Consider the following 56,255-nt stretch of genomic DNA (forward strand, 5'->3'; position numbering starts at 1 on the left):
GCGTCGAAGACGCCCTGCACGCCACGCGTGCAGCCGTCGAGGAAGGCGTGGTCCCGGGCGGCGGCGTGGCCCTGATCCGTTCGCTCAAGGCGCTGGACGGCCTGAAGGGCAAGAACCAGGACCAGGACCTCGGCATCGCCATCACCCGTCGCGCGCTGGAAGCGCCGCTGCGCGCCATCGTCGCCAACGCCGGCGAAGAGCCGTCGGTGGTGCTCAACAAGGTGAAGGACGGCCAGGGTAACTTCGGCTACAACGCCGCGAACGGCGAGTTCGGCGACATGATCGCCTTCGGCATCCTGGACCCGACCAAGGTGACCCGTTCGGCCCTGCAGTTCGCGGCCTCGGTCGCCGGCTCGATCATCACGACCGAAGCGGCCGTGACCGAGCTGCCGAAGAAGGACGAAGGCCACGCCCACGGTGGTCCGGGCGGCATGGGTGGCATGGGCGGCATGGACTTCTAAGTCCCGCTCTCCATCTGTGCGTTACAAGCGAAGGAGTCCCGCGCAAGCGGGGCTCCTTCGTCGGTTTTGGGAGATTGGAATGTCCGATTTTCTCAAGCGACTAACGGAAGAACATCAAACAAGAAGGAGTGTCACAATGCTTACTTGCCGGTTTCGGCTGAACAATCTGCCCATAAGTACGCTAACGGTCGGCGCGAGCAGTTTCCCTGCCTTCTCTGGCGAAGAAGGGCGCATCAATACTGTCTTGCAACAGTGCGTCCCGAATGGCCCAATTCCACGGGGAACGTATTACATCGTTGACCGGGAATCCGGTGGGCGCCTGGGTGAGTTGAAGGACAAGTTCAAGAAGGCGAACTGGTGGTTCGCACTCTATGCCGATGACCCGAAGACCGACGACCACACATTTTGTGAGAGCGTCATGCGCGGGCAATTTCGGCTGCATCCATCCGGGTGGACCGGACAAAGTGCCGGATGTATCACGCTGCCGTTCATGCATGATTTCCTTTCACTCCGGCAAATCATTCTCTCTCAAGAGATGTTCGATATGCCGTGTGCTGACATGAAGGCGTATGGTCAAGTGATCGTCGTATGAGGCGTTTTCTGACGCCCGTTCTGTGGGTGATCTGGATACTGTTTGTGTCGATCGTTGTCATTGTCATGGAGGCGATCACGAGTCCCGCCGATATCCCACCGAGAAGTTTGATCGTGGAGCTTTTGGGTGGCTATGGCAGCGGCGCTATCTCGCAGGCGGGCGATACGTCGCTGATCATTTGGACATTGGAGCGCATTCTTCCAGCTCACCTGGCGATCTGCCTCACATGGCGAGCGTTCAAGGCAGTGTTCTTGCGATAGGTCGATAGCTCACTGTTGCCTGCCGTGGTCGCATGAAAAGCGACTACGTGCAGGCGTGCCATGTCGTGTCTCGCTATGTCATTTATGCGACACGCTGGCGCCAGCATGTGGGAATACCTTTGGGAGCACACCCTGTGCGCGCTGATCGTTTCGCGAGACGCAACAGGACGGTATTACTTCATGACAGTCGCCAGGAAAGGCCATTGATCCTCATGGCCAAAATCGCCGCGAGTCAATTCGCGAAGGTTCTTTCCTTCCCTTAAGAGAATCTGATCGACCTCGTCGGCAACGGCAAACGGGAAGCCCACAATGGTGACATCGAAGCCTGCAAGGATCGCCATGCGTCCGTTGCGGTCATAGGCGACCCACTCGGGAGAAACGCGGGCGGGATTTTGCTCGTCTGCAGCGAATGCATCCCAGTCCATCTTAACGAGTACATCTGGCGGTTCGGGCTGACCTATCGGCGCATAACCACAAACCAGACAAGTAGCTTCAGGCACAGCCACGCGGATTGCTTCCCAGAGCTGCCGAGGCATGCGGTGGACGCCGTAGCGATTCCGCTCCAGGGCAGCACCTCTCCAGTTTGGGAGCGCGAACGCATCGGGAGTTCCTTCGTCTTCAACGAAAAAATGCGAGCGGGCTTGGTGGATTGCCATCGGCGGGACAACCTCAATCATGCTGGCTGCCTCATGGAAGCGGCTCCGCTTTCGGCGGAGGTGGATTCGGATGTCACAAAACCCTTCGTTGTCCGTGACGACGTTCGAATCTTGCCGGCCAGCGGGCGAGATTCATGGCGCTGTCATTTGAGCGGGAGTATTTCCGACTTCGCGGGCATTCCTCTAGAGAACTTCATCGACAAGGACGGGGCGAGGACATGAAATACAAAGTGAAACTGCAAAACGCGGAAGAAGGGCTCGACGCGACAATAGACGTGCCCGATGACGAGCGCATTTTGGAGGCGGCCGAAGCTCAAGGAATAGGTTTACCCTACATATGCAGAGTCGGCGCCTGCAGCGCTTGCGTCGCGAAGTTAATAAGCGGCAAGGTAGATCAGAGCGATCAAAGCTATCTCGACGATGATCAAGTGCGGCAAGGGTATGTATTAACGTGCGTTGCGTTCCCTCGGTCCGATTTAACCTTGAGGACGCATTGCGAGAAGGAATTACTATTAACTTAGGGCAACTACTGCCCCGCGCCTTCGGCCGCGCCTTGCTCGATCGCACTGCGTCGCTGCGCGATGGCGCCTGCATCAGGTGCCGCATACTGTGCCAGTAGCGGGTCGAGCTTTCGCTTCAGTCGCAGCATCGCCACATTGCTCATCGAGATGTCGGCGTACTTCTGCATGGGGTCTTCCGCGGGCGTCGGGGCTTCCGGTGCGTGCGTGAGCGCGGCGAGTTTCGGTGCCACCACCTGGGTGAGGGCGAAATAGGCGTCGTCGTGCACGCCTGCCTGTTCGAGCAGCTTGCCCGGGAGCATCCAGGCGGCGACATCTTCCTTCGCTGGCGCGGGGCCATCGCCGTGCGCGTCGATGAGGATGTAAGGCACCGTCTGGTTGAACATGTTGGAACCGCCCGCGAAACCCACCTTGTCGAAGGTTTCCGTGAGCGCCGGCAGGTGGTCGCCGTAGAACAGCAGCAGGGTCGGACGCTCGCGATGCTTCAGAAGATCGGCGAGCCGGCCCAGTTCCGCATCGGCGTGGCGCATGTGGTAGACGTAGTTGCGGAACTGCAGCTTCGCCTCGTTGCTGATGCCTTCCGGTGCCGGAATGGCATCGCGTTCCTTCGTGTCGATGTTGGCGGAGTTGTCGTACGGTCCGTGCGCTTCCATGCTGATGGCAAAGACGAAGCGAGGCGGCCCCGAATCGCGTAGCTGGTTCATGATCTCGTCGGTCATGGCGCTGTCTGCCATGTAGGCACCGTCCTTCCTGTAATCCTTCGGGAAGTCCGGCTGCGACACGAAGCGGTCGAAGCCCAGCGACTTGAAGGCAGCCGTGCGGTTCCAGAACCCCGCGTCGTTGCCGTGCACCGCGATGGTTTCGTAGCCGTGCGAACGGAGCGTGCGCACCATGCTCGGAACCACGCCGCTGTGCATCTGCAGGTAAGGGAACTGCATGTCCGGGAAGTAGCGCAGCGAAAGCCCGGTCAGCACTTCGAACTCGGTGCGGATCGTGCCGCCACCGTACGTCGGCACGTGCAGCTGGCCGCTGCTGGCATGCCTGGCCAGGCGGTGCAGGTTCGGGGCGAACTGTTGGCCTTCCATGCCACGGATGACGGACGGATCGAAGAACGATTCGCTCTGTACCACCACGATGTCGGGCGTCTGCCGCTGGTTCTCGGCTGCCGCGCTCATGTGCCGGCGCAGGTCGCTGTCGCTATCGGCGATGAAACGGCCGGCTTCGGCCGCGTCGGGCTTCGCTTTTTTCTTTCCGGCATTCTGCAGCCGGAACTGCATGATCGTGGTGACCACGCCGTTGTAATGCGCGTTACCCGCCGCGGACCACGGCTGGAGGCCCAGGCGGTCCTTGTCGTACAGCGCGGACCATGCCGGCGTGCCCGCCAGCAGCGTGCCGATCAGGGTCACGAGCGCCACGCCGGCGACGAGACGGCGCCCGCGCGTGCGCCGAGCGAACAGCGGTGGCTCGAAGCGGGCGGCGAGAACGACGAGGCCGATCACGGCAAGGATGGCCAGATAAGGAAGCGGGCTGGACGGCAGGTAGCCGCCAAGGAGATGCGCGCCGCCGTTCTTCAACTGCCCGACCATGCGGAAGTCCGAAGGGAGCAGCGGGGAGCCCAGGTTCTTCATCTTGATGTCGCTCACCACGAGCACGGCGCCCTGCGCCATGAAGGCGATGCCGAACGAAAGCCAGGGGCGGCGGGTGAGTACCAGGAGCAGACTGGCCAGAAGCAGGCCCGGAAACGCGTTGGCCAGCAGGTGCAACGGGCGCGAGGACCACTCCAGGCTGGCCACGCCGGGGTTCCCGTCGAGGAAACCGGTATAGAGGATGAAGGCGACGGCGAGGCACAGCGGCAGCGCCACGCGGCCCGCGAGGTCTCGCCAATGGTTGGAATCGGCCGTCATCACATCCTCTTAGCAGTCGCGCCCGCGCCTTCAGGGCATGGGACTGTAACGTAGCTGACATGAATGCGTTGTCCGGGGAGTGGAAAGGGTTCATGCGCCGTTGCGGCGGGCCCGGCGGGCCCGGCGGGCGCCGGGCGGGGCGCGGCTTCGGCCAAGCCATGGCCTGAGGCACAATGCGGCGGATGACCAGTCCAGTCCCAGCCCGGCGTGAGAGCGACTCGCTGCGCACGCTTATCGATCAGCGCTACGCCGACCTCATGGCGGCCTGCCGCGCGGCCCGTATTCCTGTCCATGACGACGCCGGCGTCGCCGAGCGGATCCGGCGCACGCTCCTCGCTTCGGATTTCGCCTTCGACATCCTGCGACGGCAGCCGGAATTGCTTTCGCCCGCCGGCCTGGAGCGTTTTCGCGCGAACGCCGACGCGGCAACGCGCGGCGCGACGCTCGAGCTTCCGGACGACGAAGAGCGCTGCATGGCCGTGCTTCGCCGGTTTCGGCATGCGGAGGCGGTTCGCATCGTCTTCCGCGACGTAAACGGTCTGGACGAGCTGGACGACACGCTCTCTTCGACCAGTGCGCTCTATGAGACGTTGCTCGAGGTGGCCCTGCGCTGGTCGGAGGCGTCGCTGCATGCGCGTTACGGACGCCCGCGCGATGCCTCGGGCCACGCCCAGCGCATGGTGATCCTCGGTTTCGGCAAGCTCGGCGGCAACGAGCTGAATTTTTCCTCGGACATCGACCTCGTGCTCGCCTACGCCTCGGGTGGCGAAACGGACGGCTCGCGCCCGCTGGACAACGGCGAATATTTCGTACGCGAGGCGAGGCAGCTCGTGCGGCTGCTTGCCGAGCCCACGGTGGACGGCATTTGCGCGCGGGTGGATCTTCGCCTTCGTCCGTTCGGGCAGTCCGGACGCCTGGCCCTGCCGTTCTCGGCGATGGAACAGTACTACCAGCGTGAAGGAAGGGACTGGGAGCGATACGCCTGGATCAAGGCACGTCCGGTCGCCGGCGACCGCGTGGCGGGGCGCGAATTGCAGGACATGCTTCGTCCGTTCGTCTACCGCCGTTATCTCGACTACACGGCTTTCGCCGGCTTGCGCGAGATGAAGGCGCTGATCGACGCCGAGGTGGCCCGCAAGGACCTGGCGGGCAACCTCAAGCTCGGCCCCGGCGGCATCCGTGAGATCGAATTCATCGTGCAGCTCACGCAGATGATCCGCGGTGGGCGCGATCCCGCATTGCGCGTGCGCGGGCTCTTGCCTGCGCTGCGTGCGTGCGAGGCGCGCGGGTACATTCCGGCGGCGCGCGCGAAGTCGTTGCGGGCGTCGTATGTCTTCCTGCGCCGGCTGGAGAACCGCGTGCAGATGCTGCGCGATGCGCAGACACACGACATTCCGGACGACGAATTGTCGCGCGAGCGGCTCGCGCTCGGCATGGGGCACGCCTCCTGGGACGAGCTGGCGGTCGAACTGGCCAAGCATCGCGACGAGGTGTCCGCGGAATTCGCAGCGGTGCTCATGCCCGATGCTGGGGACAAGGCTTCGGTCCCGGTTGCGGACGTCGCGCTGTGGAAGGCGGCGCGCGACGAGACCTTGACCGACGCCATGATGGAGGAGGCGGGTTTCGTGCCGGGCCGCGAGGTGGCCGACGAACTGGTGAAGCTTCCCCGCGCGGCGTCCGTGCGGTCGATGTCGGCGCGGTCGGCGGAACGCCTGGAACGCCTGATGCCCCAGTTGATCGACGCGGCACACCAATCCGTGGCGCCCGCCGCCAGCCTCCTTCGTCTTCTCCGTCTCGTGCAGGCGGTGGCGCGCCGCTCGTCCTACCTTGCGCTGCTCGACGAACAGCCGAATGCGCGCCGGCGTGTCGCCACCGTCTTCGCCGACAGCGCGTTTCTCGCGGAGCGGGTGATCGCACAGCCCTTGCTGCTCGACGACGTGCTGGACCCGCGCATCGACCAGCTGCCGCTGAAGCGCGCCGACATCTCTGCCGACATCGCCCGGACCCTGGGCGCGCTCGATGAGCGCGACGCGGAACGGGAGCTCGAACGCATCAACGAATTCCGCTCCAGCATCGCCTTCCGGCTGGGGCTGGCGTTCAACGACGGCCGCGCCGACGCCACCGCCACGGCGCGCCGCCTCGCGGGTCTGGCCGAGGCTGTGATCGCGGCGATCGTCGCGCTCGCCACGCGCGAACTCACGGCGCAGCACGGCCGGCTACCCGGCGAAGGCAGCGGCTTCGCGGTGCTCGGCTACGGCAGCCTGGGTGGAGAAGAACTCGGTTTCGCGTCCGACCTCGACCTTGTTTTCGTGTACGACGGAAAACGCGCAAACGCGATGAGCGACGGTCCCCGCCCCGTGGACGGCACCCGCTGGTACCAGCGCCTCGCACAGCGCGTCATGCACTGGCTGAGCGCGCAGACGCATGCGGGACACCTCTACGAAGTGGACACCCGCCTGCGCCCCGATGGCTCGAAGGGTCTGCTCGTGGCCAGTGTCGACGCCTTCGAGGCTTACCAGCGCGATCGCGCATGGACGTGGGAGCACCAGGCGTTGTTGCGTGCGCGCCCCGTGGCGGGCGATCCCGTCATCGGCGAAGCGCTCTCGGCCATTCGCCGCGATATCCTCGCCACCCCGCGCGATCCGGAGCGCGTCCGCGCGGAGGTCGGCGCGATGCGCGCGCGCTGGCGGGGCGAGCGCGATCGGTCCGACGCCACGCGCATCGATCTCAAGCAGGGCAGGGGCGCATTGATCGACATCGAGTTCATCCTGCAGGGCATGGTGCTTGCGCATGCGTCGTCGCATCCGTCCATCCTGGATACGCCGGCCAGCAGCGTGCTGATCGACACGCTTCGCGACGCGGGGCTGCTGTCCGGAATGCAGGCCGATACGCTGCACGTCGCCCACGCGGACCTGTTGCAGGCCGGCCTCGCGTGTACGCTCGACCTCCGCTCCCGCATCGCGGCGCGTACGCCCGCGCTGGACGCCCTCTGCGCCGGCGTGGAGCAGGTCACGCGCGAACTCGGCTTCGACTTCGGCGCGCGTACCGAGCCGGCGGCGCAGGGTGCCTGATCCGTCGGCGGGCGCTATGCTGTGCGGCCTTTACGGAAAGCCATCGACGATGAACCGAGTTCCGTTGCTGATCGACACCGACCCCGGCGTGGACGACGCGCTGGCCATCCTCATGGCGCACGAACACGCGGACGTGGCCGCGCTTACCGTCGCCGCGGGCAACGTCGGCCTCGGTCATACCGTGCGTAATGCCCGCACCCTGGTCGATCTTCTCGGCGCGCGCACCCCTGTCTTCGCCGGCTGTCCCTCGCCCCTCGTGCGCGAGCCCGACGAAGACGCCGCCTTCGTGCACGGCGCGGACGGATTCGGCGACGTGGGTTTTGCCGAGCCGGCCCATGCGGCCGAGGCCGAGCACGCGGCGCTGGCCTTGCTCAGGCTCACCCGCGAGCGTCCGGGTGAACTCACCCTCGTCGCCCTCGGGCCCCTCACCAACCTGGCGCTCGCCGTGCGCCTGGACCCGACCCTGCCGGAGCGCGTGAAGCGGCTGGTGATCATGGGCGGCGCCGTGACCGGCCACGGCAACACGGGCAAGGTGCCGGCCGAGTTCAACATCGGGTTCGACCCGGAAGCCGCGCACGTGGTCTTCGAGGCGTTCCCGATGTTCGATCTCGTGGACTGGGAAGCCACGGTGCGCCACGCATTCCCGGACGACCTCTACGAACGCTGGGTTGCCTCGGGCGACCGCCGGGCCGCCTTCTTCGAGAAGATCTTCGGCACCGCGAGGCGCTTCAACGCCGAACACGAGCGCACCGGCTTCATCGCGGCCGACGCGCTGGCCATGGCCGTGGCACTGGACCCCGCCATCGTGGAGCGGGCGGAAACCCGCCACGTGGCCGTGGAACTCGACGGGCGGCTCACTCGCGGCGCCACCGTGGTGGACTGGCATCGCCGGCTGGGCGGCAAGGCCAATGCCCGGATCGTGCTGGAGGTGGACCAGGCCCGCTTCGGCGACCTGATCGCCCGGGCCCTGGGCGTTCCCTGATTCCGCAGCCTCCGGCCGGTTGCCAAGCGGCCGGGCGCTGGCTACAATGCCGCTCTTTTCACCCCGCTATTTCTCAGGTTCAAGCCATGAAAGAGAACATCCACCCGAACTACCAGCCGGTGGTCTTCCAGGACCTCTCGTCCGACTTCGCGTTCCTCACGCGTTCGACCATGTCCAGCAAGGAAACCGTCAAGTGGGAAGACGGTAACGAATATCCCGTGATCAAGCTCGATATCACCAGCCACTCGCACCCGTTCTACACGGGCAAGCAGAAGACGCTGGACGTCGGCGGCCGCGTCGACAAGTTCCGTCAGCGCTACGGCAAGAAGTAAGAAGCTTTACATCCGCGCGCCGCCTGCGGGGTGGCGTTTCGCGAGGATCGAGGACACGGGGCGAGCCGAAGCTTGCCCCGTGTCTTTTTTGCGTCCCGCGCACACGAACCTCTAACGGACGTTTGAACTACCGCTGTGCGATAATGGGGAACTTCGGCCGCACGTAGCGGCCGGTACGACACCTTCCCCAGGGTGCCGTTTCCCAAAATCCCTACGTCGTTTCGCCTGGCGGAACGGCGGGAACAGAGACGAAGAGGAGCTCGCCGTGTCCGACGCCAAAACCGTCAAATTGGTCGATGAATCCAACAAGCCCGTGAGCGAACTGCCGGTTATCGGCGGCACGCTCGGCGCCGAGTGCGTCGACATCGGCACGCTGTACAAGGACACCGGCTACTTCACCTACGATCCGGGTTACGGCAGCACCGCCAGCACCAAGAGCGCCATCACCTACATCGACGGCGACAAGGGCGTCCTGCTCTATCGCGGCTACCCGATCGAGCAGCTGGCCGAGAAGTCCACCTTCCTCGAAACCTCGTACCTGCTGCTGAACGGCGAACTGCCGAACAAGGACCAGTTCGCGAAGTTCGAGCACGACATCACGCATCACTCGATGATGCACGAGAACCTCAAGTTCTTCCTGCGCGGCTTCAACCACGACGCGCACCCGATGGCCATGCTTGCCGGCTCCATCGCCTCGCTGTCGGCGTTCTACCACGACAAGCTCGACGTCGATAACCCGGAAGACCGCAAGCTTGCCGCCATCCGCCTCATCGCGAAGATGCCGACGATCTCCGCCGCCATCTACCGTCACTCGATCGGCTGGCCCACGCGCTATCCGCGCAACAACCTCGAGTACGTCACGCGCTTCCTGCACATGATGTTCGAAGTGCCCAGCGAGCCGCTGGAACTGAATCCGGTGGTGGCCAAGGCGCTCGACCTGCTCTTCATCCTGCACGCCGACCACGAGCAGAACGCCTCCACGTCCACGGTGCGCCTCGTCGGTTCGACCGGCGCCAATCCGTATGCGTCGATCGCCGCGGGCATCACCGCGCTGTGGGGTCCCGCACACGGTGGCGCGAACGAGGCCGTGCTCAAGCAGCTCGAGGAAATCGGCTCGGCCGACAAGGTCGAGACGGCGGTCAAGCGCGCGAAGGACAAGAACGATTCCTTCCGCCTGATGGGCTTCGGCCATCGCGTGTACAAGAACTTCGACCCGCGCGCGAAGATCATCCGCGAGATGTGCCACAAGGTGCTGAACGAGCTGGGCGTGAACGACCCGCTGCTCGACGTGGCCATGAAGCTGGAAGAGGCCGCGCTGAAGGACGACTACTTCGTCGAGCGCAAGCTGTACCCGAACGTCGACTTCTACTCGGGCATCATCTACAAGGCCCTGGGCATCCCCACCGAGATGTTCACCGTCATGTTCGCCATCGCGCGTACGTCCGGCTGGATCTCGCACTGGATCGAGCAGCACGAAACCCCGGGATCGCGCATCGGCCGCCCGCGCCAGATCTACACCGGCGCCGACGTTCGCGACTACGTTCCGAGCGACAAGCGCTAAAAAAAGAGCCCCGCGAAAGCGGGGCTTCTTTTATGTGGGAGCCGCTTCAGCGGCGATGGGGGCTTGCGGCAAGCTTGCCCGCTGCCGCGGGATCGCCGCTGAAGCGGCTCCCACAGAACTAGTTTCGGCCCCCAAACTCACGTCGACGCGTTGAACGCCTCGATGTCTTCTTCCGCCAGCAACTCCTGCACCATGGCCGCCGTGGCGCGGCGCATGGGGCGCTCGTCCACCCGGTCCATCGGTGCCTGACGCAGCGCGTCCATCGGCAGCACGGTGAGATCGAAGGGAATGCCGTCCGCCCCGAACAGCAGCACGGTGTGCTCGCTCTGTTCCGTGGGCGACCAGCGCAGACGGCGTGTCTGCGTTTGCAGCGGTATGCCCTGCTCGCGCAAGAACATACCGGGGGCCTCAGGGTCGTCGCTGTAGACGTGGAGGCAGACAGCCGAATGTTCGTCGGCGGTGCCTTCGAGCACCGCGCCTACCAACCGCGTGTCGAAGCCGCGGAGGAAGCGCATGGCCTCCACAGCCGCCTCGCGGCGGGCGCGCAGGGCCTGCGGTTGCGTGTCGCCGTGGAAGAGGCGCTGGTGTTCGCGCAGCGCGTCCTCGATCTCGTTGTTGCGGGGAAGGGCCTGCGTATCGACGATGCCGAGCCGTTCGGCCGCCTTCAGCTTCGCGTGGTGGAAGTCACGGATGCCATGCTCGCTCATCAGGCGTGCCGCCTCCTGGGCGACGAGGACGCGATTGCGCTGCGTCCGGTCCTGGGCATGGATCCTGTGGTGTTCGCCTCGTGCCATGACTCACCCCCGTGTGGTGTGTGCGTGTGTCAGGCGCGCGCCGGTGCGTGGCGCGCGTCAGAAGATGTCGTAGGCGTGTTCCTGCTGTTCCTCCTGTTGCTTCTGCGTCGCCTGCTCGCGAAGACGGTCGACGTCTTCAACCTTCATGATCTCGTTCATGCCGCCCGGCGAGGGCAGCCCCGTACCCGGGTCGATCTGCACCGTGGCGATGCCCGGCGGCATGGCGAGGGAGTGGGAAGGCTTGTCCTTGAGGACCGCGCCCATGTAATCCATCCAGATCGGCAGCGCGGCCTTGGCGCCGAACTCGCCGCGCCCCAGCGAACTGAAGTCGTCGAATCCGACCCACACCGCGGTGGACACGTCGCCGTTGAAGCCGACGAACCAGGCGTCGCGATGGTCGTTCGTGGAACCGGTCTTGCCCGCGATGTCGTCACGGCCCAGCGCCTTGGCCGCGGCGCCCGTGCCACGCTTCACCACGTCCTGCATGAGCGAGGTCACGAGGTAGTCGTTGCGCACGTCGATCACGTGCGGCGCCAGCTTCGGTGCTTCCGACGCATCGGCATGCGCGTCCGCCGGCAGCACGGCGTCGCCGGTGCCGCTGCCCGCGGCGGTGCCGGCGGTCGCGGGCTTGGCGGGAATGAGCGCCGTGGACGCCTGTGTCGGCGGACCGGGCGGTGTGGGATTGAGCAGACGTTCCTGGCAGTCGGCGCAGGCGCGTTCGGGATTGGCCACGTACACCGGATTGCCGTCGCGGTCGTCGATGCGCGAGATGAAATAAGGCGTGACCAGATAACCGCCGTTGGCGAACACGGCATAGCCGCGTGCCATGCTCATCGGCGATACCGAGGCCGTGCCCAGCGCCAGCGAGAGGTTCTGCGGCAGCGCGTCCGGCGTGAAGCCGAAGCGTGTCATGTAGTCGCGCGCATAACGCAGGCCGATCGCGTCGAGCAGGCGCACCGAGACGAGGTTCTTCGACTTCACCAGGGCCTCGCGCAGGCGCATGGGCCCGTCGAACTTGCCGTCATCGTTCGAAGGGGTCCACATGCCGTCCGGGCGGGAAGGATCGGGGAAGGCCACCGGCGCGTCGTTCACGATTGACGCGGGCGTGAATCCGCGATCGAAAGCGGCCGAATAAAGGTAGGGCTTGAAGCTGGAGCCCGGCTGGCGGGCCGCCATGACGGCGCGATTGAATTTCGAGCGCACGAAGCTGAAGCCGCCGACGAGCGCGCGTACCGCGCCATCTTCCGGGTCCAGCGACACCAGTGCCGCCTGCACGGCGGGAATCTGGGTAAGGCGCCATTCTAGCTTCGGCTCGGGCTTGGGCGCGTTGGCATCGGTGGCGACGTCTTCGTTGACCTCGTCCTTGGCGGCATGGAACAGCCGCACCACGTCGCCGCGCTTGAGCACCGCGTCCACGCGGGTCGGCGCCGCGCCTGCGCGGCCCTCGTTCACGTAGGGCCGGGCCCAGGCCATGGACTCCAGGCTGAGCGTGACGGTTTCCTTGGGCGAGAGGTACACCTTCGCCTCCTTCGCGCCTGTCTCCGTGACGATGCCGGGAATCATGCCCGCCACGCTTGTGTAGCCGGCGAGAACGCGGTCGTAATCGTCAGGACCGGCCTGGGCCGGCAGTTCCTCGTGACCCTCGGGGCCGCGGTAGCCGTGCCGGCGGTCGTAGGCGGAGAGCCTGCCGCGCAGCGCCTCGTTGGCGGCAGCCTGGCTGTCGCTGGGCACCGTGGTGTGCACGACGTAACCCTCGGTGAGGGCGTCGTTGCCAAGCTTCTCCAGCACCTGCTGGCGAACCATCTCGGCAAGGTAGGGTGCGTCCACCTCGATCTGCTGTTCGTGCGGGAACGCGTCGTTCGGTTCCTGGACGGCCTGGTCGTATTCGGCCTGGGTGATGAAGCGGTTGCTCAGCATCTGCCCAAGCACCCAGTTGCGCCGCGCGAGCAGCCGCTTGGGATTGTTGATGGGGTTGACCACCGACGGCAGCTGGAAGGTGGAGGCCAGCGCCGCGCACTCGGCCACGGTCAGCTGGTCGAGCGTCTTGCCGTAGTAATAGGCGGCCGCGGCCGCCAGGCCGTACGAACGGTGCCCGAGGAACATCTTGTTGATGTAGAGCTCGAGAATCTGGTCCTTGCTGAGCTCGTTCTCCATGCGCAGGGCGATGAACATCTCCGTGAGCTTGCGCGAATAGAGCTTCTCGGGGCTCAGGAAGAAGTTGCGTGCCACCTGCTGAGTGATGGTGGAGCCGCCAGGGCCCTTGTCGCCGCCGGACACGATCACATGGATGCCGGCACGCGCGATGCCGTGCCAGTCCACGCCCGGGTGGCTGTAGAAGTCGGCGTCTTCCGCCGACAGCACGGCGTTCTTCAGCCGCGCGGGTACGTCGGCGATATGCACCGGAATGCGCCGGGTTTCACCGAATGAGGCAATGAGGCGTCCATCGGAGCTCAGCACGCGCAGGGGCACCTGCATGTGGTAGTCGCGAAGCACAGCCACGGACGGCAGACGCGGGGCCAGCAGCCAGTAGGCGACGCCCACGGCGCCAACCACGAAAAGGATGCCGGCCAGGGCCAGGTACAGCGCATAGCGCAGCAGACGCTTGAGAATTCGCATGGAGGGGAAGGGGTCACCGCCTTGTGGGTCGGGGCCGAGTATAGAGCCAAGCCGCTGATCGGGCGGGGCCCCGGAATTCGACCGGGTGTTAAGGGCGTCCGCTAACCCGGTGACTGGATTTGTGAATTAGTGCCGGTAAGGCCCCCCTTGGGCCCGTTGCCAATCCGTTAAGGTTTAGGTTTAATGCCTTCGCGCCGAAGACCAATTCCGACAAGGCGCGGGGAAGGGGGACATCGTGGGGCTCTTTACACCGAAGGCGGCGCCGTTGATCGGCGTCGATATCAGTTCGACTGCGGTAAAGCTGCTTCAACTCAGCCAGGCCGGCGGGCGCTATCGCGTGGAGCATTACGCGGTGGAACCCCTGCCGCCGAACGCGGTGGTGGAAAAGAACATCGTCGAGGTCGAGGCGGTGGGCGAGGCCATTCGCCGTGCCCTGGCCCGGTCCGGCTCCAAGAGCAGGCACGCCGCGGCCGCGGTGGCCGGGTCCGCCGTGATCACCCGCGTCATCCCCATGTCGGCCGACCTTTCCGAGGACGACCTCGAAGGGCAGATCCAGGTCGAGGCCAACCAGTACATTCCCTACCCGATCGAGGAAGTGAGCCTCGATTTCGAGGTGCTGGGGCCCGTTCGCGACAATCCCGAGATGAACAACGTGCTCCTGGCCGCTTCGCGCACGGAGAACGTGGACATGCGCATCGCCGCGCTTGACCTGGGCGGCCTGACCGCCCGGGTCATCGACGTCGAGGCGTTCGCCATGGAGAACGCCTTCGGCATGGTGGCGGACCAGCTGGCGGTGTCCCGGGACGCCTTGGTGGCCGTCGTGGACATCGGCGCCACCATGACCACCCTGGCGGTGCTGAAGAACCAGCGCACCATCTATTCCCGCGAGCAGGTCTTCGGCGGCAAGCAGCTCACCGACGAGATCATGCGCCGCTACGGCCTTTCCTACGAGGAAGCCGGGCGCGCCAAGCGCAAGGGCGGCCTGCCGGAGTCCTACGAAGCCGAGGCCCTCGAACCGTTCAAGGAGTCGCTGGTGCAGCAGGTGAGCCGCCTGCTCCAGTTCTTCTTCGCCGGCAGCGAGTACAGCCGCGTCGACCAGGTGGTGCTGGCCGGCGGCTGCGCCGCCATCGACGGCATCACCGAACTTCTCGAACAGCAACTGGGTGTGCCTTGCGTGGTGGCCAATCCGCTGGCCCGCATGTCGCTGTCGAGCAAGGTACAGGCCCAGACCCTCGCCCAGGACGCTCCCGCCCTGATGATCGCCGTCGGCCTGGCCATGAGGAGCTTCGACTGATGGCACGCATAAACCTGCTCCCCTGGCGCGCCGAGCGCCGCAAGCAACGCGAGAGGGAGTTCTACATCCAGCTTGGCCTCGCCTTCGGTGCCGCGCTCGTGGTGCTGATCGCCTGGTCGTTCTGGATGGACGCCCGCATCGACAACCAGGGCGACCGGAACACTTACCTGCAAGGCGAAATCAAACAGCTCGACGACCGCATCGCGAAGATCAAGGATCTCGAGAAGGTTCGCGCCGACCTGCTCCAGCGCAAGCAGATCATCGAGCAGTTGCAGGCCAACCGCTCGCAGATGGTTCACCTGTTCGACGAACTGGTGAAGACGATTCCCGCCAGCGCGCGCCTCTCGGGCATGAAGCAGTCGGCCCAGTCGATGTCGCTGGACGGTGTGGCGCAGTCGAACTCCAGCGTGGCCGAGTACATGCGCAACATCGAAGGCTCGCCGTGGATGGGGCACGTCGATCTGCGCAAGACGGAAAACACCCACGACGGCTCGCGCATGCCGTATCGCTTCGGTCTCGACGTGCGCCTGAACAGCCCGTCGGACACCGCTGCGGATGCGGCGCCCGCCGCTGCCGGAGCGGCCGCTACCACGCCGGACGGCGGGGCCGCCGTGCCGGCACCGCTGGTCCAGGCCGCCCAATCCGCGACCGGCACGCCGGCACCCGCCGCCGCGAACCAGGCGCCTGCCGCGCCCGCACCGGCCAGCCCGCCTGCCGCGCCCGCGCCCGCAGGAGCCAAGCCATGAAATTCCTTGACGATCTGCGCAACCTCGATCGCCACAACGTCGGTGGCTGGCCGAAGTCGATCAAGCTCTTCTTCACCGGCCTCGTGTTCGTGGTGGTCCTGCTCGCCGGCTGGTATTTCCAGATCAGCTCCCAGCAGGACGACCTGGCGAACGCCGAGAGCCAGGAAGAACGGCTGAAGACGGAGTTCTCGGCCAAGCAGGCGAAGTCGGCCAACCTGGAAGCGCTGGAACAGCAGCTGGCCGACATGCAGGACATGCTGCGCACCCTGCTGCGCCAGTTGCCCAGCAAGACCGAGATGCCGGAGCTGCTCATCGACATCTCGCAGACGGCCCTGGCCGCCGGCATCGAGAACGAACTGTTCCAGCCCGGCCCGGAAACGCCGAAGGACTTCTACGCCGAGAAGCCGATCACCCTGCGCATGGTGGGCACCTACCACCAGTTCGGCACGTTCATCAGCGGCGTGGCCTCGCTGCCGCGCGTCGTCATCCTGACACTGCACGACGTGTCGCTTAGCCCGAAAGACGCGGGCAAGGACGGCAAGGGCGGCTCCGGCCTCCTGGTCCTGCAGGGGACGGTGAAGACCTACCGCTACCTCGACGACGACGAACAGCCGAAGAAGCCGGCGACGACGGCGAAGGGGAAGAAAAAGTGATGACCCGCCCTTCCGCCATCCTGCGTTCCCTCGGCCTCGGCGCGTTCGCGCTGCTGGCCCTCGCCGGCTGCACGCGCGGCACGTCCGACCTGCGCGAGTGGGTCGATGCGGAAAAGCACAAGAAAGGCGTGCCGATTCCGCCGCTGCCGGTCATCCGCACGTTCGAGACCTTCGCCTACCAGGACCAGGGCGCCCGCGATCCGTTCAGCCCCAGCTCGGCCGAAATGGACACCGCCGCTTCCAACGGACCACGGCCCGACGAGAACCGTCCGAAGGAGCCCCTGGAAATGTTTTCCCTGGACAGCCTGAAGATGGTTGGCACGGTTGGTGCTGGTGCCAAGCTCGAGGCACTCGTGAAAGACCCTGGCGGCGTGATCCACCGGGTCCACCGTAATGAATACATGGGGCAAGCCTACGGCCGGGTTACGGCCGTCGGGGAGGACCGTATCGATCTGGTCGAGCTGGTGCCAAACGGCGCCGGCGGTTGGATGGAGCGTCCGGCAAGCATCGCGGTCGGTGAGAAATAAGAACTCGGGGATGACGCACATGACGACCAAACTCAATCATCTGCCGGGTAGCGCGCGCCACCGGCCGCGGCGCTGGATCCTCGGCGCCGCCATGGCTCTCGCGGGAGCCTTCGCCGGCAATGCCGCGGCGGCGAACGCGCTGCAGAAGGTCAGCTACGACGCGCAGCCCGGCGGCCGCGTGGAGCTGACCCTGGCGTTCTCCGAACGGGCACCGGAGCCGAAGGTCTTTACGACCAGCAATCCGCCCCGCATCGCCATCGACCTGCCCGACACCGCGAACGCGTTCAGCACGCGTCATATCGACATCGGCAAGGGCGCGACCTCGGGCGTTTCGGTGATATCCGCCGGCGGCCGCACCCGCGTCACCGTGGAGCTGTTCCGGGATTCCGCCTACAAGACCCGCGTCGACGGCAAGAACCTCGTGGTCACGGTCAACAACGGTCCGACCGGCGCCACCACCACCACGGCCATCGTCTCGGATCCGACCAAGGCGCTGCCGTCCAGCGCCGGCACGCCGCTGTCGAACATCGACTTCCGCCGTGGCCAGAACGGCGAAGGCCGTGTGCTGGTGACCCTCGGCTCGGCCACGTCCACGCCGGAGATGCACCGCGAAGGCGACCATGTCGTGGTGAGCCTGCCGGGCACCTCGCTGCCACCGAAGCTCAACCAGCGCCTCGACGTGCTCGATTTCGCCACGCCGGTGCAGTCGATCGAACCCAGCTCCCGTCCGGGCGGCGCCCGCCTCGACATCCGTACCCGGGGCGAGGTCGAAGTGTCGGCCTACCAGAACGGCACCGAGTACGCCGTGGAAATCGCACCGAAGAAGGTCGCCGCGCCGACGGGCAAGGCCGCGAAGGGTCAGGAACCGACGTATTCGGGTTCCCGCCTGACCTTCAATTTTCAGGACATCCCCGTCCGCTCGGCCCTCCAGCTCATCGCCGACGAAGCCAAGCTCAACCTCGTGGCATCCGACAGCGTGGGCGGCAGCGTCACCCTGCGTCTCGTGAACACCCCGTGGGACCAGGCGCTGGACGTGATCCTGCGCGCCAAGGGGCTGGACAAGCGTCGTAGCGGCAACGTCGTGTGGATCGCTCCGCAGGCCGAACTGGCCAGCTACGAGCAGAGCCTCGCCGATGCCCGCCAGAAGGCTGAAGACTCCGCCGAGCTGGTGTCCGACTACATTCCGATCAGCTACGGCAAGGCGGAAGACATCGCCAAGCTGCTCACCCAGGGCAGCCTGCAGGGCGGCGGCGGTTCCACCGGTGGCAGCACCCGCGGCTTCCTCTCGCCGCGCGGCAGCGTCTCTTTCGACGACCGCACGAACACCCTGCTCATCAACGACACGCCGGACAAGATCCGCGACCTGCGCGAACTCATCGGCACGCTCGATCGCCCGGTGCAGCAGGTGCTGATCGAATCGCGCATCGTCGTGGCCACGGACCAGTTCACGCGCCAGCTGGGCGTGCGCTGGGGCGCCCAGGCGTTCAACCACAACAATGCCAACCAGATCATCGGTACCACCCCCGACCTGAGCAGCGGCGGCACCGGCACGACCGGCGGCGGCACCGGCGGACTCGTCACCAGCGTTCGCAACAGCGACGTGAACTACGCCAACGCGGTCAACCAGTACATCGCCAACGGTTCGACCGGTACGTTGCCCACCCGCCAGCCGTACACGCTGCCGGGCGGCTACAACGTCAACCTTCCGGTCTCCAATCCGTCGGGCAGCATCGGTCTCGCCATCCTCGGTGCTAACTACCTCGTCGACCTGGAATTGTCGGCGGCGCAGACCGAAGGCCGCAGCGAGGTGATCTCCAGCCCGCGCGTCATCACGGCGAACCAGCAGGAAGCCGTCATCAAGCAGGGTACGCAGATCGGCTACGTGACCTACCAGGCCTCCAGCTCGGGCGGCGGCGCGCAGAACGCCACCGTGCAGTTCAAGGACGCCGTGCTCGAACTGCGCGTGACGCCCACCATCACCGCCGACAGCCGCGTGTACCTGAAGATCAACGTGAAGAAGGACGCCCTCGCCGGCAACACGCCGTCGCCGGGCGGTGGCTTCGTCCCCTCGATCGATACGCGTGAGATCAACACCTCGGTGCTGGTCGACAATGGCCAGACCGTGGTTCTCGGTGGCATCTACGAGATCACCAAGACCAACACCACGGACAAGGTGCCCGGCCTGGGCGATATCCCCGGTATCGGCGTGCTGTTCCGCCGTACGAACCGCGGCAACAACAAGGCCGAGCTGCTGATCTTCGTCACGCCGCGCATCCTGAGCGATACGTTGCAGTAAGCCGCACCACGCTCCGAATCGAACGCCCGCCTCGCGCGGGCGTTTTTTTTGACCGAAAGGCGCAAGAATCAGGCAGTCGCAAGGGCCGCGTGGCTGTGCGGGGGTGGGGCCGATGACCTCCGGCCCTAAACTTATTGGCGGTGCTGTGGTCTGATCGGGCCTTCGCCTTGTCCGGGATGCCCACGATGTCAGCTACGCCCATTGCCGCCACGCCGCTCCAGGACGCCTTCGTCCGCCTGCGCGAGGACCTGGCCACCGGCATCATCGGTCAGCCGCACCTGGTCGAATGCCTGCTCATCGCCCTGCTGGCCGACGGCCACCTGCTGGTGGAGGGCGCCCCGGGGCTCGCCAAGACCACGGCGATCAAGGCGCTGGCCACCCGTGTGGAGGCCGACTTCCACCGCATCCAGTTCACGCCGGACCTGCTGCCGGCCGATCTCACCGGTACCGACATCTTCCGGCCGCAGACGGGCAGCTTCGAGTTCGAGCGCGGTCCGCTTTTCCACAACATCGTGCTGGCCGACGAGATCAACCGCGCCCCGGCGAAGGTGCAGTCGGCGCTTCTGGAAGCCATGGCCGAGCGGCAGATCACCATCGGGCGGCGCACCTGGCCGTTGCCGGACCTGTTCATGGTCATGGCCACGCAGAACCCCATCGAGCAGGAAGGCACCTTCGCGCTGCCGGAAGCCCAGCTGGACCGCTTCCTCATGCACGTGACCATCGGTTACCCCGATGCCGACGCGGAACTGGCCATCCTCCGCCTTGCGCGCGAACAGGCGCGCGAGACGCTGCATCCGGCGGCCAGGCCGGTGCACATGTTGACCCCGGCAGACGTATTCGCGGCGCGCGAGGCGGTGCTGGCCGTGCACATGGCGGAGCCGCTCGAGCTCTACATCACGCAACTGGTGGTCGCGTCGCGCGATGCCGGACGCTACGGCCAGGAGCTGGCCCGCTGGATCGCCTGGGGCGCGAGCCCGCGTGCCACGATCGCGCTCGATCGCTGCGCCCGTGCGCATGCCTGGCTGGCCGGCCGCGACTATGTCGTGCCGGACGACATCCACGCGATCGCGCACGAGGTACTGCGGCACCGCGTGCTGCCCAGCTACGAGGCGGAAGCCGAGGGCGTGCGCATCGATACCGTGATCGACCGCCTGCTGGACCTCGTGCCGCTGCCGTGAGCGCCGTGGCCCCCATCGCCGATGGGCGCGTCCATGTGTCGCTCCCGGAACTCATCGCTCTGCGTTCGCGAGTGGCGCGCGCCCCCGCGCCGTCCGTGACCTCGCGCGTGCAGCGCAGCGGCCAGCGGCCCAGCCGCCTGCACGGCCGCGGCATGGATTACGCCGAATCGCGCGTGTACCAGGCCGGCGACGATGTGCGCCGGATGGACTGGCGCCTCACCGCGCGAAGCGGCGTGGCGCATACCAAACTGTTCCAGGAAGAAAGGGAAGGGCGGCTGCTCATCCTGCTCGACACCAACGTCAGCATGCGCTTCGGCACGCGCACCCGCTTCAAGTCGGTGCAGGCGGCGCGGGCTGCCGCCATGGCCGCGTGGTACGCCGTGCGCGGTGCCGACCGCGTGGGCGTGCTGGCTTTCGGCGGACAGCGCCAGCTGTTGCGCCCGCAGGGCGGATCGCGCGGGGCACTGGCCGTGGCCGGTGCGCTTGCCGCGTGGGATGCGCTGCCGCCCGGCGAAGACGAGTCGTTATCGGCGGCGCTGCAGCGCGCCGGCCGGCTCATGCACGGGGCCTCCCGCGTGTTGCTGGTGAGCGACGGTTTCGCGGTGGATGCGGCGGCGCGCGGGCGCATGCTCGGCCTCGTCGCCAAGGCCGAGGTCGCGGTGCTCACCGTCGCCGATCCACTGGAGCTGTCCGAACCGCCGGCGGGCCGCTATCCCTTCGCCCATCGTGGCGTGCACTACGACGTGGTGTTGCAGGGCGAACGCCAGCGCAGCGACTTCGCGCGCAGCCTGGGCGAGGGCCATCGTCGCCTGGACGAACTTTGCGACAGCCTCGGGCTTCGCCATCGCACCCTCGACACGAGCGCCGATCCGCTCGATGCGGTCGTGGCCCTGCTCGGCACGGCAAGGGGACGCTGATGCCAGCCAACGGTCCCGAACTGCGCGACATCCACGTGCCGCACGTGTCCATGTGGTGGCCGCTCGCCCCGGGCTGGTGGCTGCTCCTTGCGCTACTGCTGGCTGCCGCGATCGCACTCACTGTTTTCCTGCGCCGGCGCGCGGCGTGGCGGCGTTTCGTGGATGCGTCGCTTGCGGATCTGCGCACCGCAACGGCGCGGCATGCGGAAGATGGCGACACGCTCGCCTTCGCCGCCACCGCGAGTCAGCTCGTTCGCCGCGTGGCGCGTTTCCGCGACCCGCGCAGTGCGACGCTGTCCGGTGCCGCATGGCGCCAGGCGCTTGCCGCCATCGCACCGGATCGGGACGTGTCGCGCCTCGCGGCATTGGACGAAGCGAAATACCGCCCGGTGGCGGACATCGACGTGCGTGAGACGGCGGCCGCCGTCGAGGCGTGGGTACGCAAGGCGCTGGCCAGGAGGCGCTCGCATGTCGCTGCCTGAGTTCGCATGGCCCTGGATGTTCCTCGCGCTTCCGCTGCCCTGGGTGCTGCGCCACGTGCTGCGTCCGCTGAAGCCGGCACAGGCGTTGAACCTGCCGCAGCCGGGCCTGTCCCTCGTGCAGTCCTCGCTCGCCCGCGCGCCTTTCGCGGCCACGGTGCTGCTGGCGCTTGCGTGGTTGTGCCTCGTAGTGGCGGCGGCGCGTCCGCAACACCTTGGGCCGCCGGAGCCGCAGCGTCGCAGCGGCCGCGCGTTGATGATGGCGGTGGATCTGTCCGGCAGCATGTCGCTCGACGACATGCAACTGGCGGGACGGCAGGTGACGCGGTTCGCCGCCGTGGAAGCGATCGCCGGCGATTTCATCGACCGCCGTGCGGGCGACGAACTGGGCCTGATCCTGTTCGGTTCGCAGGCGTACCTCGTCACGCCGCTCACGTACGACCTGGATGCCGTGCGCGCGCAGCTGCATGGTGCCGTCGTGGGTCTTCCAGGGCGGGAAACCGCCATCGGCGATGCCCTCGCCGTGGCCGTGAAGCGTCTTGTCGACATGCCGGAAGCGGCGCGCGTGGTCGTACTGCTGACCGACGGCGTGAACAACGCCGGTTCCATCGCGCCGCGCGAAGCGGCCCGCGCGGCCAAGGCGGCCGGGGTACGCGTGTACACCATCGGCATCGGCGCGAATGCGATGCGCGTGCCCGATTTCTTCGGGACCCGCGTCGTCAATCCTTCCGCTGACCTGGACGTGGGCATGCTCACCGACATCGCCAACCAGACCGGCGGGCGCTTCTTCCGCGCCACCGACACGGACCAGTTGGCGGCCGCCTATCGCGCCATTGACGAACTGGAGCCTGTGCCGCAGCAAGGTGCCGCGTTGCGGCCCCGCTTCGAACTCTTCCGCTGGCCACTGCTCGCCGCGCTGGTCCTGTTCGGCATCGCCGTGTTGCCCCGTTATGTGGGACGAAGGGCCGTCGCATGAAGACGTGGCTTGCCGATTTCCATTTCCTCGAACCGCGCTGGCTCTGGCTGCTGCTTCTCGTGCCCGTGCTCGCCTGGATCGGCAGCCGGCGCAAGGCGGGGGAGCGCATGCTCGCCCGCCTCGCCGATCCTGCCCTGCTGCCTTATCTGCTCGACGGCACGCCGTCCGCGTCGCGCGGCCCAGTCGCGGCATTTATCTGTGCCGCGGTGCTGGCCGTGCTCGCGCTCGCCGGCCCCACCTGGGACAGACAGTCGCAACCGTTGTTCGCCGAGCGTTCCGCGCAGGTCGTCGTCGTGTCGATGTCGCCTCATATGCTCTCGCACGATGTCGTTCCCGATCGCCTGAGCCGTGCGCGCTACAAGGTGCGCGAGCTGTACGCCGCCAATCGCGGCGGCATGAACGCGCTGGTGGCGTACACGGGCGAAGCTTTCACCGTGGCGCCGCTCACGACGGACGCGCACAGCGTGGACGACCTCCTCGCCGCCCTGGCACCGGACACGATGCCGGTGGACGGCGACGACCCCGCCAAGGCGATCGATATGGCGGCCGATCTCATCCACCGCGCCGACCTCCGCGGCGGCTCCATCGTGCTGGTGACCGACCGGGCCGACGCCGCCGCCGCGGCGGCAGCCCGGCGCGCGCGTTCGGCGGGCGACCGGGTTTCGGTACTCGGCATCGGCAGCGAACGCGGCGGCCCCATCGCGACCGACGACGGCGGGTTCCTGAAGGATGCGCGCGGAAACATCGTGATGGCACCGCGCGACGACGCATCGCTTGCTGCCGTGGCGGACGCGGGTGGCGGGCGTTTCGTCGCCGTCGCCGACGACGATTCCGACGTGACCGCCCTGGCCGGGCTTGCACACGGCGAAGGCGACGGCAAGGCCGTGGAAGGCGCCGCGTCGGGCCAATGGCAGGACCGCGGCCCATGGCTGCTGCTGCCCTTGTTGCCGATCGTGGCGCTCGCGTTCCGGCGTGGCTGGCTGCTGGTGTTCGCCTTGGCGCTGCTGCCGCTGTCGCCCGCACGCGCGGATGGCGTCACCGATGCCTTCCGCACGCGCGACCAGCAAGCCGCACGCGCGCTCGCCGCCGGCGACGCGCATCGCGCACAGGCCCTTGCGGAAGATCCTGCGCTGCGTGGTGCCGCCGCGTATCGCGCAGGCGATTACGCCGCGGCCGAGGCATCCCTCGCGCAACGCGGCGACAGCGACTCGCAGTACAACCTCGGCAACGCGCTGGCGAAGCAGCAGCGCTACGAGGACGCGCTGGCTGCCTACGATCGCGCGCTGAAAGCGAATCCGCACAACGAGGACGCCGCCGCGAACCGCAAGGCCGTGGCCGACTTCCTGAAGAAACAGCAGGAAGAGAACAAGCAGAACCAGGACAAGCAGGGCGGCAAGGGCGGCCAGGACAAGGATCCGAAAAACCAGTCCGGTGAGCGCAACCAGCAGCAGGGCCAGCAGGACGGCAAGGACGGCCAGCAGGGCGAACAGGGCAAGCAGTCCGGTGCCGACGGCAACGGGAACGGTCAACAGCAGGGCAATCAGGACAAGGCCGGCGAGGGCGAAGGCGGCGATCGCAGCAAGGACAACGGCAAGGCCCAGGCGCCGCAGGGCGACGCCGAAGCGAAGTCGCAGGCGGAACGCGCACAGGCGCAGGAAGCGCAGCAGGCGCTGAAGCAGAAGATGGACGAGGCCCTCGCGGCGAAGAAGGCAGCGCAGGACAGCGGTAAGGAGCACGACCTCGGTGCCGTCTCCAGCGACGACGCGTCCTCGAAGCTGCCTGCCGATGTGCGGCGTGCGCTGATGCGTGTGCCCGACGACCCGGGCGGTCTGCTACGGAGGAAGTTCATGCTCGAATACCAACGCCGCCATGGCGCGGAGCCGGAAGAATGAACGTGCGCAGTATCCTGCTCGGCATCGTGCTGGGATGTTTGCCGTGCCTTGCCTGGGCGCAGGACGCGGCGCCGGTGGCGTCGCTCGACCGCAGCAAGGTCGGTGTGGGCGAGACGGTCACGCTCAATATCGAGATTGCCGACCAGACGACCGAGTCGCCGGACCTTTCTCCGCTCACCCCGGATTTCGTGGTGCTCGGCACGTCCACGAACCACACCTTGAGCATCGTCAACGGCAGGCGCGAGTCACGCACCATCCTGGGCATCGCGTTGCGCCCGCGGCGCGAGGGTCACCTCACCGTGCCGCCCCTCAGCATCGGCGGCCAGCAGACGCAGCCCGTGTCGCTGGACGTGGTGGCTTCCAACGACACCGGTCCCGCAGCGGCCGACCGGCCCGTGGTGCTGGAAGGCACGGCAGATCCGACCAAGGCCTACGTGGGCCAGCAGATCGACTACACCTTGCGCCTCTATTTTGCGGTGAACCTCGCCGACGGGCAGTTGGGCGATCCCTCCGCCGAAGGCGCCGAGGTGCGACGCATCGGGCAGGACGCGAATTACCAGGCAATGCGGGGCGGCCGCCGGTTCAACGTCGTCGAACGGCACTACGCCATCTTTCCGCAGCACGCCGGCACGCTCGAGATCCAGCCACCCACGTTCCAGGGCACGGCCGTGGACCCCACTGACGCCAACTCTTTCTTCGGTGCTGGCGAACCGGTGAATGCCGTTGCCGAAAAGCTCCGCGTCGAGGTGAAGGGCCGTCCGGCGTCCGCCACCGACGGCGCCTGGATTCCGGCTCGCGACCTGAAGCTCGCGCTCGACGGATTGCCGCCCGACGGCAAGGCGCGCGTCGGTCAGCCGATCACACTGACCATGCGCCTCAGCGCCACCGGCATGCCGTTCGAAGCGCTGCCCGCGTTGTCGCTGCCCACCCTGGACGGCGCCGACGTCTATCCCGACAAGGCAGTGACCGGCGGCGGCGTGAGTGGTCCCTGGGTGACCGGTCGCCGCCAGCAGGGCTTCGCGGTGGTTCCCACCCGGGCGGGCACATTGCATATCCCGGCCACCACGCTGCACTGGTGGAACGTGGTCACGGACAAAGCCGAGGTCGCCACCGTGCCCGCGCACGATATCGTGGTGACGCCGGGGGGCGCGGCGAGTGCCGCACCGCCCGCCAACCCGGCCGCGAAGGCGCCCGCAGCGGATACGCCGGCACCGGCGCCCGCGTCTGCCGGCACCGCGGCGACGTCACCTGTTCCCGTGACCGGCGATGCGATGCCCTGGCGATGGTTGTTCGTGGGCGTGCTCGCGCTGTGGCTCCTGACGCTTGCCGCATGGTTCGTGTTCGCCCGGCGTCACCGCTTGCGCAAGCCGGCGACCACGCCCGCCGATGCCGAGGCACCCTTGCGCGAACGCGCGGCACACAAGCGGTTCCTTGAGCTGGCGGCCGGTAACGATCCGGCGGCCATCGAGCGGGGGTTGCTGCAATGGGCTCGCGCGGTCCGCCCGAGCGTCCGTTCGCTGGGCGGTCTGTCGGACCAACTTCGCGACGGCCCGCAAACGCAGGCCATCGCGGCATTGCAGCGTGCGCGTTTTGCGGACGGTCCCGTTCCGGGTGCGGCGCTGCGCGACGCCTTCGCCAAGGGATTCGACTGGAAGGTATCGCCGCCCGCCGATACCGCCCCGGGCCTGCCGCCGCTCTATCCCCGCTAAGACCGGGCTACACCTGGGCGCGGTAGATGTCGGTCATCCGCGTGCCGAAGGTGCAGAAGACCACGCGCTCCGGAGTCCACTCGGCGTGGCGGATCGTCGTCACGGCGACCTCCGCTGCCGCTTCCGGCGGGTAGCCATAGATGCCCGCGCTGATCGCCGGGAAGGCGATCGAATCGTGGGCCAGTTGCCGTGCGATTTTGAGGCAATTCTTATAGCAGTCGGCCAAAAGGCCAGGTTCGCCGCGGTCACCGCCATGCCAGACTGGCCCGACCGTATGGATCACGAAGCGCGAGGGCAGGTCGAATCCCGGCGTGTACCGGGCTTCCCCCGTCGGGCATCGCACGCCCCTGCGCACTTCCGGCAAGGCACGGCATGCCGCCAGAAGCGCCGGCCCGGCGGCGCGGTGTATCGCACCGTCGACACCGCCGCCGCCCAGGAGCGATTCGTTCGCGGCGTTCACGATGGCATCCACCGCCAGGGTGGTGATATCCGTTTCGATCACTTCGACTTTCATAGGAAAACTCCTTGTGACGGCCAAGTGGCAATTGGCTACGATGTCCGGGACAAAGCAGCGATCCACCAAGGGCCATGGCCGAACTCAAAGCCGAAGATATCTCGTTCGCATACCTCATCAACGACGTGACCTTGCTGTTCCGCAAGCACTTCGACCGGAGGGCTGTGCGTTTCGGCCTTACCCGCGCCCAGTGGCGCGCCCTGAAGGCGCTGCATCGTCGCCCCGGCATGCGTCAGAACGAACTGGCCGAACAGCTGGACATGGAACCCATCGCCGTGGGCCGCGTCATCGATCGCTTGCAGTCGGCCGGCTTCGTCGAACGCCGGGCCGATCCGAAGGACCGTCGCGCCTGGCGCCTGCACGACACCGACCAGGCCCGCGGCGTCATCGACGACATGGAGGACATCGCGCGCGGCCTGCGTCGCGATGCCACCCAGGGCATCTCCACCGAAGAGCTTCAGACCATGCTGGCCGTGCTCGACCGCATGAAGGAAAATCTCCAGGGTCTGGACGGGCCGGACGAGGAAAGCTGAGCGCCGGTCAACCTACGGCGGGGATGTGCGTTAGCTTTTACGGATAACCGTCCTTGAACCCAGTCCGCGCCTCCCCAGCGTGGCGACCGATCCGATGGATTCGGCCGGAGCCCACATGCAGCGATCCCCCGGGAAGAAACTCCTCCTCATCGTCGGCCTCGTGGTCGTCGCGGTCGTCGTTTTCGGGCTGTGGCGGCAACATGGCAAGGGCGGTGGCGAGGCCGTCACAGGGGCCGCCGCCAAAGGCGCGTCGGCGGGCGTTCCGGTCACGGTCGCCACGGCCACGCGGGGCGAAATCGATCTTTCCCTCAAGGTGATCGGACGGGCCGAGGCCTATTCCACCGTGAACGTGCGCTCGCGTGTCGACGGGCAGCTGGAATCGCTGGCGTTCACGCCGGGAAGCCACGTGAAGAAGGGCGCGTTGCTCGCGAAGGTCGATCCCCGCCCGTTGCAGGCGGCGTATGACGAAGCCATGGGCAACGTCGCGCGCGACCAGGCCCAGCTCGTGAAGGCCGAGGCCGATCTGGCCCGATACCAGAACATGCTCGGGAAGGGTTTTGTCAGCCGCGCCGATTTCGACCTCTACAAGGCCAACCTCGGCGTGGCCCGCGCCGCCCTCGAGAGCGACCGCGCTGCCGCCAGGGCCGCCAAGACGCAACTCGACTTCACCACCATCGTGGCGCCCTTCGATGGCGTGACCGGCGCGCCGCTGGCCTACCCGGGCGCGACGCTCAATGGCGACACCACCGACATCGTCGTGCTCAACGAGGTGGACCCCATCCGCGTCGCCTTCTCCATTCCCGAGGACAGCCTCGCGGCCGTGCGCAACAGCGCGCGACGCGGCAGCCTGCCGGTGCACGCGAAGATCCCGGGCGACGACGGCGAGCCGTTGACGGGCGAACTGGAATTCATCGACAACGCGGTGGATGCCACCACGGGAACCATCGTGCTCAAGGGTCGGTTCGCCAATGCCGACGGGCGGCTCACGCCCGGCCAGTTCGCGGAAGTGACGCTGCCGACGACACGGCTGCTCGACGCGGTGAGCATTCCGGTGGTGGCATTGCAGAGTTCGACCGAGGGCACCTTCGTCTTCGTGGTGAAGAAGGACGGCAGCGTCGAACAGCGCACGATCACCACGGGCGCCACCACCGCCGATCGCGTGGTGGTCGACAAGGGATTGCAGGCGGGCGAACGCGTGGTGACGGAAGGCCAGATGCTGCTCGTCGACGGCGCGCGCGTGCGCGTCGACGAGGGTTGAGGGCGCGCCCATGAACCTGCCGGAACTCTGCATCCGCCGGCCGGTGATGACCACGCTGCTGATGGCGGCGCTGGTGATCTTCGGTATCGCCGCTTATCCGAAGCTGCCGGTGAACGAACTGCCCAACGTCGACTTCCCGACGATCAACATCAGCGCGAGCCTGCCGGGTGCCTCGCCGGAAACGATGGCGTCGTCGGTGGCCACGCCCCTCGAGGCGCAGCTGTCGACCATCGCCGGCATCGATTCGATGACGTCGTCCAGTTCGCTGGGCTCCACGAACATCACCGTCACCTTCGCGTTGGACCGCAGCATCGACGGCGCCGCGCAGGACGTGCAGGCGGCCATTTCCGCCGCGACCCGACAGCTGCCGCGCGAGATGCCGACGCCACCCACCTATCGCAAGGTGAACCCGGCCGACGCACCCATTCTCTTCCTCACCATGCAATCGTCCACGCTGCCGCTTTCGACGGTGGACGACTACGCCGAAACCGAACTGGCGCAGCGCCTCTCGATGGTGGATGGCGTGGCGCAGGTGAACGTCTACGGCTCGCAGAAATACGCGGTGCGCATCGCCGTCGATCCGGATCGTCTCGCCGCAACGGGCATCGGCGTGGATCAGATGCGCGATGCCATCGCCGCCGCCAACGTGAACAAGGCGACGGGCTCGCTCAACGGGAAGCGCCAGTTGCTGTCGATCCGTTCGGACGGACAACTGATGCGCGCGGCCGACTATGCGCAGGTGGTGGTGGCGTATCGCAACGGTGCACCCGTTCGCCTGTCCGATATCGCCACACCCCACGACAGCGTGCAGGACGACCAGAAGGCCAGCTGGTTCAACGGCGGGCGTTCGATCACCCTCGCCATCCAGCGCCAGCCGGGCGCCAACACGGTGGAGACGGTGGACAAGATCCTCGCGCTCCTGCCCGGGTTCAAGGAAACCTTGCCGCCTTCGGTGAAACTGAGCGTGATGTACGACCGCTCGACCTCGATCCGGGAATCCGTGCACGACGTGCAGTTCACGCTGGTGCTGGCCGGCGTGCTCGTGGTGCTGGTGATCTACCTGTTCCTCGGCAATGCCTCCGCCACCCTCATTCCGGCCGTGGCCTTGCCCATCTCCGTGCTGGGCACCTTCGGCGCGATGTTCGCCCTCGGTTACAGCCTGGACAATCTTTCCCTGCTCGCGCTCACGCTTGCGGTGGGCTTCGTCGTGGACGACGCGATCGTGATGCTCGAGAACATCATGCGTCACATCGAAGCGGGCGAAGCGCCGTTCGAAGCTGCCGTGAAGGGTGCCAACGAGATCGGCTTCACCATCTTCTCCATGACCCTGTCGCTGGTGGCTGTGTTCATCCCGGTGATGTTCATGGGCGGCATCGTCGGCCGGCTGTTCCACGAGTTCGCGGTGGTCATCAGCGTCTCGATCCTCATCTCGGGCTTCGTGTCGATCACCCTCACGCCCATGTTGTGCAGCCGCTTCGTCAAGGCGCATGCGCACGACAAGCCGAGTTTCATCGTGCGCTGGTTCGACCGGGGCTTCACCGCCGTGTCGGACGGTTACGCACGTTCGTTGTCGTGGGGCATGCGGCATCCGCGCACCGTGCTCGGCGTGTTCGCGCTGAGCCTCGTCGCGACAGGTGTGCTTTTCGTGGTCACGCCCAAGGACTTCATTCCGGCCGGCGACAGCGGGCAGTTACGCGTGACCACGGAAGGCCCGACCGACATTTCCTTCGCCGCGATGTCGGCACGCCAGCAGGCGCTGGCCGCCATCGCGCAGCAAGACCCGAACATCGAAGCGGTGATGTCCAGCGTCGGTGCGGGCGGACCGCGCGCCACGGCGAATGCAGGATCCATGCTCCTGCGCCTGAAACCGCGGGCCGATCGTGGCTACACCACGCCCGACGAGGTGATCCAGGAGCTGCGCCGCAAGTTCGCCGAAGTGCCGGGCATCCGCACCTATATCCAGAATCCCCCCGCGATCCAGGTCGGAGGGCGGCAATCGAAGGCGCAATACCAGTACACGGTGCAGTCGACCGACCTGCATGCGCTTTACGACTGGTCGGGCCGCCTCGTGGCCGCGTTCCAGAAGCTGCCCGGCTTCCAGGATGTGACCACCGATCTCGATCTCAATAGCCCATCCATGGTCGTGACGGTGAATCGCGACAAGCTCGCGCCGCTGGGCCTCACCATGGACCAGGTGCAGACGGCGCTCGGCACCGCGTTCGGCGAGAATCAGATCTCGACGATCTACGGCGCCGCCACGCAGTACTGGGTGATCCTCCAGGTGGAACGGCGCATGCAGGACGATCCCGCCGTGCTGTCGCGGCTCTATGTCACCTCGGATAGCGGCAAGCTCATTCCCTTGAACACGGTGGCGAGCTTCCAGCGCGTGCCGCAGGTGCTCACGGTAAACCACCAGGGCCAGCTGCCGGCGGTCACGGTGTCGTTCAACCTTGCGCCGGGCGTATCGCTGAGCGACGCGGTGGCGAGCATCGACCGCGCGACCACCGACATGAAACTGCCGCCCACGCTCAGCGGTTCGGTGCAGGGCACCGCGCAGGCCTTCCAGGATTCGGTGAAAGGCATGGGCCTGTTGCTCCTGCTGGCCGTGTTCGTGATCTATCTCGTGCTCGGCATCCTCTACGAGAGCTTCATCCATCCGTTGACGATTCTCTCCGGCCTGCCCGCCGCCGCGGTCGGCGCGTTGCTCACGCTGGTGATCTTCAATGCGTCGCTCGACCTGTTCGCGTTCGTCGGCATCATCATGCTGGTGGGCATCGTGAAGAAGAACGCGATCATGATGATCGACTTCGCGCTGGAGCGGCAGCGCGAGGCAGGCCTGGCGCCGTTCTACGCCATCTACGAAGCATGCCGGGTGCGTTTCCGCCCCATCATGATGACCACGATGGCCGCTTTCGCGGGCACGCTGCCCATCGCGCTGGGCATCGGCGCCGGTGCGGAAACGCGGCGTCCTCTGGGGCTTGCGGTGGTGGGTGGACTGATCGTGTCGCAGATCCTGACGCTCTACCTCACGCCGGTGATCTACCTGTACATGAATCGCCTGCAGGACAGGCTGGCGCCGGCGAAGAAGCTGGAAACCACGCCGGCGCACTGAAACTCGCTTGCCTTATATGGAACCGGCTTGCCCTGCGAGATATGAGACTTGCAGTGGTGTGAAATGCCTTATGTGGGAGCCGGCTATGCCGGCGATCCCGCGGCAGCGGGCAATCTTGTCGCGAGCGTCCATCGCCGCTGAAGCGGCTCCCACACAAAGCGATCCGAACGCTTTGTGTGGGAGTCAGCTTGCCGGCCAAGGACAGCAGCCATGCCTCGATCAATCGTGCGCGCCGTCGTTCTTGAAGGCATCCGGCGCGGAGCCGAAATCGCCGTTCGCCTGCGCGGCCATGTACGCAAACGCCGCATACACCGCCACGTTCTGGGCGAGGGCCTTCGGGTCGATCTTGTCGAGCGTGTCGTTGGCGTTGTGGTGGTAGTCGAAGTAGTCGGTGCCGTCCTGGGTGAGCGACAGCGCCGCCATGCCCTTCGCGTGCATCTGCGACAGGTCGGAACCGCCGCCGCCGGGCTTCGTCGCGTCGTATGCCACGCCGATGGGCTCGATCACCTTCGCGATCTGTTCGATGGCGCCGCGCGCTTCCGGCTTCACGCTGGCGCTCATGCGCCAGATGCGGCCGGCACCGAAGTCGGACTCCGTTCCCAGCTGGAACTTCGAGACCTCTTTCGCATGCGCTTCGGCGTACGCGCGGCCGCCCCAGAGGCCCATCTCTTCGTTGGCGAACGCGATGACGCGAATGGTGCGGTCCGGACGCTGCGGCATGTCCTTGATCAGCTTGGCGGCCGCCGCGGCGATGGCGACGCCGGCGCCATCGTCGATGGCACCCGTGCCGAGATCCCAGGAATCGAGGTGGCCGCCGATGGCGACAACCTGATCGGGATGCTTGCGGCCGGTGACTTCGGCGATCACGTTCGCGCCTTCATACGTTCCGGCAAAACCGACGTCGAGGTCGAGCTTCAGCGTGACCGGCTTGCCTTCCTTCAGCACGCGCTCCAGCTGGTCGGCATCAGGCAGCGACAGCGCAGCAGCGGGAATCGCGTCCTTCGGATCGCGGAAGCCGGTGACGCCGGTATGCGGCGTGCGGCTGTGCGGATCGGTGCCGGCGGAGCGCAGCAGATAGGCGGCCGCACCCATCTTCGCGGCGAGCACTGCGCCCATGGTGCGCGTGGCCGAACCCATGCCGTAGTCGTGGCCGTCCTTCTGCCGCTGCATGTGCGTGCTGACGTAGACGATCTTGCCCTTCACGGAGGCGGGGTCGGCCTTCTTCAGCGCATCCAGATCGTCGAAGCCGACCACTTCGGCGGTGAGGCCGCCCTTCGGCGTGCCTGCGGAATAACCCAGCGCCGTCAGGAGCAACGGTTGCGGGAAGGGCGAGACGATCTCGGCGTGCTCGCTGCGGCGCTGCCACAGCGGATAGCTCACCTTTTCGGTGTAGACCTTGTCGAAGCCCATCGCCTTGAACTTCGCCACCGTCCAGGCCACGCCACGCGCATCGGCGGCACTGCCGGCGACGCGGGGGCCCACTTCGGTGGTCAGCTGACTCACGAACTCGTAGCCAGTGTTGTCGTTCATCGCCCGGTCGCGCAGTTCGGTGGCGGCGGTGACCGCCTTCTGCGGAATCGTGGTGGCCTTGTCGGCGGCATGGGCGGAGAAGGCAAGCGCAAGGCACGCGGCAAGCGCGTGGAGTCGGAGCGTGTGACGCATGTGTAACCCCCGGGGACGGAAAGACCGATTATTGCGCCGGGGTGCCGGCGGCGAGTAGGCCGGAAGTCACGGAAGCCGTTCGCCAAGGGCCTGTTGTCTCTTGTGGGAGCCGGCTATGCCGGCGATCCCGCGGCAGCGGGCCACGTTGTCGCGAGCCCCCATCGCCGCTGAAGCGGCTCCCACACAAAGCGGCTCCCACACAAAGCTCGAAGAAACCTCTGTGCTGGAGATCTTCTGTGGGAGCCGGCTATGCCGGCGATCCCGCGGCAGCGGGCCACCTTGTCGCAAGCGCCCATCGCCGCTGAAGCGGCTCCCACACAAAGCTCGAAGAAACCTCTGTGCTGGAGATCTTCTGTGGGAGCCGGCTATGCCGGCGATCCCGCGGCAGCGGGCCACGTTGTCGCGAGCCCCCATCGCCGCTGAAGCGGCTCCCACCCAGAGCATGCGCGAGCCGCTCAGGGCGCCCGATTCTGCTGCTTCAACAGATCGCGGATTTCCGTGAGCAGGGCCACGTCGGCCGGTGGTGCCGCCGGCTTGGCTTCCTCGCGGTGGGTGAGGCGATTGATGGCCTTGACCACCAGGAAGATGGCGAACGCGATGATGACGAACTGGATGAGCACGTTGATGAAGACACCGTACTGCACGGCTACCTCGGCCGTCTTGGTGGCTGGATCGCCGGGCTTCAGCACCCACTTCCAGTCCGAGAAGTCGATGCCGCCAATGGCGTAGCCGATCGGCGGCATGATGATGTTGTCGACCAGCGAGGTGACGATCTTGCCGAACGCGGCGCCGATCACGACACCGACAGCAAGGTCGACCACATTACCCCGCAGCGCGAATTTCTTGAATTCCGCGATGAAGCTCATCGGCCCTTCTCCTCATGGCATGGCAGCGAACGAATGAAGTTAGCGGTCCCTATGTAGGCACTTCGCGAAGTCAGGCGACGCGGCCTTCCAGGGTGGCGACACCTTCCAGCGTGGCGCGGAAGGTGTCGCCGCGGGTGAGCGCGGCCACCCCGGCGGGTGTACCGGTGTAGACGATATCACCGGCCTTCAACTCGAACAGGCGCGAAAGCGCGCTGAGGATTTCCGGCACGTCGAGCACCATCTCGCCCAGTGTGGCCTGCTGGCGCACCTCGCCATTCACTTCGAGCGCGATGCGCGTGTTCGCGGATATCGTGGCCTCGCCGGCCGGCACCAGTGCCGACACCGGGGCGGAATGGTCGAAGCCCTTGGCCACGTCCCACGGCGCGCCCTTCGCCTTGGCCAGCGCCTGCAGGTCGCGGCGGGTGAGGTCCAGCCCCACGCCATAGCCCCAGACGAGCCTGGCGGCCTCATCAACGGAAAGATCTGAGCCACCGGCGCCGAGGGCGACTACCATCTCCACTTCGTGGTGCAGATCCTGTGTGGCGGACGGGTAGAGCACGTCCGCACCATCGGTCACGATGGCATCGGCCGGCTTGGTGAAGAACATCGGATTGGCCTTGTCCACCGACGCGCCCATTTCGCGGGCGTGGTCGGCGTAGTTGCGGCCGATGCAGAAGATGCGGCGGACCGGGAAGCGCTCGGCGCGTCCGGAAACGGGGATGCTCGACTGGGCCGGAATGGGGATCACGGTTTTCATCGGCCAAGCCTAGCAGGTGACACCTGTCACGGCAGATGACTGATGCGCGGAAGTGGTGCACGGTCCCCGCGGGAACGCATGATCTTGCTGCCGACACGGCATTGGGGAAAAGGGAAGATGACTTCGAACACCGAGCTGCTGCGGCAGCTGAAGATCGACAAATCGGCCAGGGAAGCGCCGGGCGACGGGGGAGGGTCCGGGGGGCGGGCCGTGTGGATCGGCCTGGCCGTGCTGGTCGTGCTGCTCGCCCTGGGTGGTGGCGCCTGGTTCTTCCTCGCGCACCGGCCCGTGGAAGTGCGCACCGCCACCGCCGTGGCGCCGAGCGCAAGCGCCGAGGCGGGCGCGGTCCTGCAGGCTACCGGTTATGTCACCGCGCGCCGGCAGGCGACGGTGTCGGCACAGATCACGGGCACGCTCACCGAGGTGCTTATCGAAGAGGGCGACCGGGTGAAGAAGGGGCAGGTGCTTGCCCGCCTCGAAGACAACGCCTTGCGTGCGAGCCTCGACTCCGCCCGGGCCAACGCCGCCGCGGCGCACGCCAACGTGCTGCAGACCGAGGCGCAGCTCACGCAGGCGCGGCGCGACGCCGACCGGCAGGAAGCCCTGGTGGGCCGCGGGCTCGTCTCGAAGCAGCTCGCCGAGCAGGCGCGCACGCAGGCCGATACGTATCGCGCCCAACTCAACACGGCACGGCGGCAGGCCGAAGCCGCCGATGCACAGGTGGGCGTGGGGCAGGTCAATCTCGATTACACCGTCGTGCGCGCACCGTTCGACGGCGTGATCACCGACAAGGCCGCGCAGGTGGGCGAGATCGTCTCGCCGCTGTCCGCGGGTGGCGGCTTCACCCGCACGGGCGTGGGCACCATCGTCGATATGGATTCGCTGGAAATCGACGTGGACGTCAACGAGGCCTATATCGGCCGCGTGCAGGCCGACATGCCGGCCGAAGCCGTGCTCGACGCGTACCCGGAATGGCGCATTCCCGCGCACGTGATCGCCATCGTGCCGGCCGCGGATCGCGGCAAGGCCACGGTGAAGGTGCGCGTGGCCCTCGAACAGAAAGACGCCCGCATCGTGCCCGACATGGGTGTGCGCGTGTCTTTCCTGGAGCGGCGCGCTCCTTCCCAGGCCAATGCGCCCAAGGGCGTGCTGGTTCCTGCCGACGCCGTGGTCCGCCGCGACGATCGCGACGTGGTCTACACCGTCGCCGAAGGCAAGGCAGCGCGCCGCCCCGTGAAAGCCGCGAACCAGGCCACCGGCGACATGCGCCTGGTGACCGACGGCCTCGCCGCAGGCGACACGGTCATCGTTTCGCCGCCTTCCGATCTCGCCGACGGCGCCGCCGTCCGCACCGCCACCACCACGCCCTGATACGTACGGAGACAGAACATGGCCACCCTGATCGACATCCAGGATCTTTCCAAGGTCTACGAGCGCGGCCGCCAGAAGGTCGAAGTGCTGCACGGCGTGAACCTCAAGATCGAGGAAGGCGACTTCCTCGCGCTGATGGGGCCGTCGGGCTCGGGCAAGACCACCTTGCTGAACCTCATCGGGGGACTCGACACGCCGACGGGTGGCAGCATTACCGTGGCAGGCGACCGCATCGACCGGCTCGGCTCGGGCGCCCTGGCGAAGTGGCGCGCGGCGCACGTGGGTTTCGTGTTCCAGTTCTACAACCTGATGCCGATGCTCACCGCGCAGCGCAACGTGGAACTGCCGCTGCTACTGACGAAGCTTTCCGGTGCGCAGCGAAAGAAGAACGCTTCCGTGGCCCTGCAACTGGTGGGGCTGGCCGACCGCGCCACGCACAAGCCGTCGGAACTGTCGGGCGGCCAGCAGCAGCGCGTGGCGATCGCACGCGCCATCGTGTCCGATCCCACGCTGCTCGTTTGCGACGAGCCCACCGGCGATCTCGACCGCCAGTCGGCCGAGGAGATCCTGGGGCTGCTGCGCGAGCTCAACCGCGAGCACGGCAAGACCATCGTGATGGTGACGCACGATCCGAAGGCCGCCGAGTACGCGAACCATACCCTGCACCTCGACAAGGGCACCCTCGTCGAACAGGCCGTGGCGTGACGCGGGGGATGCCGGCATGAAATACCTCCATCTCATCTGGGCCGCGCTGTTCCGGCGCAAGGCACGCACCTTCTTCACCCTGGTGTCGATCCTCGCGGCATTCCTGCTGTTCGGCATGCTCGATGCCACCCGCGCGGCGTTCTCCTCCGGAGGCAGCGTGGTCGGGGTCGACCGTCTCATCACCACCTCGCGCTATTCCATCATCCAGTCGTTGCCCGCCAGCCTCGCCACGCGCATGCAGGCGGTGCCCGGGGTGAAGACCGTGGGCTATGCGAACTGGTTTGGTGGTATCTATCAGGACCCGAAGAACTTCGTGCTCAGCTTCGCGGTGAGCGACAACTATCTCGATATCTACCACGAGATCGTTTTGCCGCCGGAGCAGCGCAAGGCTTTCGAGAGCACGCGCACCGGCGCCATCGTGGGCGAGGCGCTGGCCAAGCGTTTCGGCTGGAAGGTGGGCGACAAGATTCCGCTGCAGTCCACTATCTTTCCGCAACGCAACGGCGACAAGACCTGGCCGTTCGACCTCGTGGGCATCTACACGCCCGCGAAGGGTGCGGCCAACGGCACCGATCAGCAGTTTTTCTTCCACCACAAGTATTTCGAGGACGCCAATGCCTTCCAGAGCGTGGGCACCACGGTGGGCTGGTATGCGGTGCAGCTGACCTCCGCCGACAAGGCCGATGCCGTGGCCAAGGCCATCGACGCGCTTTCCGCCAACTCCGACCACGAGACGAAGACGCAGACGGAGCAGGCCTTCAACGCCTCGTTCGCGAAGCAGCTCGGCGACATCGGGCTGATCGTGTCGGCGATCATGGGCGCCGTGTTCTTCACGCTGATCCTGCTCACGGGCAACACGATGGCGCAGGCTGTGCGCGAGCGCACGAACGAGCTGGCCGTGCTGAAGACCATCGGTTTCTCCAGCGGCAGCGTGCTCGGCATGGTGCTGGCGGAGGGCATGCTCCTGCTGTTGCTTGGCGGGGTGATCGGCCTGGGGCTGGCGGGTGTCATCGTGCCCATCGTGGCCAAGGGAAGCGGCGGCATGTTGAACCTGCCGCCGATCGGCGTGCAGACCTGGGTGCTGGGCCTCGTGCTGATGCTGGCCATCGGCGCACTTGTCGGCGCGCTGCCCGCCATCCGCGCCATGCGGCTGAACATCGTCGACGCGCTCGCCGGTCGCTGAGGAGACACACCGATGAAACGTGCAAAGACATTCGCCGCCAACGTGCTCACCCTGCTCGTGGTGGCCGCGTTCCTCGCGATCTGGATCGCACTGCCGTGGCCCGGCATCGTCGCGCTGGCCGTGGCGCTGGCCATCTGGATGGCCGTGACCCGACGCGGCCGGCAGACCTGGGAAGTGACCAAGGTGGGGCTCGCCACGGTCACTCAGCGGCTGGGTTCCTCGTCCGTCGTGGTGGTGGGCATCGCCGGCGTGGTGGGCGTGCTCGTGGCCATGCTCGCCATGAGCGAAGGTTTCGCCGATACCCTGCGTGCCACCGGCAACGATCGCACCGCCATCGTGCTGCGCGGCGGATCGCAGGCGGAACTCAACTCCATCCTCGATCGCGACAGCGCCAACGTGGTGATTCAGGCACCCGGGGTGAAGAAGGACGCGGAAGGCAAACCCATTGCCTCCGGCGAACTCGTGGTAGTGGCCAACCTGCCGCGCAAGGGCGATCCCAACAGCGACTCCAACGTGCCCATCCGTGGCGTGAGCGAAGACGTGTGGAAACTGCGCGATCAGGTGAAGATCGTCGAAGGGCGGAAGTTCAACCCCGGTCTGCGCGAGCTGATCGTCGGCAAAGGCGCCCGCGAACAGTTCGAGGGCCTGGACGTCGGCAAGAGCATTCGCCTCGCCGGACAGACCTGGACCGTGGTCGGCACGTTCGAATCAAACGATGCCCTGGAATCGGAACTGTGGGGCGACACGCAGAGCGTGGCCTCGGCGTATCGACGCGGCAGCAGCGTGCAGTCGGTGACGGTGCTGCTCGACTCGCCCAAGGCATTCGATACCTTCAAGGCCAGCCTCGCTGCGGACCCGCGCCTGAAAGTGGACGTGAGCACCACGCGCGAATACTTCGGCAAGCAGTCCGAAGGGCTGACCAAGGTGCTGCGCGCGGTGGGCATCACCGTGGGCATCATCATGGCGATCGGCGCCGTGTTCGGCGCGCTCAACACAATGTTCGCGGCCATCCAGGCTCGCGCACGGGAAATCGCCACGCTTCGCGCCATCGGCTTCCGCGGTTTGCCGGTGGTGGTGTCGGTGATGCTGGAAACGATGCTGCTGGCGCTATTGGGCGGCGTGATAGGTGCCGGTATCGTGTGGATCATCTTCAACGGCTATACGGCTTCCACACTTGGATCCAATTTCAGCCAGGTGGTCTTCCGCTTCCACGTGAGTGGCAGCCTGCTCTGGACCGGCATCAAATGGGCGCTGGCCATCGGCTTCATCGGCGGATTGTTCCCAGCGCTGCGCGCCGCGCGGGTGCCGGTGACCACGGCGTTGCGCGAGTTGTAAACGCGGCGCCGGGCACGTGCGGCGGCGCGGCTCAGTGGGACGAGTCGCCGCCGCTGCGCAGTGCTGTCGCATCCCTGCGCGGGGGCGAACCGAACATGCGCGTGTACTCGCGGCTGAACTGGGAAGGGCTTTCGTAGCCCACGCGATAGGCGGCGGTTTCGGCATTGGCCTGGCCCGCCACCAGCAGGTGTCTGGCTTCCAGTAACCGTAACTGCTTCTGGAACTGCAGCGGCGTCATCGACGTGAGTGCCTTGAAGTGCCGATGAAACGCGGACGGGCTGAGCTGGGCCATGCCCGCCAGCTCGTCGATGCGCATGGGCTCCGCGAAGTTGGCACGCAATGTCTGCACGGCGCCGAGCACGCGCCGCGTGCCCGGATCGCCGAGCGTCACCTTCGCTACGTCGGCGGCGTGCGGCCCCGTCAGCAACCAATACGCGATCTCGCGCTTGATCAGGGGCGCCACATGGGGAATCGCCTCCGGTGTATCCAGCAGCCGGACGAGGCGCAGCACACAGTCCGAGAGCGGACCGTCGTAGTGCGTGACGAACACCCCGCGCGCCACGCCTGGCGAAGGCTTTACGGGTGTCGGCAGTTCCTCGATCACCTGACCAAGCAAGCTCGGATCCAGACCGATGGCGATGCCGAGGAACGGCTCGTCCGGGCTGGCCTGCACCACGCGGCTGAAGGCAGGCATTTCAACGCTGACCACCAGCGCCTGTCCCGGTCCGTACTCGTAGCGGCGCCCACCGAAGGCGCTCCACTTGGCTCCCTGCGCCACCACGCATAGGGAGGGCCGGAACAGCACCTGCGACTGGTGCGGCAGCTCCGCGCGCATGATCACCACGTCCTCGATCGCAGTGAACCACGGCGACGTGCCGCCTTGGCTTTCGGTGTAGCGCTTGATGGCGTCGAGCAGGGGGCGCGACATGGGGTATCCGAGGGCTAGTCGAGATGCCATGCATCCTATCCCGGATGGGGTCCTCCCCCGCGGCGGGTGGCAGGATCGGGCAAGAAAGTGCCCGGTTCAGGCAGCTGGTCGCGTCGCATCGTCATGGGGCAGGGTCCCGGATGCTGCGCCTTTTCGGCAACCGAACCGCAATGTCTTGCGCTTTCTGCGCAGGGGCTCGTATAACCTCGCGACGCGACGCCATCCGGGCCTTTGACGTCTCGGACTCTCGCGCATCAAGGTACTGGCACGCTAGCTATGACAGGACTCGGTTTCTGCTCGCGCTGGAGCCGAAGGAATTTGTCGACGATCCATACCTCAGCGAGCACATTCTCGACCGTGATCCCGAGGCATGGGAGATCTTTTCCAAAGTGAGCCGGCGCATGGAGGCGGAAGGCGCCTAGCTTCAAGCTTCATGAGGCCGCCAGCAAGAGCTTTGCCGGACACAAGCCGCGAGTGGGAGTGATACACGTGCTTGACTACGATCAATTGAAACTCTTCTTTCAGGTGGTTGTCGGGGTAATCTTCGACCCTCGTCACATCGAGGGCGACGCGAACCCTATACGCGTGCTGGGAAGGATGGAGAAGGAGAGTCGCGCATTGGCTGCTAAAGGCCTACGCCTGGGCATATCTGACGCGATATCGATGCTGAGGGATGAGCGGCCAGAAACAATTGCTGCTCTTTCTGCGAAGCTGGAAGAGGCCGGAGCGCCCTCCATCGAGATGATTCGCGCCTATCTGTCAAAAAAGTGGGCGGCCATCGTCAAGCACGGCTCCATAGAAACCGATGAGCAGTTCTACCTGGTGAGGGAGCTTGTCGATGATCCGGGCCTCACATCGGCGGACCGCGACAGATTGAACCATATGCTCGACGTCTATGAGGCGATGCGCTAGGTCGATTATCTCGTTCAGGCTGATCTTGCAGCCGATCGGTGGGTGTTTCACTGAAGCGGTGGGTACAGCCATGACCGAGGGGGATGAAGTGCATAGCAGGACGTCCTTGTTGGTCGCGCTGGCATTCCTTGCATCCTGTACCTGGGTCGAGAAGCCAAGGGCGGATACGGATCCCTTGTTGGTGGATGTGCTGACTCGGCCTGCCACGTACGAAGGAAAGACAATTACCGTGGAAGCATGGATCAGCTTGGCGGACGAAGATCACAATTTGTGGCTGGGTTCCGATGATCACGAACGATGGGATATGCGCAGATGCATAGCGCTTACCCGATATGATCACGTTTCTGATCCTTCATTGCTGAATGGAGAGCGCGTTCGTGCCACCGGCATCGTGCGCAACGATGCCTCTTTCAATCGGTCGATCGTTCGATTGGGTGCTTGCCGCAATTTGGCGCTCGAGCTGGTTAAAGTCGCGCCAATATGACAGGGGTTAGGATGTTGGGTTGTTTATCGGGGGTGGTGTTCTGGGTGGTGGCCCGCCCTGACAGGTCATGACTGATGGAGTCCGTGCCGCATGCTTTTTTCCCTTGACCGAAAAACCTGAGATGGAATCGGATGGAGATTCTGATGATCGTTTCCGGTGCCATGTGCTTCCTGGCGGTAGCCGTCTACCTATTCTCCATGGGGCGGATTGCCATCCTCATGCAGAGGGCGGGTATTAAAGAGATCGGCCTGGCCGATCCGAATGGCCAAATTCGGCTCATAAAGTCGGTGTTCTGGAAGAATGGGATGGAAACACGATTCCACGATTCGCACAGGCGCCTCGTGACTACAGCTCGAATCTCCGGCGTCATCGGCCTCGTGCTGGTCGTGACAATATCCTTCGCCGTCGTGATGGGCTACTTGCACTGATGGCAGATTGGCCCCTCGTATGAGGTCTGTTCACATGGGCAAAGTTCGTCGAAGTCGGGGAGCGTCAGCCCTCTTGCTGGCGCTGGCCGCCCTATGGCCGGGCGCCGTTCTGTCCAACCAACAACGCGAGATGACGCTCTCCGAGAAAGTGGAAAGCTCTGACCTGGTGCTCATGGCGAGTATCGTCGCCGTGGGCGGCGGGGAGTGCCTGGGCATGCATCGGTGCGCCAGACTAAACGTAGCCACCACGCTCAAGGGGACGGGTCCCGTTGATATGGCGGTGCTCTTCGATGGCCCCATCGCCGAAGAGAATCCCCTTTGCTGCGAGGTGGGCCAGACCTATTTGTTCTTTCTGAAGCGAACGAAGGGGTCCTACTTCCAATCGACCAACGGTCCGTTTGGCATCTACCGAGTCAATTGAGGCACCCACACTGCAACAGGAGTCTGCTGAGATGGAACATGTTCTTTCTCGTTTGATCATGGCTACGGCCCTGTCGTTGGTCGGTACAGCCGATGCAGCGTCTACAGGGTCTGGCGCTGCGAGACAGGCTCCTGCCGCGATGCCGGAACGAGTGTGTGAGATTCGGCAGAGAGCTTGGTGCATTACTCAAGCCGACTCAATCATTACGGACATCCCGGCATGGGCACAAACTGATGCAGACCATACCTGGCGTATACACCACAGGAGATATCCCGATTCGAATCTGGTCGTCTTTGAGCCGCGAGGTTGTCGTAAGGCGCTTGCAGATACGGTGGAGCCGATTCGCTTTTCACATGGTGTGATGTGGGAAGGGGCTCCATGGGACGAAATTCTCGTGCGTCTGCGCAAAGACGGAACCTGTGACCTGACCCTTCGTGTGCCGGTATGGGTGGAAGGCTCTCCCGACTGGCCCTTCAACGAAGGACGAGTGAATCTGGTGGCATGCAAAGACGAGGCCTGCACATTGAATCAGCCGACCATCGCCGACCTGACCGACAAATATCAGCCACTGCGCGAGAGCAAATGAATGCCTGTTCGTTGAGGTAGCGAGGTGTACCTTCTACTTTTGTGTCGCGCCACCAGTATCAGGCAAGAAACCGCCCAATTCCGGCATTCGTCCCCACCACGCAGGCGCCTAATCTTCCCGTCATCACCCAACGGGAGTGCGTCATGCAAGGTTCCGAATCCAAAGGCCGCATCGCGGTAATCACCGGCGGCAGCCGAGGCCTGGGCCGCAATACGGTGCAGCACCTGGCCCGTCGCGGGGTGTCCAGCATCTTCACCTATCACTCCAACGAGACAGAGGCCAAGGCCGTCGTCGAGATGGCGGCCGCGGAAGGCGCCAGAGCCGTGGCCCTCCAGCTCGACACCGGCGATACAGCCGCATTCCCGGCGTTCACGCAGCGCTTGCGGGAAACCTTGCGGCAGCTGGGAGCCGAAAGTTTCGACTACCTCGTGCACAACGCGGGCACCTCGCACCACACGCCGATCGAGGACACGACGGAGGCTCAAGTCGACGCCCTTTATCAGGTGCACTTCAAGGGCGTGTTCTTCCTGACGCAGGCGTTGCTTCCCTTGCTGCGCGACGGCGGTCGTATCGTGACGGTGTCCAGCGGGCTCACTCGCGTGGCCATGCCGGGCAGTGCCCCTTATGCCGCAATGAAGGGTGCCGTGGAAGTTCTCACGCGCTATTTCGCCAAGGAGCTGGGGCCGCGCGGCATCACGGCGAACTGTGTCGCGCCCGGCGCGGTAGCCACGGACTTCAGCGGCGGCATGGTGCGGGACAACCCCGAAGTGAATCGCAGGGTGGCGGAGTTCACCGCGCTCGGTCGTGCCGGCGTGCCGGACGATATCGGACCGATGATCGCGTCGCTCCTTTCGGACGACAACCGCTGGGTCAACGGGCAGCGCATCGAAGTGTCGGGCGGGATGCTGTTGTAACGGGTCTGCGCTTCCGGGATCAGTCGCGCCAGGTGCTCGCCGCGGCGGCACGTGCGTCGGCGCCACTCACGCACTGGCGCGCATCGAGCGACCACGATCCTCCGCCGTGGATGCAGGCGTCCACGGCGGCGAGTTCCTGGGCAAGGCCGCGTGGATCGGGCGCTTCCGGATGGAATCGTTGGCAGGAGGCGAGTGCGGCAATGGCCACGCCGAATAGCGTGGTCAGTCGCGCCATCCACCAGCGGCGCCTGCGCGGGCAGGCGAAAGGTATCGATCCGGTTCCAGCCAAGGCCTCACTCCCGTAACGAGGCAGGCCAGCCTAGGGAGTCGTGAGAACAACGGACATCGAATAATTCTGAAAACGGCCAACGGTGGGTCCGCTATGGGACCCACGTCACACTCGCGTCAGGCTTTGCGGACCCGCATCATCGTGATGATGCCGACGCCCACCAGGATGATGGCCATACCGGCGAGGTCGAACCCGCCCACATGCTCGCCCGCGAGGGCCACGCCGAACAGCACGGCGACGGGCGGATTCACATAGGCATAGCTGGTGGCAAGCGCGGGGCGCACCGTCTTCAGCACGTAGAGGTAAGCGCTGAAGGCGACGATCGAGCCGAAGACCACCAGGTAGGCGAGCGCCATCGTGGCGCCGGCTTCCGGATGGGCCGGCACGCGCTCACCGTGCAGCAGCGCGATGATGGCCAGCGAGACGCTGGCGCACAGCATCTGCGCGGCGGTGTTCATCGGCCCCTTGGGCATGTCCTGTCGCTTCGACCACACCGACCCGAAGGCCCACGACATCGCGGCGACGATCAGTGCGATGGCCCCCAGCGGCGAACCGGACAAGCCGGCGCCGAGGTTCAGCACGATCACGCCGACGAAGCCGAGCAGGAGCCCCGCGGTTTCACCACGCGAGGGCCATTCGCCGTAGATGCCGCCGAAGACGGCGGCAAACAGCGGCATGCTCGCCACCGCCACGGCGGCGATGCCGGAACTCACCGATTGTTCCGCGAAGCAGACGAGGCCGTTGCCGCCTGCCAGCAGCAAGGTGCCTACGATGGCCGCGTTCTTCCACTGACGCGCCGTGGGCAAGGCTTCGCCACGAAGCCGCAGCACGGCAAACAGGAGCACGCCGGCGACGGCGAAGCGGAGGGACGCCAGCATGAAGGGCGGATAGCTCACCAGCGCGTAGCGGATGGCCAGGTAGGTGGAGCCCCAGATCACATACAGGGCGAACAACGACAGCGGCACCAGCCAGCGCGGATCGGACACGGCGGTGACAGGGGATGGGTTGGTACAGGCGGTGTCTGACATGGGGGAAGTCCGGGTCGTTCGCAGCGCGTCGCGCGCTGCGAATCGTGCAAGATATCGCTGGCCGACCCAGGGCGGTAGCGAAACCTTTCGGAGTCAGGCTTGAGCCGGTTTCATGGCCCGCTCGGTGGCGAGCAATTGCTGCTTGATCTCCAGGCCCCAGCGCCAGCCGCCCAGGCTGCCGTCCTCGCGGATGATCCGGTGGCAGGGCACCAGCAGGGCCAGCTTGTTGCTGCCGCAGGCCCGCCCGATGGCCCGGGCGGCCTTGGGCACGCCCAGCTTCGCGGCCAGTTCGCCGTAGCTCAGGGTTTCGCCGCGGGGGATGCGGGTGAGTGCGTCCCATACGCGCCATTGGAAGGCCGTGGCGGCCACGTCCAGCGGCGGCATGGCCGGCGCGTCTCGATCGCTCCAGCCCAGTTCGCTGGCCACGCGGCCGATCACGGCATCCAGCCATTCCTCGCGGCCTTCGTCCACGCGCTCGCGCTGGGCAAGGGGGAACTCCGCCGCCAGCCTCGCTTCCAGCTCGGTGTCGGTATCGCCGAGCGTGACCGCGCAGATGCCTTTCGCGGTGGTGGCGACCAGCAACCGGCCCAGAGGTGTGCCGGTGGTGGTGTAGCGGATGGAGGCGCCTGCGCCGCCGGCGCGGTAGCTGGCCGGGGTCATGCCGAGGCGGCGATCGCTTTCCTCGTACACGCGGCTGCCCGAGCCGAATCCGGCTTCGTAGACGGCGTCGGTCACGGCGGCGCCCTCACGCAGCGCCTCGCGCAATTGGCCGAAACGGCGGGCGCGGGCGTATTCGGCCGGGCTGACGCCGTAACGGCGACGGAAGGCGCGTTGCAGGTGCGTGGGGCTCAGCCCCGCGATGGCCGCGAGGCTGGCGAGATCGGTGGCGCTGTCGCCGCTTTCGAGGGCGGCACGCACGCGTTCAAGGGCGTCGTCGGCAGCGGGCATGGGGCGGATCTGGGCATTCATGGTGGCCTCCTTCATGGAAGCCAGCGTAGGACGAGGCCACCCCCGTCACCATCCGCTTCTTGCGGCGTCAGTGATGGACGGGCCGGCCCTGGCGGATGACCACGAACTCGCCCTCGAGGACGTCTGGATCTTTCGGGGCCGGGCGCGCGCCGCCACCCGCCATGCGGGCACGGGACAGCTTCCACTGGCGCACGGCAAGGAAAACCAGGCCGCCCGCGAACAGCACGCCGAGCACGACCACGCCAAAAACGAGCAGCACGCCGACCACGGCAAGGCCAAGCACCAGCGACAGGGCGCGGACGAGGGGATTGCGCGAACGGCGAATGGGCGGGAAGACAAGACGCATTGGTTAAAAATCCGTATGTGGCACAATGACATGCATGTGAGCCCTGTACCTTGGGGCATACCGCCCCCATAGACAAGTGCCATGACGACTACCTCCCAGGCGACTCCTCTCTGCCAGCTGGCGGACATTCCCGACGGCAACGCCATCGAAGTCGAGGCCTTCGTGAACGGGGAGACGGAATCCCTGATGGTGTATCGCCATGGGGCCGAGGCACGGGCCTATTTCAATGTGTGCCCCCATGCGGGTCGCCGCCTGGACTACGTGCCGGGCAAGTTCCTGGTGCGTAGCGGGCAGATCATCTGCGCTGCGCATGGGGCCACCTTCACGGCCGACACGGGTGACTGCACGGCTGGGCCTTGTCGGGGCGACCGGTTGCGGGCGGTGTCGGTGGCGGTGATCGATGGGGTGGTTCGGCTTGCCGGAGCCTGAGTCGCTGGGCTCCTGCTTTCGCAGGAGCGACGGCAATCTGAGAGCGGCTCAAATCGTCGCTCCTGCGAAAGCAGGAGCCCAGCGCCTTACGTCTCGCATGCCCGTCGCCCCTGCGAAGGCAGGGGCTCAGCGACTCACGTCCCCGCCTCAGCGGTACATCAGATTGATCGTAACCAGCGTCAGTACGAGGATCAGCGCGGTCAGCGGCAGACCCACGCGCAGGAAATCTTTCGATCGGTAGCCGCCGGGGCCGGCCACCATCATCAGTGCCGGGTGGCCCGACGACAGCAGGAAGGTGTTCGACGAGGACACCGCCACGATCAGCGCGTAGGCCGATGGGTTGCCGCCCGTGGTGACGGCCACGCTGATGGCGATGGGCACCATCATCACCGTCGCGCCCACGTTCGACATCACCTGCGAGAACAACAGCGTGAGCACGGCGATGGACAGCTGCAACGTCCACTGCGGCGCATGGCCGAGGATCTGCAGAACTTCCTGCGCGATCCACGACGCGGTACCCGTGGAATCCATCGACCAGCCCAGCGGAATGAGGCAGGCGGTGACGAAGATGGTCTTCCAGTTGATGGCCTTATAGGCCTCGTCCATGTTCAGCACGCCGGTGAGCAGCATGCCCACGGCGCCCGTCATCATCGCCACCGACAGATCGAGGTGGGTGAACAGGGCCAGGCACTTCGCCAGCACGAAGAAACCCACGGCCTGCCAGATCTTGCCGGGGCGCTGCTCTTCCTTCGGAATGTCGGTGACCACGACGATATCGCGGTCTTCCTCCGCCAGCATGAGGTCGCGCCACTTGCTGTGCAGCACCAGGGTATCGCCCGCGCGCAGCGTCACGGCGCGCACATCCTCGCGGAACACCTCGTCGCCGCGGTTCACCGCCAGCACGGATATGCCGAAGCGCTTGCGCAGGCGCAGGTCGCCCACGCTCTGCTTGATGAAGCGCGAACTGGGCGGCACCACGGCTTCGGAAATACCCGCGCGCGTGGTGTTGAACTGCTCGCCCAGCTGGCGCATGCGCATCGACACGCGGCACAGCTGGTTGTTCGCGAACGCCATGATCGCGTCGCGCGGGGCGAGCACGCCGAGCACGGTACCCACCCAGATCATCTGGTCGGACGGCGGCGCCACACGGCTTTCGTTGCCGTTCTTGATGGCCAGGATCAGCGGCGCGCCGTGCAGTTGCTCCACCTCGCCGATGCTCATGCCCACCAGGGGGCTCTCGGCCGTGACCGTCAGCTCGGCCGTCTCGCCGGCGATGCCGTACGTGTCGGCGAAATAGCTTTCCGTGCGGCCTGGGGTGACCTTCAGGCGATCGTCTTCGCGCTCTGGAAGGAGCTTGCGCGTGAAGAGGTAGAAGAACAGCACGCCTGCCCCGGCCAGCACGAGGCCGACCGGCGTCACGCTGAAGAGCCCGAATTTCGGAATGGTGTGGGCGCCGGGCGGCAGGTTGCTGTTCGCGCTGGCGATCAGGTCGTTGAGGACGATCAGCGGCGAGTTCGCGATCAGCGTGGTGTTCGTGGCCGTGAGGATGCAGAAGGCCATGGGCAGCAGTAGCCGCGACATCGGCACGCCGGTGCGCGCGGACAGGCGGCTGGTCACGGGGATCATCAGCGCGGCCAGCGCCTGGCTGGGGATCACCGCGCTGAACAGGCTGGTGACGCTGTTCACCACCACGCCCAGGCGGGATTCCACGCCGCGGGCCATGCGCATGACGAACGCGGCGGTTAGGTTCAGCACGCCGGCGCGGTCGAGCCCGGCGCCCATGATCATGATGGCGATGATCGCGATGACGGCGTTGCCGGCGAAGCCGTTGAACACCTGGTCGCCGGGGATCAGCCCGGTAAGCCCGATGGTGACCACCACGAGCAGGGCCACCATGTCGGCCCGGATCCACTCCAGAACGAGCATGAGCATGGTGAAGCCCACCAGGCCCAGCACGAGGATCATTTCGGGAGTGAGTGTGAGTGCCACTAGCCGGCTATCCGGGTCCGGTCGGTTGGAACGTGCGGTGGCATGGTCTTGCCAGGCTGTGGTGTTGCCGCAGGAGTATACGCGTTGGGCGTGGACAAGGGCTGAAGCTGGCGACGTTCGAAGCGCTGTGGGAGCCGGCTATGCCGGCGATCCCGCGGCAGCGGGCAAGCGTGCCGCGAACGCCCTATCCCCGCTGAAGCGGCTCCCACAGTGCGCTTCCGAGGTCGAGGGATCAGCCTTCCACGCGCTCGTACAGAAAATCCCACACCCCATGCCCAAGCCGCGTGCCGCGACGCTCGAAGTGGGTTTCGATGCGCCACGCGGGACGTTCGGCCGCCTGACCGGGGCCCACGCGATTGCGCCAGCCCGGCGCCGCTTCCATCGTCTCGCGCATGTGTTCGGCATAGGCCTCCCAGTCCGTGGCCAGGTGCAGCAGGCCGCCGGGCGCCATGCGCGAGGCGAGCAGTTCCACGAACGCGGGCTGCACCAGACGGCGCTTGTTGTGCCGCTTCTTGTGCCACGGGTCCGGGAACCAGATGCGCACTTCCGACAGGCTGCCCGGCGGGATCTCGTGCTCCAGCACTTCCACGGCGTCGTGCTTGTACAGCCGCACGTTGCCCGCGTCGCGCGCGGCGAGGGCATTCATGAGGCGGCCCACGCCCGGCCCATGCACTTCCACGCCGATGTAGTCGCGGGCGAGGTCGTGCTCGCTGGCCCAGGCCAGCGCTTCGCCGTTGCCGAAGCCGATTTCCAGCACGCGCGGCGCGGCGCGCCCGAATGTGGCGTCGAGGTCGCGCTCCTTGCCGGTGTAATCCAGGCCGAAGCGCGCCCAATGGTCGTCGAAGGCGCGCTGCTGCGCCGGGGTCATGCGGCCTTCGCGCAGCACGAAGCTGCGGATGCGGCGGTGGAACGGCGCGTCGCCCTGGGTGTCGTCGTCGTGCGCCATCGTCAGCCCACCAGGCCGTCGACGGGGCTCGACGCCGAGGCGAAACGCTTGCGCGGAATGCGCCCGGCCCGGAACGCGGCCCGGCCCGCTTCGACGGCCAGCTTCATCGCATGCGCCATCAGCACCGGGTCCTTCGCGCCGGCGATGGCGGTGTTCATCAGCACGCCGTCGCAGCCCAGCTCCATGGCGATGGAGGCGTCGGACGCGGTGCCCACGCCGGCATCGACGATCACCGGCACCTTCGCGTTCTCCACGATTTCCAGCAGGTTGTAGCGGTTCTGGATACCCAGGCCCGAGCCGATCGGCGCGGCAAGCGGCATGATGGCCGCGCAGCCGATCTCCTCGAGGCGGCGCGCCAGGATCGGGTCGTCGGAGGTGTACACCATCACGTCGAAGCCGTCGGCCACCAGTTTCTCCGCGGCGGCCAGGGTCTGCACCACGTCCGGATAGAGCGTGCGTTCGTCGCCCAGCACTTCCAGCTTCACCAGGTTGTGGCCGTCGAGCAGTTCGCGCGCGAGGCGGCAGGTGCGCACGGCATCGTCGGCCGTGTAGCAGCCGGCCGTGTTCGGCAGCAGGGTGAAGCGGTCCGGCGGCAGCGCGTCCAGCAGGTTCGGCTGGCTGGCGTCCTGGCCGATGTTCACCCGGCGAATGGCCAGCGTGACGATCTGTGCCCCGGCGGCCTCGGTGGCGCGGCGCGTCTCGTCGAAATCCTTGTACTTGCCGGTGCCGGTGAGCAGGCGCGAATGGAATGTGCGGCCGGCAACGGTGAGGAGATCGTCGGCGGCGGGAGCGAAATGATTCATGGGGTATCCGTGGGGAAGCGGCGTCAGCCGCCGCCAATGGCGTGGACGATCTCCACCCGGTCGCCTTCGGCGAGCAGATGCGTCGCGTGCGCGCTGCGCGGCACGATCTCGAGGTTCACCTCCACCGCCACCCGCTTGCCGGCATAGCCGGCGTCGTCGAGCAGGGCGGACACGGACGTACCCGGCGCGCAGTCGCGCGCATCACCGTTGAGCGTAATCAGCATCCGCCGATTCTAACGAGCCCGTCAGCGCCCCCGCCACCCGTCGCCGCCGCGCATTGGAATGCCCGTGCCCGGCTGGTTCCCCGTGCCCATGCCGGTTCCCGGCTGCGGGGCGCGGCTGTTCGTGTAGCCGGTGCCCGGCTGCACCGGTGGATTCCCGTAGTAGCCGCGGTTCCAGCCGCGGTCGCGATCCCGGTCGCGGTCGTTCCAGCCCTGCGGCCGTTCCGGCGCCAGTTTCACGCCCGCGCCGCTGGCCGAGGCGTTGCCGCCGCTGCCGGCCGCGAGGCTGAGCGAGCCGCCCCGGTCGTCGTCATGGTCGTGGCCGCCGTGGCCTGGGCCGTCGTGATCGTGATCGTGCCCCGGCCGGCCATGGTCGTGGTCCCTGCCGCCGCGGTCGTTCCAGCCATAGCCGGGCGGGTAGCCGCCGTAGCCATAGCCGTTGTCCACCACGACGCTACCGCCGCCGTAGTCGCCACGTTCCTCATATGAGCCGCCACCTGCCGATACCTGGCCGCCGACATAGAGGCGCGCCGGCTGGGGCAGGGAGCCCGTGCTGACGGTTTCCTTCCGGACGGGTGCCGAGGGCGAGGGCCCCTTGATATAGCTGACACCGGGCTTGGGCATGTCGGCGGTGGACACCACCCGCGACTGCGCAAGAACTCCGCCCGCGGCCAGCGCGAGCCCGACGGCGACGGAAAGCGAAAGCACTCGATGCATGGTCCGGCCCTCGTGAGGATTCCCTTGGCCGATTATGCGCGCACCCCCTCCGGGCGGCGTAAGAATCCGCCGCCATGTTCAGCCACCCGCCACCTTTGCCCAAGCTGCCGAAGTCGTATTACCATCCGAGCCCCGACGCGGGTGTAGCTCAATGGTAGAGCTGTAGCTTCCCAAGCTACTGACGAGGGTTCGATTCCCTTCACCCGCTCCACTCAGTGCCACCAGTGCGCTAAGTGCCTCTCTACAACGTCTTTTTCGGCCGGCGCCATGCGCGGCATCGACCTGCTGGACTTCGAGCCGGCATTCGTCGAATCGACCACGCCCTGACGACATCGGCAGGACATACCGCTACGGCCGAGAATCGTCCTGGACTGTTGTCGCCAACGCCGCGCATAGCCAGCGATAGCCGATGCGTTCCTGTTCCAGCCGCAGCTGTGGCCGGATTCGATCACCGCGCAAGTCGTCGTAGAGAGCGGGTTCATCATCGACCAGTCGGGACAAGGGCAACGTATGGCGTTTGTCGAGGGGCTCCTCACCCCATTGAAGTGCGTGGGCCATCAGGGTGGAGCGGTCCATGAGAAACGAAGCGGCTAGCGGGAAATACTTGCGCAGGCTGTCCAGAATGGCAAAGCCATGGGTATCGATGTCTCCCCAATAGTGCAGAGAGGCGCGATGCAGCCAGTTGGCTCGGGCGAGCGCTCCCCAACCATAGCCAGCACCGAACACGACGATGGCACCGGACACCGGCGGAAAGGCCAGGAAGTTCACCTCGTTTTCGGTGATGAAGACACGCTGCGCAGGCAGGGCGAGCGCGGCGAAGCTGTCCTCATCCAGGGTGATGTCGGTCAGGCCGGTGCAGCCGGGAAGTTGGGGCAGTTGCGGATCGAGCAAGCGCAGGCGGATGCGAACGGGCTTCTCCAGAAAGCCGTAGCGACGGGCAAACCCGGCCATCCTGGTTGCAGCAGGCTCGATGGCTTCAGTCGGCAAGGCCAGGTCCAGCCACTGAGCCAACGTACCTCGATGCGCTTCGATGAACTTGCTGTCCACGCCCGGCGCGTCGACCTGCCGAAGATAGACGCTCGGGCGCGGATGGGTTTGCACCCAGGCCACCACGGCCAGCAGGCGCGGCCAATGTTCGGCCAGTGCCAAGGTCTGCAACGGTGATCTGTGCAGCCACGGCAGCAGTGCGGATTGCGCTTCGGTAGTTTGCTGCCAGAGCGCTTGGAACCGGTGGGCATCTCCGGTCTTGCCGATCATTGCCAGCGCGTCTTCCAGCGTATCGATCCAGAGCGTGTCCGGCAGGCGCTGCCGTCCCTGCACCCGGTGCGTCCACTCGCGCCATTCAATGCGCACGCGTGGCATGGCGCTGATGTCGCGCACCCAGCCGCGCACGGCATCGAAAAGGTTGCTGAGATCGGCGGCGGACGGCGACTTCAGCGACAGCCGCAACGGCCAGCCCAGCGTGCCGTCGCCGACCACGGCACGCAGCAACTCGCCGCGCTGCCACAGCCGTTCGATCTGCGCGCGAAGGTCGGCGGGCTGGCTCCATGTCATACAGCGCCTCCCGTGGTGGCGGCCTTCTGTGCCCGGTATTCCTCGATACTCAGGCTGCGCAGCCGCGACTCACGGCCGCCTTCGTTGTGCACGAAGCCGACGCTGGACACGTAGGGCTCGATGATGTGGATCTTCTGCAGCGGCGTAATGATCAGCAGTTGCAGGTTGAGCTGGCGGAACAGTTCCAGCCCATACTGGGCCGATTCATCCGAGCCGCGCCCGAAGGCTTCGTCGATCACGACAAAACGGAACGAGCGCGAGCGCACCGCCCCCCATTCCAGGCCGAACTGGTAGGCCAGGCTGGCGGCCAGCACGGTATAGGCCAGCTTCTCCTTCTGCCCGCCGGATTTGCCGCCGGAGTCGGAGTAGTGTTCGTGCTCGGCATCGTCCTCGCGCCAGCGCTCGCTGGCGGAAAACAGGAAGCAGTTGCGCACGTCGGTCACCTTCTGCATCCAGCGCCGGTCGATCTCGGCCAGTCCCTCGCGCCCCCGGAAGCGGTCGATGATGGCTTTGACCTGCAGAAACTTGGTCTCGGAATACTGTTCGTCTTCCGAGCCGCTCAGCGCGTCTTCGGTGCAGGCACGCAGATCCTGCAGGAAGTCGCGGATCTCCGCATCGGGGCTGGGTTGCGCCAGCAACCGGATGTAGCGTCCGGGGTTGTAGTCGATCACCTGCAAGGATTGGTTGATGACATCGACCCGCTCCTTGATCGTTTCACGCTCGCGCGCGAGCTGGGCGTTAAAATTGGCGATCTCGTTGATGGTATTGACGTTGAGCAGTTCCTTGAAACGCGCTTCGAAGCGCGGCAGGTCGTCGTGCTGCAAATCCTTCATCAAGCGCTCGAACTCGGGCAGCGCGGCCAGGCTGATGTCGATCTCGGCGGTCTCTGCCTTGAAGGCCTCCTTAAAACCGCGCATGGCGTTGATGATGCGTTCGGTCAGGCGTGAGAGACGCTTGTCTTCGGCATCGATGCGCGCCTGCAAGCCATTGCGCACGTCCTGTTCGCGGTTGTCGCAGGATTCCACCGTGAGCTGGTGGTCGCCCAGGACCTCGGCGCGCCAGCCCTCAAGAGATTGCAGCAACATGTCGTCGAGTGCGGCTTGCGTCTGGATTTCGAGAGCCTGCGCATGCTGTGTCTGGGCAGTTTCGTGTTTGCTGCGGATTTCTCCGCGTTTGCCTTGTGCCTCGCCAAGATCGCCTTCGATCTCCTTCAGGCGCTCAACGACCTGCGCCAGTTGGCTTTCCAGTTCCCGCAGGGTATCGGAGGCCGCCTTGAGGCGGTCGCGTTCCTCGGTCAGCCGGGCAATCTCGCGTGCCGGTGCCTGCCAGTCGATCTCGCTGTAGCGGGTGAAGACTTCGAGCTTGGCCAAGGCCTCCAGTTGCGCCTGGCATTGCCCGCGCAATCGCTGTGTGTTGGCAATGCGCAGACCGATGTCGCCCAGTTGCTGTTCCAGGCCTTCACGTTCGTCACGCAAGGTCCGCAGCTTGTCGGCGTTGCTCCAGCCCAGCACGTAGCGACTGCGGTCGTCGATGCGGCGGCGGTCGTCCTTTTCGTGGCGTCCGCTCGGGTCCTTGATCTGTCCGGCGCGGGTGATGGCTCGGGTCTCGCGGCGGAACTGCTCGGTATTGTCGCAACAGGCCAGGTCGAAGCGGTGGTGCAGTTCTCGTTCAAGCCAGTCGTAGTACGGCGTGTCGGGCTTGATGAGCAGCTTGCGCACCAGCGATTGGGGGTGCGGGCTGATGGCCTGAGTAGGCTTGCGCGCACGCACGTGGAAGTACACCAGCCGCGTGCCCAGGTGCTGGCGTTCCACCCAATCGGCCACGTCCTTGTAGTGCGCATCCGGCACCAGCAGGGACAGGCCGAAGCCATGCAGCAGGCGTTCGGCCGCGCCCTCCCAGTCGCGTTCGTCCTCGCGCACCTGGATCAGTTCACCGGCAAAGGGCAGGTCTTCCTCGGCGATGGACAAGGCGGCGCACAATGCGTCGCGGATGCGTACCTGGGCCGCATCGATATTGCTTTTTCGACGCGCAAGGCTGTCGATCTCGTCGCTGAGCGCTTTGTGTTCTTCCTGACTCCGCCGCAGCGCATATCCGTCTTCATTGATCTGCGTATCGTGGACCGCAATGCTTGTGCGCAGCGCTTCGGCGTGTTCTCCGATGGTGGATCTTTGTGTCATGAAAGCAGCTTCGTCTCCCGGCGCTGCTTCTCCAATGCGCGTCAATAGCGTGGTGTAGGCGTCCGCTTTCTCCTGCCGTTGCTGTTTCTCTGCCTCCTGCTGCTGAATGGCGGCAGCGAGTTGTTGCAGCCGGTCGCCGCCGTTCTCGCGCAGTGCGCCTTCGAGCTTCCCCTGCTCGATTCGGGCGTTGTCTCGTTGCTCTCCCAGTTGCTTGATGCGGGCATCCCAGCGCGTCGCATCCTGAGTCAACAATTCCAGGCGCCTCTCCAGCAGTGCTGCCTTCAAGCCGGCGAAGTACGGGCGTAATGCATCGCGTCCTTCGCGCAGCGCCTGGATCTCGGCGGCGATTTGCCCGTGGCGAAGGCCATCCTCCACCAGCGGAGTCAACAACTCGATCTGGCGCT

The 56,255-nt window shown here is 66.1% G+C and carries 53 protein-coding genes and 1 tRNA gene (2 of these 54 running past the window's edge); 34 read left to right on the forward strand and 20 right to left on the reverse strand.

From position 1 onward, the window contains the following. From groL to HBF26_RS09170, 3 genes are all read left to right on the forward strand, one after another. Positions 1-461 carry the 3' portion of a chaperonin GroEL gene (gene groL / locus HBF26_RS09160; RefSeq protein ID WP_167125221.1) on the forward strand. It extends 1,183 nt beyond the left edge of the window, so only the last 461 of its 1,644 coding nucleotides appear in the window; the start codon falls outside the window, past its left edge; the stop codon is at positions 459-461. 79 nt (positions 462-540) lie between these two features. Continuing rightward, positions 541-1,053 (forward strand): DUF2778 domain-containing protein, encoded by a 513-nt coding sequence (locus HBF26_RS09165; RefSeq protein WP_205287609.1) that lies wholly within the window; start codon positions 541-543, stop codon positions 1,051-1,053. Then, on the forward strand, positions 1,050-1,313 hold the full coding sequence (locus HBF26_RS09170) for a hypothetical protein (RefSeq protein WP_167125223.1): 264 nt from the start codon (positions 1,050-1,052) through the stop codon (positions 1,311-1,313). The genes HBF26_RS09165 and HBF26_RS09170 overlap by 4 nt, the downstream gene beginning before the upstream one ends. 173 nt (positions 1,314-1,486) lie before the next feature. On the opposite strand, the gene HBF26_RS09175 is transcribed toward HBF26_RS09170, so the two are convergent. Continuing rightward, on the reverse strand, positions 1,487-1,990 hold the full coding sequence (locus tag HBF26_RS09175) for a hypothetical protein (RefSeq protein ID WP_167125224.1): 504 nt from the start codon (positions 1,988-1,990) through the stop codon (positions 1,487-1,489). A 197-nt stretch (positions 1,991-2,187) separates the two neighbouring features. Here HBF26_RS09175 and HBF26_RS19920 point away from each other — a divergent pair, with 197 nt between their 5' ends. Further along, positions 2,188-2,490, forward strand: coding sequence for a 2Fe-2S iron-sulfur cluster-binding protein (locus HBF26_RS19920; protein ID WP_167125225.1), 303 nt, complete (start codon positions 2,188-2,190; stop codon positions 2,488-2,490). Positions 2,491-2,495: 5 nt separating this feature from the next. Here HBF26_RS19920 and HBF26_RS09185 read toward each other — a convergent pair whose 3' ends face one another. Beyond that, positions 2,496-4,391, reverse strand: coding sequence for an LTA synthase family protein (locus tag HBF26_RS09185; RefSeq protein WP_167125226.1), 1,896 nt, complete (start codon positions 4,389-4,391; stop codon positions 2,496-2,498). A gap of 182 nt (positions 4,392-4,573) precedes the next feature. Between HBF26_RS09185 and glnE the strand changes: the two genes are divergently transcribed. The 4 genes from glnE (at position 4,574) to HBF26_RS09205 (ending at position 10,337) form a co-directional block, all read left to right on the forward strand. Next, positions 4,574-7,462, forward strand: a complete 2,889-nt coding sequence (gene glnE, locus HBF26_RS09190) for a bifunctional [glutamate--ammonia ligase]-adenylyl-L-tyrosine phosphorylase/[glutamate--ammonia-ligase] adenylyltransferase (protein WP_425482978.1) — start codon at positions 4,574-4,576, stop codon at positions 7,460-7,462. 49 nt (positions 7,463-7,511) lie between these two features. Further along, positions 7,512-8,444, forward strand: a complete 933-nt coding sequence (locus HBF26_RS09195; protein WP_167125228.1) for a nucleoside hydrolase — start codon at positions 7,512-7,514, stop codon at positions 8,442-8,444. A gap of 86 nt (positions 8,445-8,530) precedes the next feature. After that, entirely contained in the window at positions 8,531-8,776 is a 246-nt protein-coding gene (locus tag HBF26_RS09200; RefSeq protein ID WP_090056306.1) for a type B 50S ribosomal protein L31, read from the forward strand. A gap of 265 nt (positions 8,777-9,041) precedes the next feature. Then, the gene (locus tag HBF26_RS09205; protein WP_167125229.1) at positions 9,042-10,337 is read left to right on the forward strand and encodes a citrate synthase; all 1,296 of its coding nucleotides are present in this window, start codon (positions 9,042-9,044) and stop codon (positions 10,335-10,337) included. Between the two features lie 137 nt (positions 10,338-10,474). Here HBF26_RS09205 and HBF26_RS09210 read toward each other — a convergent pair whose 3' ends face one another. After that, positions 10,475-11,131, reverse strand: coding sequence for a hypothetical protein (locus tag HBF26_RS09210; protein ID WP_167125230.1), 657 nt, complete (start codon positions 11,129-11,131; stop codon positions 10,475-10,477). Positions 11,132-11,188: 57 nt separating this feature from the next. Continuing rightward, positions 11,189-13,747, reverse strand: coding sequence for a penicillin-binding protein 1A (locus tag HBF26_RS09215; RefSeq protein ID WP_167125231.1), 2,559 nt, complete (start codon positions 13,745-13,747; stop codon positions 11,189-11,191). Positions 13,748-13,982: 235 nt separating this feature from the next. On the opposite strand from HBF26_RS09215, the gene HBF26_RS09220 reads away from it, so the two are divergent. From HBF26_RS09220 to HBF26_RS09270, 11 genes are all read left to right on the forward strand, one after another. Further along, entirely contained in the window at positions 13,983-15,041 is a 1,059-nt protein-coding gene (locus tag HBF26_RS09220) for a type IV pilus assembly protein PilM (RefSeq protein ID WP_167028361.1), read from the forward strand. Then, positions 15,041-15,787, forward strand: coding sequence for a PilN domain-containing protein (locus tag HBF26_RS09225; protein WP_167125232.1), 747 nt, complete (start codon positions 15,041-15,043; stop codon positions 15,785-15,787). The genes HBF26_RS09220 and HBF26_RS09225 overlap by 1 nt, the downstream gene beginning before the upstream one ends. After that, positions 15,784-16,440, forward strand: coding sequence for a type IV pilus inner membrane component PilO (locus HBF26_RS09230; RefSeq protein ID WP_167125233.1), 657 nt, complete (start codon positions 15,784-15,786; stop codon positions 16,438-16,440). Before HBF26_RS09225 ends, HBF26_RS09230 begins: the two co-directional genes overlap by 4 nt. After that, positions 16,440-16,967 carry a pilus assembly protein PilP gene (locus HBF26_RS09235; protein ID WP_167125234.1) on the forward strand — a complete coding sequence of 176 codons (528 nt, stop codon included), beginning with the start codon at positions 16,440-16,442 and terminating at the stop codon, positions 16,965-16,967. The genes HBF26_RS09230 and HBF26_RS09235 overlap by 1 nt, the downstream gene beginning before the upstream one ends. Positions 16,968-16,986: 19 nt before the next feature. Then, a complete protein-coding gene (locus HBF26_RS09240; RefSeq protein ID WP_425482979.1) occupies positions 16,987-19,263 on the forward strand; it encodes a type IV pilus secretin PilQ in 2,277 nt (758 codons plus the stop codon). 185 nt (positions 19,264-19,448) lie between these two features. Next, the gene (locus HBF26_RS09245) at positions 19,449-20,441 is read left to right on the forward strand and encodes an AAA family ATPase (protein ID WP_167125235.1); all 993 of its coding nucleotides are present in this window, start codon (positions 19,449-19,451) and stop codon (positions 20,439-20,441) included. Next, positions 20,438-21,358, forward strand: a complete 921-nt coding sequence (locus tag HBF26_RS09250) for a DUF58 domain-containing protein (protein ID WP_167125236.1) — start codon at positions 20,438-20,440, stop codon at positions 21,356-21,358. The genes HBF26_RS09245 and HBF26_RS09250 overlap by 4 nt, the downstream gene beginning before the upstream one ends. Continuing rightward, a complete protein-coding gene (locus tag HBF26_RS09255) occupies positions 21,358-21,840 on the forward strand; it encodes a DUF4381 domain-containing protein (protein ID WP_167125237.1) in 483 nt (160 codons plus the stop codon). The genes HBF26_RS09250 and HBF26_RS09255 overlap by 1 nt, the downstream gene beginning before the upstream one ends. Beyond that, positions 21,833-22,813 carry a VWA domain-containing protein gene (locus HBF26_RS09260; protein ID WP_167125550.1) on the forward strand — a complete coding sequence of 327 codons (981 nt, stop codon included), beginning with the start codon at positions 21,833-21,835 and terminating at the stop codon, positions 22,811-22,813. Before HBF26_RS09255 ends, HBF26_RS09260 begins: the two co-directional genes overlap by 8 nt. Beyond that, positions 22,810-24,705 (forward strand): VWA domain-containing protein, encoded by a 1,896-nt coding sequence (locus HBF26_RS09265; protein WP_167125238.1) that lies wholly within the window; start codon positions 22,810-22,812, stop codon positions 24,703-24,705. Before HBF26_RS09260 ends, HBF26_RS09265 begins: the two co-directional genes overlap by 4 nt. After that, positions 24,702-26,414, forward strand: coding sequence for a BatD family protein (locus tag HBF26_RS09270; protein ID WP_167125239.1), 1,713 nt, complete (start codon positions 24,702-24,704; stop codon positions 26,412-26,414). The genes HBF26_RS09265 and HBF26_RS09270 overlap by 4 nt, the downstream gene beginning before the upstream one ends. Positions 26,415-26,421: 7 nt before the next feature. Here the strand turns inward: HBF26_RS09270 and HBF26_RS09275 are convergent, their stop codons facing one another. Continuing rightward, complete coding sequence (locus HBF26_RS09275) at positions 26,422-26,928, reverse strand: O-acetyl-ADP-ribose deacetylase (protein WP_167125241.1); 507 nt, start codon at positions 26,926-26,928, stop codon at positions 26,422-26,424. A gap of 74 nt (positions 26,929-27,002) precedes the next feature. On the opposite strand from HBF26_RS09275, the gene HBF26_RS09280 reads away from it, so the two are divergent. The 3 genes from HBF26_RS09280 to HBF26_RS09290 all read left to right on the forward strand — a co-directional run bounded on the left by HBF26_RS09280 (position 27,003) and on the right by HBF26_RS09290 (position 31,831). Then, positions 27,003-27,461, forward strand: coding sequence for a MarR family winged helix-turn-helix transcriptional regulator (locus tag HBF26_RS09280; RefSeq protein WP_167125243.1), 459 nt, complete (start codon positions 27,003-27,005; stop codon positions 27,459-27,461). Positions 27,462-27,576: 115 nt separating this feature from the next. Beyond that, complete coding sequence (locus HBF26_RS09285; RefSeq protein WP_167125245.1) at positions 27,577-28,719, forward strand: efflux RND transporter periplasmic adaptor subunit; 1,143 nt, start codon at positions 27,577-27,579, stop codon at positions 28,717-28,719. 10 nt (positions 28,720-28,729) lie between these two features. After that, complete coding sequence (locus HBF26_RS09290) at positions 28,730-31,831, forward strand: efflux RND transporter permease subunit (protein WP_167125247.1); 3,102 nt, start codon at positions 28,730-28,732, stop codon at positions 31,829-31,831. A gap of 219 nt (positions 31,832-32,050) precedes the next feature. On the opposite strand, the gene HBF26_RS09295 is transcribed toward HBF26_RS09290, so the two are convergent. The 3 genes from HBF26_RS09295 to HBF26_RS09305 all read right to left on the reverse strand — a co-directional run bounded on the left by HBF26_RS09295 (position 32,051) and on the right by HBF26_RS09305 (position 35,116). Next, positions 32,051-33,493, reverse strand: a complete 1,443-nt coding sequence (locus HBF26_RS09295) for a M20/M25/M40 family metallo-hydrolase (RefSeq protein WP_167125249.1) — start codon at positions 33,491-33,493, stop codon at positions 32,051-32,053. A 455-nt stretch (positions 33,494-33,948) separates the two neighbouring features. Beyond that, the gene (gene mscL / locus HBF26_RS09300; protein WP_167125251.1) at positions 33,949-34,359 is read right to left on the reverse strand and encodes a large-conductance mechanosensitive channel protein MscL; all 411 of its coding nucleotides are present in this window, start codon (positions 34,357-34,359) and stop codon (positions 33,949-33,951) included. Between the two features lie 70 nt (positions 34,360-34,429). Further along, positions 34,430-35,116, reverse strand: a complete 687-nt coding sequence (locus HBF26_RS09305) for a fumarylacetoacetate hydrolase family protein (protein WP_167125253.1) — start codon at positions 35,114-35,116, stop codon at positions 34,430-34,432. A gap of 117 nt (positions 35,117-35,233) precedes the next feature. Here HBF26_RS09305 and HBF26_RS09310 point away from each other — a divergent pair, with 117 nt between their 5' ends. Genes HBF26_RS09310 through HBF26_RS09325 form a run of 4 tightly spaced genes read left to right on the forward strand, consistent with a single transcriptional unit; the run spans position 35,234 to position 39,710 of the window. Further along, positions 35,234-36,487, forward strand: coding sequence for an efflux RND transporter periplasmic adaptor subunit (locus tag HBF26_RS09310; protein ID WP_167125255.1), 1,254 nt, complete (start codon positions 35,234-35,236; stop codon positions 36,485-36,487). A gap of 18 nt (positions 36,488-36,505) precedes the next feature. Continuing rightward, on the forward strand, positions 36,506-37,192 hold the full coding sequence (locus HBF26_RS09315) for an ABC transporter ATP-binding protein (RefSeq protein ID WP_167125257.1): 687 nt from the start codon (positions 36,506-36,508) through the stop codon (positions 37,190-37,192). Positions 37,193-37,208: 16 nt separating this feature from the next. Continuing rightward, positions 37,209-38,375 carry an ABC transporter permease gene (locus HBF26_RS09320; protein WP_167028305.1) on the forward strand — a complete coding sequence of 389 codons (1,167 nt, stop codon included), beginning with the start codon at positions 37,209-37,211 and terminating at the stop codon, positions 38,373-38,375. Positions 38,376-38,387: 12 nt separating this feature from the next. After that, complete coding sequence (locus HBF26_RS09325) at positions 38,388-39,710, forward strand: ABC transporter permease (RefSeq protein WP_167125259.1); 1,323 nt, start codon at positions 38,388-38,390, stop codon at positions 39,708-39,710. A gap of 31 nt (positions 39,711-39,741) precedes the next feature. Here the strand turns inward: HBF26_RS09325 and HBF26_RS09330 are convergent, their stop codons facing one another. Then, positions 39,742-40,638 (reverse strand): AraC family transcriptional regulator, encoded by an 897-nt coding sequence (locus HBF26_RS09330; RefSeq protein ID WP_167125261.1) that lies wholly within the window; start codon positions 40,636-40,638, stop codon positions 39,742-39,744. Between the two features lie 489 nt (positions 40,639-41,127). Here HBF26_RS09330 and HBF26_RS09335 point away from each other — a divergent pair, with 489 nt between their 5' ends. From HBF26_RS09335 to HBF26_RS09360, 6 genes are all read left to right on the forward strand, one after another. Then, the gene (locus tag HBF26_RS09335; protein WP_167125263.1) at positions 41,128-41,550 is read left to right on the forward strand and encodes a hypothetical protein; all 423 of its coding nucleotides are present in this window, start codon (positions 41,128-41,130) and stop codon (positions 41,548-41,550) included. Positions 41,551-41,779: 229 nt separating this feature from the next. Continuing rightward, a complete protein-coding gene (locus HBF26_RS09340; protein WP_167125265.1) occupies positions 41,780-42,034 on the forward strand; it encodes a hypothetical protein in 255 nt (84 codons plus the stop codon). Between the two features lie 143 nt (positions 42,035-42,177). Next, complete coding sequence (locus tag HBF26_RS09345; protein ID WP_167125267.1) at positions 42,178-42,462, forward strand: hypothetical protein; 285 nt, start codon at positions 42,178-42,180, stop codon at positions 42,460-42,462. A gap of 73 nt (positions 42,463-42,535) precedes the next feature. Continuing rightward, complete coding sequence (locus HBF26_RS09350) at positions 42,536-42,883, forward strand: hypothetical protein (protein ID WP_167125269.1); 348 nt, start codon at positions 42,536-42,538, stop codon at positions 42,881-42,883. Positions 42,884-42,914: 31 nt separating this feature from the next. After that, positions 42,915-43,469: a hypothetical protein gene (locus HBF26_RS09355; RefSeq protein ID WP_167125271.1), complete on the forward strand. Its 555-nt coding sequence runs from the start codon at positions 42,915-42,917 to the stop codon at positions 43,467-43,469. Between the two features lie 143 nt (positions 43,470-43,612). After that, positions 43,613-44,383 carry an SDR family NAD(P)-dependent oxidoreductase gene (locus tag HBF26_RS09360; RefSeq protein ID WP_167125273.1) on the forward strand — a complete coding sequence of 257 codons (771 nt, stop codon included), beginning with the start codon at positions 43,613-43,615 and terminating at the stop codon, positions 44,381-44,383. Between the two features lie 19 nt (positions 44,384-44,402). On the opposite strand, the gene HBF26_RS09365 is transcribed toward HBF26_RS09360, so the two are convergent. From HBF26_RS09365 to HBF26_RS09380, 4 genes are all read right to left on the reverse strand, one after another. Then, a complete protein-coding gene (locus tag HBF26_RS09365; protein ID WP_167125275.1) occupies positions 44,403-44,618 on the reverse strand; it encodes a hypothetical protein in 216 nt (71 codons plus the stop codon). A gap of 170 nt (positions 44,619-44,788) precedes the next feature. Beyond that, a complete protein-coding gene (gene yedA / locus HBF26_RS09370; RefSeq protein WP_167125277.1) occupies positions 44,789-45,700 on the reverse strand; it encodes a drug/metabolite exporter YedA in 912 nt (303 codons plus the stop codon). Positions 45,701-45,793: 93 nt separating this feature from the next. Further along, on the reverse strand, positions 45,794-46,669 hold the full coding sequence (locus tag HBF26_RS09375; protein WP_240151259.1) for a methylated-DNA--[protein]-cysteine S-methyltransferase: 876 nt from the start codon (positions 46,667-46,669) through the stop codon (positions 45,794-45,796). Between the two features lie 67 nt (positions 46,670-46,736). Next, complete coding sequence (locus HBF26_RS09380; RefSeq protein WP_167125281.1) at positions 46,737-47,015, reverse strand: hypothetical protein; 279 nt, start codon at positions 47,013-47,015, stop codon at positions 46,737-46,739. Positions 47,016-47,096: 81 nt separating this feature from the next. Between HBF26_RS09380 and HBF26_RS09385 the strand changes: the two genes are divergently transcribed. Beyond that, a complete protein-coding gene (locus HBF26_RS09385) occupies positions 47,097-47,444 on the forward strand; it encodes a Rieske (2Fe-2S) protein (RefSeq protein WP_167125283.1) in 348 nt (115 codons plus the stop codon). A gap of 147 nt (positions 47,445-47,591) precedes the next feature. Here the strand turns inward: HBF26_RS09385 and HBF26_RS09390 are convergent, their stop codons facing one another. The 5 genes from HBF26_RS09390 to HBF26_RS09410 all read right to left on the reverse strand — a co-directional run bounded on the left by HBF26_RS09390 (position 47,592) and on the right by HBF26_RS09410 (position 52,120). Then, entirely contained in the window at positions 47,592-49,409 is a 1,818-nt protein-coding gene (locus HBF26_RS09390) for an SLC13 family permease (protein ID WP_167125552.1), read from the reverse strand. Positions 49,410-49,665: 256 nt separating this feature from the next. Then, the gene (gene trmB / locus HBF26_RS09395) at positions 49,666-50,379 is read right to left on the reverse strand and encodes a tRNA (guanosine(46)-N7)-methyltransferase TrmB (protein WP_167125285.1); all 714 of its coding nucleotides are present in this window, start codon (positions 50,377-50,379) and stop codon (positions 49,666-49,668) included. Positions 50,380-50,381: 2 nt separating this feature from the next. Then, positions 50,382-51,182, reverse strand: coding sequence for a thiazole synthase (locus tag HBF26_RS09400; protein ID WP_167125287.1), 801 nt, complete (start codon positions 51,180-51,182; stop codon positions 50,382-50,384). Positions 51,183-51,205: 23 nt separating this feature from the next. After that, positions 51,206-51,406, reverse strand: coding sequence for a sulfur carrier protein ThiS (gene thiS, locus HBF26_RS09405; RefSeq protein ID WP_167028255.1), 201 nt, complete (start codon positions 51,404-51,406; stop codon positions 51,206-51,208). A 21-nt stretch (positions 51,407-51,427) separates the two neighbouring features. Next, positions 51,428-52,120 (reverse strand): hypothetical protein, encoded by a 693-nt coding sequence (locus HBF26_RS09410; RefSeq protein WP_167125289.1) that lies wholly within the window; start codon positions 52,118-52,120, stop codon positions 51,428-51,430. A gap of 137 nt (positions 52,121-52,257) precedes the next feature. Between HBF26_RS09410 and HBF26_RS09415 the strand changes: the two genes are divergently transcribed. Further along, positions 52,258-52,331, forward strand: a tRNA-Gly gene (locus HBF26_RS09415). Positions 52,332-52,468: 137 nt separating this feature from the next. On the opposite strand, the gene HBF26_RS09420 is transcribed toward HBF26_RS09415, so the two are convergent. Both HBF26_RS09420 and HBF26_RS09425 read right to left on the reverse strand, forming a co-directional pair. Beyond that, on the reverse strand, positions 52,469-53,674 hold the full coding sequence (locus HBF26_RS09420) for a DUF3322 domain-containing protein (RefSeq protein ID WP_167125291.1): 1,206 nt from the start codon (positions 53,672-53,674) through the stop codon (positions 52,469-52,471). Beyond that, positions 53,671-56,255, reverse strand: partial view of an ATP-binding protein gene (locus HBF26_RS09425; protein ID WP_167125293.1) — the 3' portion only. Its footprint extends 793 nt past the window's final position; 2,585 of the gene's 3,378 nt are visible here — the last part of the coding sequence; its start codon lies beyond the right edge, outside the window — the gene reads right to left on this strand; the stop codon is at positions 53,671-53,673. Before HBF26_RS09425 ends, HBF26_RS09420 begins: the two co-directional genes overlap by 4 nt.

The sequence above is a fragment of the Luteibacter jiangsuensis genome, assembly GCF_011742555.1.
In the GTDB taxonomy this organism is placed as follows: domain Bacteria; phylum Pseudomonadota; class Gammaproteobacteria; order Xanthomonadales; family Rhodanobacteraceae; genus Luteibacter; species Luteibacter jiangsuensis.

Excerpts from the sequence above, each read along its gene's own strand:
- HBF26_RS09165 (WP_205287609.1), top strand. The coding sequence starts at position 541 with ATGTCCGATTTTCTCAAGCGACTAACGGAAGAACATCAAACAAGAAGG.
- HBF26_RS09170 (WP_167125223.1), top strand. The coding sequence starts at position 1,050 with ATGAGGCGTTTTCTGACGCCCGTTCTGTGGGTGATCTGGATACTGTTT.
- HBF26_RS09175 (WP_167125224.1), bottom strand. The coding sequence starts at position 1,990 with ATGATTGAGGTTGTCCCGCCGATGGCAATCCACCAAGCCCGCTCGCAT.
- HBF26_RS19920 (WP_167125225.1), top strand. The coding sequence starts at position 2,188 with ATGAAATACAAAGTGAAACTGCAAAACGCGGAAGAAGGGCTCGACGCG.
- HBF26_RS09185 (WP_167125226.1), bottom strand. The coding sequence starts at position 4,391 with ATGACGGCCGATTCCAACCATTGGCGAGACCTCGCGGGCCGCGTGGCG.
- glnE (WP_425482978.1), top strand. The coding sequence starts at position 4,574 with ATGACCAGTCCAGTCCCAGCCCGGCGTGAGAGCGACTCGCTGCGCACG.
- HBF26_RS09195 (WP_167125228.1), top strand. The coding sequence starts at position 7,512 with ATGAACCGAGTTCCGTTGCTGATCGACACCGACCCCGGCGTGGACGAC.
- HBF26_RS09200 (WP_090056306.1), top strand. The coding sequence starts at position 8,531 with ATGAAAGAGAACATCCACCCGAACTACCAGCCGGTGGTCTTCCAGGAC.
- HBF26_RS09210 (WP_167125230.1), bottom strand. The coding sequence starts at position 11,131 with ATGGCACGAGGCGAACACCACAGGATCCATGCCCAGGACCGGACGCAG.
- HBF26_RS09215 (WP_167125231.1), bottom strand. The coding sequence starts at position 13,747 with ATGCGAATTCTCAAGCGTCTGCTGCGCTATGCGCTGTACCTGGCCCTG.
- HBF26_RS09225 (WP_167125232.1), top strand. The coding sequence starts at position 15,041 with ATGGCACGCATAAACCTGCTCCCCTGGCGCGCCGAGCGCCGCAAGCAA.
- HBF26_RS09230 (WP_167125233.1), top strand. The coding sequence starts at position 15,784 with ATGAAATTCCTTGACGATCTGCGCAACCTCGATCGCCACAACGTCGGT.
- HBF26_RS09235 (WP_167125234.1), top strand. The coding sequence starts at position 16,440 with ATGACCCGCCCTTCCGCCATCCTGCGTTCCCTCGGCCTCGGCGCGTTC.
- HBF26_RS09240 (WP_425482979.1), top strand. The coding sequence starts at position 16,987 with ATGACGACCAAACTCAATCATCTGCCGGGTAGCGCGCGCCACCGGCCG.
- HBF26_RS09245 (WP_167125235.1), top strand. The coding sequence starts at position 19,449 with ATGTCAGCTACGCCCATTGCCGCCACGCCGCTCCAGGACGCCTTCGTC.
- HBF26_RS09255 (WP_167125237.1), top strand. The coding sequence starts at position 21,358 with ATGCCAGCCAACGGTCCCGAACTGCGCGACATCCACGTGCCGCACGTG.
- HBF26_RS09265 (WP_167125238.1), top strand. The coding sequence starts at position 22,810 with ATGAAGACGTGGCTTGCCGATTTCCATTTCCTCGAACCGCGCTGGCTC.
- HBF26_RS09270 (WP_167125239.1), top strand. The coding sequence starts at position 24,702 with ATGAACGTGCGCAGTATCCTGCTCGGCATCGTGCTGGGATGTTTGCCG.
- HBF26_RS09275 (WP_167125241.1), bottom strand. The coding sequence starts at position 26,928 with ATGAAAGTCGAAGTGATCGAAACGGATATCACCACCCTGGCGGTGGAT.
- HBF26_RS09280 (WP_167125243.1), top strand. The coding sequence starts at position 27,003 with ATGGCCGAACTCAAAGCCGAAGATATCTCGTTCGCATACCTCATCAAC.
- HBF26_RS09285 (WP_167125245.1), top strand. The coding sequence starts at position 27,577 with ATGCAGCGATCCCCCGGGAAGAAACTCCTCCTCATCGTCGGCCTCGTG.
- HBF26_RS09290 (WP_167125247.1), top strand. The coding sequence starts at position 28,730 with ATGAACCTGCCGGAACTCTGCATCCGCCGGCCGGTGATGACCACGCTG.
- HBF26_RS09295 (WP_167125249.1), bottom strand. The coding sequence starts at position 33,493 with ATGCGTCACACGCTCCGACTCCACGCGCTTGCCGCGTGCCTTGCGCTT.
- mscL (WP_167125251.1), bottom strand. The coding sequence starts at position 34,359 with ATGAGCTTCATCGCGGAATTCAAGAAATTCGCGCTGCGGGGTAATGTG.
- HBF26_RS09305 (WP_167125253.1), bottom strand. The coding sequence starts at position 35,116 with ATGAAAACCGTGATCCCCATTCCGGCCCAGTCGAGCATCCCCGTTTCC.
- HBF26_RS09310 (WP_167125255.1), top strand. The coding sequence starts at position 35,234 with ATGACTTCGAACACCGAGCTGCTGCGGCAGCTGAAGATCGACAAATCG.
- HBF26_RS09315 (WP_167125257.1), top strand. The coding sequence starts at position 36,506 with ATGGCCACCCTGATCGACATCCAGGATCTTTCCAAGGTCTACGAGCGC.
- HBF26_RS09320 (WP_167028305.1), top strand. The coding sequence starts at position 37,209 with ATGAAATACCTCCATCTCATCTGGGCCGCGCTGTTCCGGCGCAAGGCA.
- HBF26_RS09325 (WP_167125259.1), top strand. The coding sequence starts at position 38,388 with ATGAAACGTGCAAAGACATTCGCCGCCAACGTGCTCACCCTGCTCGTG.
- HBF26_RS09330 (WP_167125261.1), bottom strand. The coding sequence starts at position 40,638 with ATGTCGCGCCCCCTGCTCGACGCCATCAAGCGCTACACCGAAAGCCAA.
- HBF26_RS09345 (WP_167125267.1), top strand. The coding sequence starts at position 42,178 with ATGATCGTTTCCGGTGCCATGTGCTTCCTGGCGGTAGCCGTCTACCTA.
- HBF26_RS09355 (WP_167125271.1), top strand. The coding sequence starts at position 42,915 with ATGGAACATGTTCTTTCTCGTTTGATCATGGCTACGGCCCTGTCGTTG.
- HBF26_RS09360 (WP_167125273.1), top strand. The coding sequence starts at position 43,613 with ATGCAAGGTTCCGAATCCAAAGGCCGCATCGCGGTAATCACCGGCGGC.
- HBF26_RS09365 (WP_167125275.1), bottom strand. The coding sequence starts at position 44,618 with ATGGCGCGACTGACCACGCTATTCGGCGTGGCCATTGCCGCACTCGCC.
- yedA (WP_167125277.1), bottom strand. The coding sequence starts at position 45,700 with ATGTCAGACACCGCCTGTACCAACCCATCCCCTGTCACCGCCGTGTCC.
- HBF26_RS09375 (WP_240151259.1), bottom strand. The coding sequence starts at position 46,669 with ATGAATGCCCAGATCCGCCCCATGCCCGCTGCCGACGACGCCCTTGAA.
- HBF26_RS09380 (WP_167125281.1), bottom strand. The coding sequence starts at position 47,015 with ATGCGTCTTGTCTTCCCGCCCATTCGCCGTTCGCGCAATCCCCTCGTC.
- HBF26_RS09385 (WP_167125283.1), top strand. The coding sequence starts at position 47,097 with ATGACGACTACCTCCCAGGCGACTCCTCTCTGCCAGCTGGCGGACATT.
- HBF26_RS09390 (WP_167125552.1), bottom strand. The coding sequence starts at position 49,409 with ATGATCCTCGTGCTGGGCCTGGTGGGCTTCACCATGCTCATGCTCGTT.
- trmB (WP_167125285.1), bottom strand. The coding sequence starts at position 50,379 with ATGGCGCACGACGACGACACCCAGGGCGACGCGCCGTTCCACCGCCGC.
- HBF26_RS09400 (WP_167125287.1), bottom strand. The coding sequence starts at position 51,182 with ATGAATCATTTCGCTCCCGCCGCCGACGATCTCCTCACCGTTGCCGGC.
- thiS (WP_167028255.1), bottom strand. The coding sequence starts at position 51,406 with ATGCTGATTACGCTCAACGGTGATGCGCGCGACTGCGCGCCGGGTACG.
- HBF26_RS09410 (WP_167125289.1), bottom strand. The coding sequence starts at position 52,120 with ATGCATCGAGTGCTTTCGCTTTCCGTCGCCGTCGGGCTCGCGCTGGCC.
- HBF26_RS09420 (WP_167125291.1), bottom strand. The coding sequence starts at position 53,674 with ATGACATGGAGCCAGCCCGCCGACCTTCGCGCGCAGATCGAACGGCTG.